This window comes from Gluconobacter sp. ESL1110, assembly GCF_058107395.1.
Map to the genome: position 1 here is coordinate 449,819 of NZ_JBYLUK010000008.1, position 57,671 is coordinate 507,489.

Below are 57,671 nucleotides of genomic sequence, written 5' to 3' on the forward strand. Positions count from 1 at the left end.
AGTGTCGTTGGTCCGTCTCCGCCGAACGTAAAGGACGGACTGATGCTGAAACGCCGGCTTCCAGTCCTGCTCAGTTGCGTGTGCTGCCCATTGATAGTCCCATACACACGATAACGGATCATTCCGTCATTCGTAGCAAAGCCCCCCACGTCCGCATCAACACGATAAAGATCGAACATACCGCCTGTCGTAGTTACGCCGCCATAGAACCGTTGGTCCGTCGGCAGCTTGCTAGACATGGCCGTCAGGCCGCCGGGGCTAGATTGTCCGTAAAGTGCAGACGCCGGTCCTTTGAGAAGCTCCACGCGATCGAGCCGGAAGGTATCGGTCTGGGCCACCGCAAAACCTGTCGGACTGTCCTGAAATTTCAACCCATCCAGAAAGGTTGGAACCGTAAATCCGCGCAGATCGAAAAGATCATAGCGCGTCCCTTCCCCGCCGCGTGTATCTGCAGTCACACCCGCAGCATAGCGAACGGCCTGATTGAGGTTCAGCACACCGCGGGCATCCATCTCGTCACGGGTGATGACCGTCACGGACTGCGCAGTCTCGACAAGAGGTGTGCTCGATTTGGTAGCCGATGAGGCAACGGTTGACGCGAGATGGCCGCGGACCTTGATCTGCTCGACATCCTTTGCGTGTGTTTCCAAGGCTTTTGGAGCGGCCCGCGCCGTCACGGTTGCTTCGGGACGCCGATCCGTATCGGGCATCTTTTCCTGATCGGCTGCGAAAGCCGTATCGCTCAGGACGACCAAAAAAAGGCTCGTGTAGATGATTCTGTTACGCTGCATACCCCACCCATGTGTCGTTACCGGCTTCTGCACCCAGAGGGTCGGCGGTCTATTTTTTTGAGAATAACTCTTAATTGCGCTCATAGTCATATTCGCAGGTGTCATCAACCGATGCGAAAGCCATTGGCCCGAACGCAAACAAAATCTGCCTGATCGACGATAACGGAAGTTGTCGGAAGGACGGCCGGAAGTTACGGAACTGGTGTTAGCGTGGTCGCCCGCAGGGCACGAGGAGACATTCCGAACGTCCGATGAAACATGGTGCTGAAACTGCCAGCATTCTCGTAACCCAGTTCGAATGCTACTTCGGAGATAGGCTGCCCGGCGGCGAGACGGGACGTTGCTTCGATCACCCGGACACGACGACGCCATGCAGCAAAACCCATACCCATTTCCTGATGGAAGAGTCTTGTAAAGGTCCGTCTGGCCATACCCGATTCACGTGCCCAGTGGTCGATGTCCCGGCAGTCTCCGGGCTGCGCGACAATGGCCATACACACACGTAACAGACGCTGATCAGAAGGAAAAATCAGCCGGTTCATAATGGGAGCCGCACGGCGAATTTCATCAATCAGAAGCTGCGCAATGGCTGTCATACGCTCATCCATGACAAATTCGTATTGCATGGCGATAATCTCATCCACAAGCCCGCGCATGAGAGACGAGACAGCAAACATCTTGCAGGGAAGGTCCGCGGTCTCGCTCATACCCGGATCGACATAAACCACCTGAAATGTGAGATTCGTGCGACACTCCGCCTGATGGAGGGTGTTAGCGGGAAGCCACAGTCCCTGCCCGGCGCCCAGCACGAAGCTCTGGCCCAGAGCACTGACCGTTACCGTTCCTCCAAGAAACAGCGAAAGCTGGGCGCGATCATGTCTGTGATATGGGTCCACAAAACCGTCTACATAACGATCCGCAAACCCCACGACCGGAGGCGGACAAACTGGCAGGTCCGCCGTCCTCTTCATAACACCCTGATCTAATTGGTTTTTCTTCAAGAGATATCCGGCATGATGACCACGTCCGGTGCTCCATTCATTTTTTTCCCCTCGTAGCCGAGGTATTACACACCACTTTCAGGCTTACCAAGTCGATTTTTGTATCAGTAGGATCTGTAGAAGAAAGCCAGGAATTGCCATGCAGGTTTTACGCAAAATAGGGGCAACACGACATATGCACCTCTGAAACCTGTTGAACAGAGGGAGATTCTGTGAGGACTAATCTGGAAATGTCACGGTTTAGTTCCGGACTTTTGAAACCGAAGATAGTCCTGAAGGCGAATTGGAATAGGACATGTTGACAAGAAAGAATTCCGACGCAGAGTGATGCGTCTGGCTCTGGGCAGCAGTCTGGCGCATGAGCGTATTTCCCAGGATCTGGGTATTGAATCTTCAACGTTGAAGACATGGATCCGCGATAGTCAGAAGCTTGATACTGTGTGTCGCTGACACAACGGATCATACAGCACTGTTGCGTGAGAGCGAGAGGTTACGCCGTGAAAACCTCCTGCTGAAGGAGGAGAAGGAATTGCCAGCTATTTGGTTTCAGAGACCGAGGTTTGGGAGTGTGACGACGTCGTCCGATCTGTGTCAGCAGAAAGGAGGATGATGCTCTGAATTCGTGGCTTTTCTGCTGGGCATCATCGCATTGGACGTCTGATGTGAGAGAATGGCATTCATGTTGTCAGGATGCGACGCTTCAAGGCGACAACCAACAGCGTTCGCAACCATGCCATTGAACCCAACCTGCTGGGGAAAAATTTTTCAACACCAGCCGTCAATCAGAAATAGACAGCGCACGTCACATACCTCTGGACACCCGAAGGCTGGCTTTACCTGGGTGTGATCCTGGACCTCGTCTCACGAAGAGTCATCGGCTGTAGCCTTGGAGCCCGTATGATCACAGACATTGCCACGACAGCGTTACAACGCGCTATTGCCTTGCGTCGTGCGCCGAGCAACAGCGTCACACCCGGCAGTTCACCAAAGCCAAGCCAGCCAATCAGAGCCGCCCAAAGCAAACCAGTGTACGAAAAAGGCCCAACGGCCGAGACCTGAGCCGAGGCAAAGGCTTCTGTCTGGAGGATCTGGGCAATCCCGGCAAATGCCTCAACGGCGATAAGGCACAGCAGATCCGCTATTCCGGGAGAAACCCCAAATGAACGGCAACGCCACCAAAGTTGCCACCGTCATGAGGATGGCCTGCCAGATCGCAATGGTCGTACTAGACTCCGTGGCAGAAAGCTGCCGGATCTGCATGGCCGTCAACGCGTCGACCACGCCTTGTGCGACAGCAAGCAGATACACCCAATGGGGAATGATGACGTCCGGAGCGACTAATTCTACATTTCTTCCCAACGCAACAAGCAATACGCCACAGAAACCAATAAGCACCGCAATACAGTGCGTTAAAGAGGGTTTCTCATTCAACAAAGGGATGGAGAGCAGAACCAGAGACAAAGACTGCGTGTAGGATAATATCTGCTGCTCTGCGAGAAGAAGCCGGGTTACCGCCACAACAACCATGATCATGCCGCACGGCTGGCCAGAATCACGAGTAATCTTCATACCCAAGAATGGTTTGTTATTTATCCGGAATATATTTATTCAAAGACATCCCTTTTAGATTTTCAAGAGTGTAGGATGATTATGAATAGTTCTCTCATAGAGATTCGTTTCTTAACAATAATGTTTTACTATGGTTGGGCAGATGATTTCAAGGCGTCAGGAAACAGCCCGTGGGAGCGTGTTGCGCTCCCCCTGATATAGACCTGTAATCTGCATAAGATCACATAGATACGACGTGACAGCCCTCATCGTAGCAATTCCTTCGGCGTGATGACACGGGATAAACCTTATTCTGGCTCCAACCGGTGCCTGACCAAGCCTCCAGAGATCTGCCTCGATAACCGATGCAATCCTGGGATAGCCTCCAGCCGTATTGGCATCAGTCATTTGCACAATCGGCTCGCCTGAAGGAGGAACCTGTATAATACCGGGCACCACACCCTAGGAGCGGAGTTCGACCGCTTTGTCCGGAAGAACCTGTTCACCTTTCAGGCGATACCCTGTGCGATTGGTCTGTGGAGAAATTTTCCAGTCCGTATTCCAGAAACGACGACGGGCATGTTCTGGAAACCGGAAATAGTCCGTCTCCGGAATAGCTCTCCGCCCGACGATACCTTTTTCTGGATCCAGTTGCTCAAGCCTCTGGCCCGGTGGCAAAGCGCCGTAAAGCGAACGCCTTATTGGCCCGTCGCCTGTTTTCAGAACATCCCCGTTTTCAAGAAAACGTCCCTCGAATCCCCCGAAACCACCTCGCAACTGCTTACTACGTGACCCAAGGATTGCAGGAACGTCGATCCCTCCTTGCACACAGAGATACACGCGCGCACCAACAGTAGGACGACAGATCGTCAGGGTCTGACCTGCTTCAACGCGCTTCAGAATCCATGGAAGAAAGGACTGGCCGGACAGGTCGAGCTTCGCATTTCCCCCCGTAACAGCAACAAAACGCGCCTCATCAAAGCTGACGACAAAAGGAAACGTCTGGATCTCAAGGGCCGCCGCGTCATGTTGATTTCCCAGAAGGATATTCCCGACCTGAAGCGCAACACCATCCATTGCTCCGGCGGGACCGACACCCAATTCCTGGTATCCGAAACGCCCCAGATCCTGAACAGTATTCTGTGGCTGCATCTGAAGAACTGTAATCACAGATCAATACTTTCCGGATAAAATCTGATCCGGTCCCCCATCGCAAATAGCGAAGGAGAGTCCTTTACAGGATTGAATAGAGATATTTCCGTAAAACCGATTGAATTCCACCCATTAGGACCAGTCAAAGCCGATATGCCGGCCTGCATTCCTCCGATGGTTACAGTTCCGGCTAACATATTCAGAGAGGGCACCGATTTCCGAGGCGTTGCAATCCTTGGATCCAGTCCGTGAAGGTACCCGAAACCCGGAACACTCCCCAAGGCACAGACCGTATATTCGACCCCATGATGAAGGGAAATGACCTCTTCTCGGGAAAGACATGCATGTTCTGCGACGTGAAAAAGGTCTTCCCCGAGTTCACCACCATAACGGACGCCGATTTCAAACAGCTTTCCCTTAATATGACGCTGCGGAAGCGTCTCCCAGGCTTTTAGAAGCCAGTCCGCTACAACTTTCGGATCTTCAGGCTCCTGTGAGAAAACCAGCATAAGGTTGGTGACGCCAACAATGACTTCAGCGACATCGCGGCGATCACGGGACACTTCGGTGAGAGCCCAAATGCGACGCTGCTGAGCAAGTGTAAAATCTCCGGGCGCTTCAAACAGCATCGTACGCGTTCCTATCATGCTGAGTAATGGGCCTTTTTTTTGCTCCATCGACCCGTCACCTAGCTCTCCAGCCATTGTTCGCAGCATGAAATATTCTCCAGCCTATCGATCCAGCGTTTTCACACGCCACGCCTGGAAATTCTGGAATCAATCATTCGATCTTCTTATCAAGACCACAGTTGGTATCTTTCATCGAAATCTTTTCTTGTAATTGTATTATCGTCAAAACTTATGAGCCATATTTGATTAGGATCAGCACTCATAGCCAAAACGTAAGCCAGATGGCTGAGAAAAAAATTCTGCTACATGTAGCACCGCCAGTCCATTTTCTTCGGAAAACCGCGTCGTCGTGAGCGGTTACATGGGCATCGACAGCCTTTACGTTGTCAACGAGCAAAGAACTGGTGGCACGTCTGGAAACTGCGACATCATCCCAAGTTAACCCTGTATTCGCGCAATGAACAACAGCAGTTCAGGAGCAACTCGTTCCGGCATTTCGGTATGTGGATAGTGTCCCGCACCAGCGATTATCAGGCTATCAGCATGAAGTTGGGTAGCGAGCCACTGTGCCTCGGCTTCTGCGTCTGGAAAGTCTGGATCACGAGTACCCATCACCACAAGGGCGGGTATCCGGCTACGGGATATAAGAGCGGCGGTATCTGCCTTCGATAGGCCGATCATTGTTCGGAGCGCTGCCATCCGCCCCGGTTCACGTAGGTTTTCCATAATAGCAATCTGGATCTGTCTCTGATCCGCAGGCTTTCTGTTCGGGAACAGGCTGTTCCAGTAAGTGGCCCAGAACCAAACCCGCCATGGCCCCGCGAAGCCAATCTGCAAGGCAAGCATTGCAAACCACGACATCTTCAGATCTCGCACAATAGGCCCAAGCAATACCACACAGCTCACCCGCGTCGGCTCATGGTATGCAGCCCACAACGCGGATCCTGAAGCGAATGAGTTGCCTAGAATAACTGCGTGTCCGGCCTTCAGATGTTCGATCAACGCCAGCGCATCACGTCCAACAGCATGCGCCGAATAATCGGACCATTGCGCTGACGTCTCACCAAAGCCGCGAACATCCATGGTAACTACCCTATAACCCGCATTCTGCAGGATTGGGCGTAACAGCCGATACTCGGATCGCAGATCACCCATTCCAGGGATCGCAAGGATTAGTGGACCATCTCCACCTGTGTCGTCGTAGGCGATGTGACCACCATCGACCTGCAGGAAACGGGTCTCCGAGGTGATTGGTTCGCGTCTCTCCATATGACGGCTAGGGCCCTGATTGACCATGGAGACACCAGGCATGGATTTGGTTGGCATAAGATTTGTCCAGATAGGGATGATTTATCCACACCCTAAGCCGCAAGCCTCCAAACATTAATTGTCCAATAATGCACATTGAGCATACAATAATGTATGGATCCTCATGTCCCAGACTGGCACTTGTTTCGGGCGTTTCTTGCGGTTGTGCGAGCAGGAAGCCTATCAGGTGCTGCCCGCACGCTCGCTACAACGCAACCCACTATGGGCCGCCAAATTGCGGCGCTTGAGGCATCGCTCGGGGTTAAGCTCTTTACGCGCTCTATTGAGGGCCTGTTACCAACAGAAGCGGGCTTGCGGTTGATCCCCTCAGCTGAGGCAATGGCTGCGGCCGCTGAGACGGCACGGCGTGCGGTCTCCGGTAAGGCCGATGAGGCGCAAGGAACTGTACGTATCACCGCGAGCGAAGTGATCGGAGGCGAAGTTCTTCCCTCGCTCCTCACCGGGTTTCACACACTCTATCCCCAAATCTCGGTAGAGCTCGTCCTGTCGAACCGTAATGAGGACTTGTTGCGCGGCGACGCAGATGTTGCCGTCAGAATGGTCCGACCCAGCCAAGCCGCTCTGGTGGCCAGACGGATTGGAAACATTGACGCAGGACTTTACGCTCACCAGCGCTACCTGAAAGAGCATCCGATGCCGCTGTGTCTCCACGACCTGCGTCAACATACATTGATTGGATATGATCGGAATCCAGCTCACTCTCGAATGATAGAAATGATGGGAGTACCGCTTACCCGTGAAATGTTTGCATTCCGTTCGGATAGTGATCTTGCGCAGCTTGCAGCGTTACGTGCGGGGTTCGGTATTGGTGCAAGCCAATTGGGAATTGCTAGACAAGACAGAAATCTCGTTCCCGTTCTTCATACCGACCTGCTTTTCTCGATGGATGTTTGGGTTGCAATTCATCCCGACATGCGCAGAGACAGTCGCATTCGACTGACGTTCGATTATCTGGTGAGAGAGTTGACGCATTATGCAAAGACTAGTCGTCATGAAGCGTAATCGCATCTTAGGAATAGAGAATATCAAACTGCTCTGTCATTTCCTTCTTCATGCACTCTTGCGGGAGAGGTATTTCCTGGAACGCAGGAGGATCTGCCATAGAACACGGCGCCCCCAGAGCGAAAAGCGGTTTGATGGGACAAACAACTGGGAACGCAGAGCGATGAATCTCTGATGCTTGCGGACAAATGGACGCATCCGGGCCTCGAACATTTGCAGCGCACCATCAACATCGTGCGGACAGGCCGCAAGAGCTTCACCGAGAACCTGTCCACCAAGCATACCGACTGAAGCCCCCATGCCTGAATACAGGGTCAGACACCAGGCTGAATCTCCAAGAAGCAGAACTCGACCTTTCGACCAACGGGGCATTTTGACCATTTGAACGGAATCAAAAAGGAAGTCATTCGTTGTTGCCAGATCCTCAAGAGCTTTGGAAATAATCCCGCCCACATCCAGGTCGGCAAATATCTGGCGCAGCGTGGAAAGCGGGTCTTTTCTTGAGGCTCTTTCCGGATTTCTGGTTCGGTATGAGAAAAGTGCGGTTGAGGGACGTCCTTCCAGCGGAAACACAGTCAGAGTGCGCTTTACATCTGCGACCATAAGGCCATCACCAGCTTTGAAGCCCTCGACGGGCCGCGCCAGGGGAAAAGCACACAGCATCGTGCCAACTGAATGGAAGAATGCCTCATCTGGGCCGAAGACCAGCTTGCGAACGGTCGAGCGCACTCCGTCAGCACCAATCACAAGGTCATAAGTTTCTGTCGTTTCCTTACCGCCCTCCGTTCGGAGTGTGACCTGCGCTTGTGTATCGCCATTCACAATCGCCGAAGGTACGGTACCGAACCGGACGTCCACCTGTCCTGCAATTCCGTGCCAGAGAGCCTCTTCGATATCTCCTCGCAGTACGGCGATCGGCGCATTCGTCTCTTGCGTCAGATCAGCAATGCGTCTGCGCGTGCCATCCTTGCGCACATCCCAGAACCGGATGTTGTCCGGGGTTCTTTTTTCCATGACATCCAGCACACCCAGAGCTGCGGCGGCATTTTTGCCTTCATCGCGCAGACCGATGAAATAACCGCCTTTTCGCCGCTCCGGAGCACGTTCAATAATCACCGGTGTCCAGCCCTGACGCTTTAAGGCGATGGCCGCAGACATACCGCCAATACCGAGACCTACGATCAGTGCGCGCTGTGTCATATAATGCATTTCCAAGGAAGGTGGCATTGTCCATCTGAACATTGCATAGATTGGAGATGGCATCAATCTGAACAATGTTTATATGAATGATCAGGAGACGGTATGAGTGGGGCAGCCCGAGACAGCTATCATCATGGCGACCTGAAAACAGCGCTCATTGTAGCGTCGGAGGAGATCATTCGAACGGAAGGTGTCGAAGGGTTTACCTTAAGGAAGGCCGCCAAATCTGCTGGCGTCTCTCCCGGAGCTCCCTCACATCATTTTAACGGCACGAAAGGGCTTTTGACAGCTGTCGCCGTCCGGACTTTCGAAAAGCTTGGAGCCGAACTGAATGCTCTCCCCTCATCTGGCAGACCGGCTCAGGATCTCCGCACACAGGCGCTGGGGTATGTGACGTTTGCGGCGCTTAACCCGGGGCTATTTCGCCTGATCTGCCGTGTTGACCTGATCGATTTCAAGGATCCTGCCTTCATGCAGGCCTCTTTTGAGGCACTCACCCGATATGGACACGCAGCAGCCGCATATTTTGGACAGGAACCGCCAGATGTGAACAAGCGTGTCTTTCGTCCCCACATGGCCAGCGCAATGGCAACCGCCCACGGGTTGGCGCATATGGTCATAGAAGGCCGACCTGCGCTCTTGTTCGATACACCCGACCCGGTCGGTACCTTTATCGAGATGGCACTTCCCTTAATTCTGCTGGCAACATGGCCAGATTAATGTGTCCAGCAGACAGAAGCGTCGCCTGAAAATTTCGGCTAAGGCCTACGAGTCAGATATTCTCGCCAGTGAATGACCCTTTGCAAAGCGGACATCGCCAGTTGACGTGGAGCGCGCAAAAAATTGGAGCACATGCATCACACCCAAACGACCAGAAAAAAATTTCTATCTGGCGCAGTGCGGCAAGCCTCTTTAAATGAAGAAGAATGATGCAAAGTGCATGGCAAAGTAGAGGAGTTCTGGTCTTTTGGCCGCTGGTTCTGCTTGCCATCACTATTCGCCTCAGCGTTGGAAGTCTGCCTTTACCACAGTCCCTTCTCGATGATCCGTTAAAACAGTTCGCCAACCTGTCGACCCTTTGCGACAGTCAGGACCTTGGTACGCATACCCCTGATCATCATCACGCAGCGGATGTTGGTGATGGCATTGCGGTAATCGACGACCTGTTGACGATCCTTCTAACCGGATGCGTCGTTGCTGTTTTTCTCGCGGTTTATCTAACAAGCCGTCACGTTTTCTGGTGCTTCCCGCCAGTAAGAGGTCCTCCCTTGTGGCGGCTGTCGGGCATTTATGCTCAGGGTCCTCCCCATCTGATCTAACACTGAATGAGCGCCTTTCTCGTCTCTACGATGAAAGGTTTTCTGCGTTTTTTAGATCAGAACAAAGAGATGACAATTTCTTTTGAATCAAGCCGTCCTCTCGGCTCGCTCGTGCTTGGATGCGTTTTCCTAATGGGCGTCCCGGCTCAGGCTCAACGCCCTCATACCCGTCCCCGTAAAGCCGCGATGGCCAAATCCGTGCCGCATCAGGGCCCAATTTCTGAAAGCATCATCGTACGAGGCGCCGCGCGTGGCTCGGCACTTCTTCACCCAACCGGTGAAACAACATACAGCGCAGAACGTGCAGATTTCGCGAACAAAGCAGCCCAGACCGTGAGTGATATGGTCGCAACCATTCCCGGTGTGACGGTCCTACAGGGCAATGGGCCGCGTGACAGCGTCGTTTCCGTCCGTGGGTCTGGCGCACGTCAGTCCTATGGTCTGAAGAACCTTCAGGTCACGGAAGACGGGTTTCCCATGACGCAATCCGATGGTACGGCTCGGGCAGATTTGATCGATCCGCATGCCTATGAAGGCGTGGACGTCTTTCAGGGACCAGCCTCTACGCTGTACGGTAATTACGCGATTAACGGGGCAATCAACTTCCGCACACGAAATGGGTCTGACATTCACGGTCTGGAATTGGGCTCAGACTTTGGCAGCTTCGGTCTGTTCAATAACTACATAACGATTGGTGCAGGCAATAAACGCTACGACTTCATGCTGTTTGGCAGCGATGTGCGGGGCAAGGGCTTTATCGCGAACAGCCAGTACAACACGTCTACCGAGAATATGCGGCTGCGGGTCAATCTGACCTCATCAGATCGCCTCATTCTAAAATTCGTTAATAACGTCACGGATACATCGCTGCCGCTACGCCTCTCTCTCAACCAATTTCGCAGTAATCCCTACCAAAATAGTTGCGCAAATGCGGCATCGGCTGCTGCTGGATGCGCTTCGGTCAATCTTCTGGTGAATGGTGCTTATGGGCCCCGCCAAACGATGAGTCCCCAGCAGGCAGGGCTAGGACGTTTTGACAGACGCACCATTGTGGGGCTTCGATGGGAGCATGACTTCAATCCAAGAACAACCTGGCGTACCCAGTTTACCTACGATCAACGTCATACTGATCAGCCAACATCGACAACGGCTTTTGTAGGGCCGTTTAATTCCTATAATTTGCAGACGGATCTGACGAACCGTGGCCGTATCGGGAAAACGCCCTTGACCAGTTTTGTCGGTGCCGGCTTCGACTACATGGATTATGGCTATCAGGTTTATAATCTGACCCCGCAAGGCGGCGCGACACGCGGTGCTTTGAATTCTACGTCATACGGCCATCAGTGGAACATCGGCCTCCGCTTTCAGGAAGACTGGCAGTTTTCTCAGCTTTGGCATGCTGTGATCGGACTTGGTGGCACGCAATCTGATGTTGGAGCAGTTCAGAGGCTCTACAATAGATCGGCAAGTTCAACCTCTCTGCACAATATCACGGCCAATCGACGCTTCTTCAATCTCACACCTGAAGCCTCGCTAGTTTATACGCCAACCAAAGACTGGACTTTGCACGGTCGTGTTGGAACAGCCTACGCCACGCCCGGCTATTCCAGTTTTTTCGTAACTCCTCAGGGAACCTACGGAAACAACACGCAGCTCAAAAGCGAAACAAGTCTCGGTTTTGATCTGGGAGCCGAATGGCACCCGTCGCCCAGCATCAATATTCAGGCCACTGGCTTTTATGAGTTCTACAGGAACGAACTTGTCAGCCAGTCGGCAGGTGTCAATACGTCCGCAGAAAGTTATACCTTCAACGCCCCGGCCTCAGAGCATCGTGGCATTGAACTGGGCGCAACATGGCAGCCATTGCGCGCCTCTATGCCAGGTGGGCGGCTGAAGCTGTCTTATACCTATGACAACCAGATCTACACAAAATACAGCGAGACCCTGTCCAACAGCACGATGGCGCGAAGTTTCTCGCGAAAGGGTAACCTCATCCCTGGTGTCATGCCGCATTTCCTGAATGCGCGTGTTCTCTATGATCAGCCAGACGGATGGCTGCAGGGGCTGGGAGGCTTTGCAGAAGTGACATGGAGAAGTTCATTTTACCTCGATAACGCCAATACTCTCAAGGCCCCCTCCTACGCATTGCTCAATCTGGAGGTTCATTACGATCCTCCAGAGCGTCTGGGCTGGGCTCACCGTCTGCACAGCTACTTTGAAGTGCAGAACGTAACCAATCAAGTTTATGCCGCTGGTGCGACTGACATCAGTGATACACTCCTCTCAACTGGACAGCAGGCTGGGCGGAGTGTTTTGGCCAATAAAACAGGATCCATCTACGCTGGATCGCCAAGAGCGTTTTTTGGTGGTGTGCGGATCAAGTTCTGAAGGTATCTATGATGATGAACGCTTCCAGAACCCTATTCTGGCCCGATTATCGGACGATCTGGCGATGGCATTTCTTTGCTGGCCTCTTCTGTCTGCCCTTTATTATGTTGCTGTGCCTCACAGGGTCAATTTACCTGTTCAAACCGCAGGTAGATCATTGGATCGACTGGCGTTACGATCATCTCGCAGGCGGTGCGACACATTCAACTCCGGTACAGGAAGTCAGGACGGCACTCAATGCTGTCCCTGGCAGCCATTTTCTAGCCTATGAACTTCCGGAGACGACTTCCAGCGCTGCCCGGGTAATCGTTGATCGCCAGGGCACAGCCATACGAGTGTATGTTGATCCGACATCATGCGTGGTTCTCAAACAGGTTCCTGAAGAAGAACGCTTTGAGCGCATCATCTTTAAACTGCACGGCCAGCTGTTATTGGGGAATACTGGCTCCATCATCATGGAAATGGTGGCGTCCTGGACAATCGTGCTGATTGCTACGGGCCTGTATCTTTGGTGGCCACGCCGTATACAGGGCTTGGCGGGTGTTTTTTATCCACGGATCACCCGAAACGGTCGCGCCCGATGGCGAGACCTCCATGCGGTAACAGGGCTGTGGGTCTCCTCGTTTTTGGTGCTTTTTCTGGTTTCCGGCTTGCCGTGGTCTTTTGTTTGGGGGCACGCTCTGGCTCGTGTGGAAACACAATTCAGCCGCCTGACCTCGGTTCCCGACTGGGAAATCGGGGCTGTTTCTGAACGTAATCGGATTGCAGGACGCCCGGTCTCGCCTCAACATATCGATACAATGCCAAGTATGGATATGGGGCCCACCGCTATGTCGGACAGTCCCCTTCCAGACAATCTGAACCGAGTTGTGATGGCTGCTTTGCAACTCGGGTTTCCAGCACCTGTTCTCGTCACGCCTCCTTCAGCGGGAGAGACAGCGTGGGCCGTTCGTTCAGACACGCAAAACCGTCCAAACCGCATCAGTGCACTCGTGGATCCCTCCGGGTCGGTACGATCAGTCCATCGCTTTGAAGAAAAAGCACTGGCTGATCGCGTCATCGGATATGGAGTTGCAGCACATGAGGGACAGTTGTTCGGGAAAGCCAATCAGCTCTTGAATTTTCTTGTAGCGGCCGGACTACTCACAATGAGTACCGCAGCACTCGTCTTGTGGTTCAGGCGCAAACCACCAGGAGAACTGGGAGTGCCGTCTGTCGATCCCAGCCAAAAGATTGGTGTGGGAGCTGTGGTTGTCTTGATTGTACTGGGACTGCTCCTGCCGGAACTTGGAGCCTCTCTTTTGCTTCTCTGCCTTGCAACCCTACTCTCACAAGTCGTCAGCCATCGCCGTCACTAACTAGCAGGAACGAAACGCCGTAGTTGTGTAGCGATTTCCTGTGGGCTTGTGTCGACTGGCAGAACAGACACAAGCCGATTGTCACCATCCATCAAATACAGAACAGAGCTGTGATCCATAAGATAGTCTGAGGACATATGATTTGCTGAGGTGCCACGACGTCGCGCCATGACGTGAAAACTTTCAATAACTGCGTGAATCTGAGATTCCGTTCCCGTAAGCCCAACGATGTCAGGAGAGAAATGACTGACGTAATCGGCAACAATCTCAGGGGTATCACGCGATGGATCAACCGTGATGAAAAGCGGCACAATATGATGTGCCTCTTTTCCCATAAGATCGAGAGCCTGCGTGACGGTCTCGAGGGTTAACGGGCAGACATCTATGCAGTGCGTGTATCCAAAATAAATCAGCGTATAGCGCCCCTGAAACTGGCGCTCGGTGATAGTATGGCCATGCGTATCGATAAGCGTATAAGGGCCGCCCAAGGCATGTGCAGTTCGATTAAGAAAAATGCCGCGCATCCCGATTGCCCCGAGAAAGAGAACCGCGATGATCACCACTGGAGCAACCAGTTTCTTTGCTTCATTGAGACGAGCGGGTTGTTTCTGAGTAGGTTGCTTTGATTTTTTACGCTCCCCACCGCGGTTTGGCATAATATCCTCCCTTAACATATCATCCTAGCACACGAAGCATGCGATGCGCATAGCTGGCTTTGGAGCTACAGAAGGGACAACCACAGCATTGTCCGCCTCTTCCGTCGCCGCATAGAGCGACCTGCCAAAGGCATCGTTCCCACTACGTTTCGTCTGCTCTCCCGCAGGACGCGTCAATCGACCACGCGCCATGGGACTCCACGGAACGAGGCCCACGCCCTGATCCCTGCAGAGAGGGATCATCTCGCGTTCTTCTTCCCGGCAAAGCAAATTCACGTAATTTTGCATGCTGACGAACCGGGTCCAGCCATTGGCCCGCGCCACCTCCTGCACCTTAGCGAATTGCCATGCGAACATTGAGGATGCACCGATATTACCGTACCTTGCCAGCCTTCACGCTGTCATGAAAGGCTTCCATCGTCTCCTCGATCGGAGTCCCGTAGTCCCAGCGGTGAATCTGGTAGAGGTCAACATAATCGGTTGCAAGGCGTGTCAGGCTTGCGTCTATCTCAGTCATGATCGCTTTGCGGGACAAGCCCTTGCGGTTGGGCGCTGCACCGCCTTCCAACATACGCTCCGGGAAGAATATCTTGGTTGCGATGACAACCTCATCGCGGCGGGTAAACTCCTTGAGCAGCTTGCCGACAATCACCTCGGACGTGCCGGCCGAATAGCTATTGGCGGTATCGAAGAAATTGATTCCCTGTTCCACGGCCCGCTTGATGATCGATCGGCTGTCATCTTCTCCAAGCGTCCAACTGTGGACGCCCGCATCTGGCATGCCAAAAGTCATACACCCCAAGCAAAGACGTGAAACGTTAAGGCCGGTCAATCCAAGTTTTGTATAATCCATGAATTGTCCCTTGATGTGAGTTGTCGGCATCGGCGCTATGCGGAAGGGAAGCCATGTCTATGCGCCGTCCAGACAACTGCGAGAGTTGTAGCGAGCAGGCAAAGCATAGCCGGTGCAAAGGCTCCAACACCGATCTTGTCGAGCAGAAAGCCACCAATGATCCCGCCGCCGGCGATCGCCATATTCCAGGCAGTCACGAGCATGGATTGCGCGACATCAGAAGCGTCACCTGCCGTATTGGCAAGCGCAGTCTGAAACAGCGTGGCGGCTCCTCCGAAGGCAAGCCCCCAAATGGCAATGGCCCCGTAGATGACCGCGGGCACATCATTCCAGACAGCAAGTGCCAGCGCGGCCAGCCCGAACAATACAGCGCTGGCAAGTGTCAATTGGCGCAAGTAGCGGTCGATCAGGATACCGATGATCCAGATTCCGGCCAGCGACGCCATGCCGAAGATGAGGAGCGCAAGGTCGGTTTTCCGGGCCATGCCGACGGAGGCAAGGAATGGTGAGATATAGGTGTAAAGGACGTTGTGAGCTAGGACAAAAGTCAGTGTTACGAACAGCACCGGCCGCACACCCGCCATGCGGAATACAGGACCGAGCGAATAGCGTTTATCTGCTGCCTGCCCCGGAAAATCCGGTACCTTCGCCAATACCCCAAGAACCAGGATCAACGTCAGAACACTCATCAGCCCGAAGCAGGCACGCCAACCGATCGCGGTGCCGATCAGGGTTCCCGCCGGAATACCCAATGATAACGCCAAAGGAGTTCCCACCATCGCAACGGCAATGGCCCGGCCTTTCAGGTGATCCGGCACCATGCGGGCGGCATAACCTGCAAGGAGTGCCCATAGTAATCCGGCCGCAACACCAGCAATGAACCGGACAACCAAGGTCAAAACATAATTCGCCGAAATGGCTGTCACGATATTGGCAACGGCGAAGCCAATGATGGCGATCAGCAGCAGGGGGCGACGACGCATTCCCTGTGTCGCCACTGTCAGCGGAATGGCTGCGCTTAGGGAGCCGATAGCATAGATGGTGACAAGCTGCCCCGCGAGGGCTTCGGAAATCGAAAGGCTCACGCCAATCTGGGGCAGAAGGCCCGCCGGCAGGGCTTCAGTCAAGATTGTGATGAAACCCGCCACGGCCAATGCCAATAGCGCAATGAGAGGGAAGCGTTCGGAAGCAGTGGGCGCGCGCCTGGTATCAGTAATGTTTTCGGGTTCGGTTGTAACTGCCATTGCTCTGCCTGTGTAAAAAGCCGGCAAACGCTGGCCGTTTCCGACGCAAGCGCCGATCCTCCGGCCATGACTCTGACATGCAGGCTAAACATGCTGGCCAACTGCGATAATATGTCTATAATTCACAACATATCGGACATATATTCCTCAATAGGTTGATGTCATGGATAACCTCGGTTCCCTCAACGCCTTCGTCCAGGCGGCGGAAACTCGTAGTTTCACAACGGCAGGCAAGCAGCTTGGCCTATCATCTTCGGCCATAGGCAAAGCTGTCGCCCGACTGGAGGAGCGGCTCGGAGTGCGGCTTTTCCATCGCTCCACCCGTACCGTGACATTGACGCCGGAAGGCGCGCTATTCCTCGAACGCTGCCGCCGCATCTTCTGCGAAATCGAGGCTGCGGAACTGGAACTATCTCAAACCTTAAGCGAGCCGCGCGGCAAGCTCCGTATCAGCCTGCCGCTGGTAGGCATGTTGATGATGCCGACGCTTTCCGCTTTCATGCGGGCTTATCCCGATATTGAACTGGATCTCGATTTCACCGATCGGCTGGTTGATGTGATCGACGAGGGCTTCGACGCGGTGATCCGCACGGGCAAAGCTAGCGACTCCCGCCTCATGACGCGTGTGCTTGGCCGATTCCGTTTTAAGCTGGTCGGATCGCCGGACTATTTTGCCGAACGCGGCGTTCCCGAGACACTCGCCGATCTCTCCACTCATCGAGGCCTGCGCCACCGCTATCCTAGCACCGGAAAGCTGGAGGAGTGGCCTCTTGCCGCAAGACGAAACGGCGCTGTCAGCGAACCGCCAACGGCCGCTACCTCCAGCATTATCGAACCGCTGGTCTATATGGCCGAACAGGGCTTGGGCATCGCCTGTCTGCCAGATTTTGCCATCCGCGAGCAAGTGGAAGCCGGAATCCTCATCAGCGTTATGGAGGATGCCGTTCGCAACTCTTGTATCTTTCGTGTCTTTTGGCCTTCAAGTCGCCAACTCTCACCCAAAATCCGGATCTTTGTGGATTTCATGGCAGAGAGGTTGTTCAGTGATCCGCACTCATTGCGTTTAACATCCGTTCGAACAGGAGCGGGTTCGACTTAACGGCGATGACGTGTATTGCCCGCCAGGCCGCATAGAGAGAAAAGAACCCCATATTCGCCCCCACATCCACAAACGCGTCGTCTTTTGGAAAATGGCTGCGCAACCATTTCAGCTCGCGATGATTGTAGCACACACCGCAAGCCGCCAGGGACCAAACTCAGATGGCAGAGCGCGCCATTGTGCACCGTTCTGATGATGCCAAAAAACGGACTTCTTCAATCAAAGGTTCCCAGACAAACCATGCGGTATCAGACAAGATAGACTGCATCATGCTCATCATAAGTAGCTATGCAGTCCGTTCTACCATTCGAGTCCTAACAAGATCTAATATATTTCCTAAAAAAATGCATAACTTTAAAATATAGTAAAAAATGTTAAATTTTATTATCTTAAATTCAAAATGAAAACACTTTTTATAAATAGTTTTTAGAAAATTACTTGATATTTACATGTCTTTTTCTAATTTCTCCCTATCGAGTATAATTTCTTTACGGTCCACACCCCATGCATATCCAGAAAGCGCGCCGTCACGGCGAATAACGCGATGACATGGAATTGCGATAGCGAGCTTGTTAGCAGCGCAGGCTTTAGCAACTGCCCGTGTGGCGCGTGGCATACCAATATATTCCGCAACGGCAGTGTAAGACCATGTTTGCCCAAACGGAATATCGCGGAGGGCCTGCCATACTCTTCGCTGAAATGCTGTACCTCTGATATCCAGCGGCAGATGAAGTCCAATTTTGGGCGCTTCAATAAATCCGACAACCTGAGCCACGACCGCTTCGTAGTCCTTTTCGGCACCGAGTAAGCGAGCTTTCGGAAACAGATCCTGCAGTTGGCGAAGAAGAGTTTCTGCATCATCACCGAGTAAAATAGCGGCTACTCCTGTGGCACTTGAAGCCACGAGCAGATCACCGAGCGTGGTCTTTGCAATCGCAAATTTAATGTCTTCGTCGGTTCCTCCTTCTCGGTAGCGTGACGGTGTCATACCAAGCATGGCACGAGACGTTTCGTAGAACCGACCGCTGGAACTGAAGCCGGAATCGTAGATCGCATTGGTGATGGTTGCCTCGCGCGCCAACGCCGCGCGAACGCGCTTTGCACGATGTGCGGCAGCATAGTCCTTGGGTGTGAGGCCGGTATGGACCTTGAAGGTGCGATGAAAATAGCTGCTGCTCAGGCCAACCGCCTGCGCAAGATCTGTCAGGGAAAGACTTTCTTCACTTTCCTCGATAAGGCGACAAGCTGTCGTCACGGCTGCGGCGTTCTTCATTTTGCAGGTCAATCGTTGCGTTCAAACCGTTATCAGAGCAAGTTCTTTTCTGTACGCGCCCGATCTACATCAGGCATCCGATAAATTGTTTCATCAATTTCCGCGAGACGGGATGGCACGACCTGAACATCAGAAACTCCGTACAGTTTTTGGAAGTTCATAATGAGAGGGTGCCATTTATCCGGGTCAATTCTGTTCTCGTATCCTTCCATGAGTATGCTCGGATGCGCATGAACACGCGTAATACGTACTTCGAAAGCTGAGATGAGGCCCGCAACCTGAGGATCATCGTCCATAATACCGTGCTGCGCGACCAGAACAGCTTCCAGTTGAACCGGACATTCCAGAACACGAGGCGCTTCAACTGTTTGAGACGCTATGGGCGTAAGGCCCGCAACTTCAAACTTGGAAGTCTCATAAGTGTAGCCCAATTTCTGCTTGAATTCAGGAATGCTTTTACTCCCGGTAAGACGAGCCAACCTGTTAACCGATTCAGCTTGGGCGGGAGGCGGCAGATTGAGGACGCATTGTCCTGTCCGTAACATATTCTGGGGGTTCTTTGATGCGGTTTGAAGCCCCAGAATGGCTCTCCAGCCCAGCCACCACGCGGCAGACATCGGCGCAAGGTTGGAGCTTCCGTCTTCATTAACCGTGCTGATAAGGACCACCGGGGTACCCAGGTAAAGAATGGACGGCTCAATCGTGACATGTGGATCGTTCATCGGAAAACTCCTAGAGATAAATATGACTCCTTATGTCGCTCTCCAATCGCTTACGAACTCCGTTTCTTGCCCTGAATACGTTTTTCTTATTCCACGGGTGGAGATTACCGAGACTGCCCAAACTACTTTCAGATGTCCGCTTCCAAGAAGAACTTACTGCTTTCGGAAAATAGACCGGAAGGATTATTCCGAATATTTGGCGTTCTAGTTCCAATAAATAATTCATATAAACAGGTAATATAGGTATTTTTCGCAGAAAAATTACCCTATTATTATCAAATATAATGAATTTTTATGATAAAAATTTAATACATATTACTTTTAATTTTATGGGAAATATTTTTAAAATATATGAGATATTTCTACGTTCTTCTTCGTTCATGCCACTCACCACATGATGATATGTTTTGACCTACACTTCGACAGCTTGGTCTATCGTGGCAAGCCTTTTGTCTGTTAGACTCACGAGTGTGTCACCTCGTTCGGCTTGACCGTTTGATGGATACCACGCGATGGAAGCGACTGCACGAGTACGTGCGATAGCAATGTCAGATGTTCTACAAACGGTATATGAGCAGGCAATTGGAGCACAGTTGAGGGTACATGACCTGGAAGATCAGGCTGGACTCACACCAGCTGTTTTTGCTCCATTGCGACCAGTTCTCGCCGCTTCTCAGATTACTGTTTTAGATGTGAATAGCGAGAACATTAAAGGCAGTCTAAACGGACTTTAATACGCTCTTGGCCCCATCAGAAAAAGAGGTCCCATAGTGTGTGTCCCTCACTTCCAAATTGAGTGTCGCGCTTCAGCCAGAACATGACGGTTGCCTGGTTGAAGCACGTCGGGAGAATGAAATTCAGAGCGACCCCATTGCCGGGTCCGTCTGTCCGGGATGACCTGTTTCCACCCTCCCCGCGAAATGCCAGAGGAAACTGTCATCATCGGAACTGGTCAGCACAACATCATACCACATCGCATGCTGCGTGAGATCGAAGACGATTTCCATATTCTGTCCGGCAGCAACTTTCATAACTCTCTCTCCGCCCTGACCTGTTATCGTGCTCGCGATGTGCACCGTCGCGTCCCCGCGATTGGTCAGGCGCAGGACGAGATCCTTCTTCGTGCCCCGTAGATACTCACATGCCGCATGTATCCGAAGTCCTTTCGACTTCCCTTTATAGCGCCTGTAAAAACCATTCGGAGCATGAACTGAGACATCGTAAACGCTCTCTCTGAACATCGAAATATCGAGACCAGTGTTCAATGTATCGCCTGCTGCGACGGCATAAGTCGCCGATTGCATACCGGATTGCGTATCGATACCATGACAATAGACATTAAAGGGAAGTCCAACGGCGCTGCTGCCATATAGGCCTGTACCGGCATGTAGATTCAGTGTGATAGTTTCACCTTCCCTATCCAACCCTCCGTCGCAATACGGTTCGTAGGGGAGTGCACAAGCCGGTCGTGATCCTGGTTCCTGCATGACGGTTTTGCCAATTCCGTCATGCTCATTGTGGAGTGCCTTAACCTCATCGGTCGAAAGGGCACGGAAGCCGCCCGGCATGGGTCGATCACGGGCTTCCTCGATCATGTGCAAATGCGTATTGCGATCAAGATATGGCAACGTGGGGACGTGTCCGTCATAAGGACGAAAACATGACGTCAGATCACCACTGATCGCACGTCGCCAAGGTGAGATATTACTTTCTCTTACCGTCTTGCCAAACTTTGCCTCTACGAAGGTTTCCAGAAAGCGTAAGGTCGAGGTGTGTTCAAAAAGCTGAGAATTCACCCACCCTCCCCGGCTCCAAGGCGACGCGACGATCATTGGTACGCGAAAGCCGAGTCCGATCGGACCACTTCGCGCCAGACGGTCTGGCACGCCCCGATTTATCTCATCCTGTGCCGTTGTATATTCGAGACCATCTGATCCAATGGCGGCAGAAGACCGTCCCGTTTCCGGCCGGTTGGGATCGGGCGCGACATAAGAACAGCAATGATCGAAATATCCGTCATTTTCATCATAGGTGATGATAAAGATTGTCTTCTTCCAGACATCCGGATTTTCAGTCAGGATATCCATGACTTCCGATACATACCACGCCCCGTACCAGGGCGAGGTCGGATGATCAGAGAAATGCCCAGGTGCGGAAAGCCATGATACAGTCGGCAAGTTCCCCGTCTTCACATCCTTACGGAATTGGTAGAGGATGTCGCCTTTCGGGGCTTCCATGTGCAGGGATTTTTCACCGTCATGAAAGGTCAGTTTTTCCAACTTGCGATAGTCACTGTCACGATCATTGATCACGAACGCTTTTTCAAAAAGAGCACGTTCTGCGGGTGTCAGCTTTTCTTTTGTATGCCCAACGAGCGAGCGCCGTCGTAGAAGAACCTCCAAGAGGGCACGTGCTTCCGTCAGTTGTTCGCTATGGCTCTCGGAGACAAGCATCTCCCGGCTGTTCAAGCGATCAATATGGTGCTCACACTCACTAATCCGCTCCTCCAGCCAATCACCAAACCCCGGATTGGCAGAAACACAATACTGGTCGAAACATTCCAGAACGTTAGTGCCAAAATTACCAAGCCATCCGCGCTCGTCTTCGGTCATACCACCAGTTTGGGTCAGTTCGTTCTGATAATATTTCCACGATACTCCTGCCTGCTCCAGGCGCTCGGGGAAAGTCGTCCAAGTCATCCCTCCTTCGAGGATCTCACCGTTACGCATATAGACGTTTGACGTTAGATCCTGACGGTCTCGCACAGTACCAGTCATAAACAGCAGACGATTAGGTGTCGTGCTGGTCATCGCACCGCAATAATTTTGGTCACAAACGGTAAATGCATCTGCCAGAGCATAATAAAAAGGCAAATCTTCCCGAGTATAATACCCCATTGTTAACGGATAGCGATCATACCCCTGATGATGCGATTTCTTTGCATCAATCCATTGATTGTGACCGCCCTCGTTCCAGGCATCAACCTGGCTGTCACGTGAATGGGGGATCGACCCCATCCATGTCACCCGTGTATCTCTGATATTTAGGCGCCAAGGTAGATAGGTTTCGCCTGACGCACTGGCCTGCGCAAAGACCGAAACACCGCTCGGCTGGCGCATTGCTCTTGGATCATTGAATCCTCGAACACCCTGCAGAGCGCCGAAAACGTGGTCGAATGAGCGATTTTCCTGCATCAAAATCACGACATGCTCGGCATCCCTCCATGTCGAGCCAACCTCCGGTGCGATTGCAAAAGCCCGCCGGATAGACGAAGGCAACGCTACAGTCGTGCCGACGGCCGCACCGGACAGGAGGGCATATTTCAGAAAGTCTCTGCGTGTTGTCACTGTAATGACCTTCCGACAGTTTCATAAAAAATTGTTGTTTGATCAGCACGATAAAGCAAACTATCGGCTTCCGTGACGGAAAATAAATGGAACGGGTACATATCATTTCCGCTCCATTTTTAACGCCCATATCGCAACCTTAAAAATCTGCGGAAATCGTGCCCATAGCGACGAAAGGCGAACCGATCACATAGGTTGGACTAGAGCCCTTGATCGTCGTCCCGAAGATCCCTTTCTGCGTGGTCGCCGCAGCCGTGTATCCATACATTGAAGAGAGATAACTTGCGTCTCCCAGATTGACGAGATTGAGCTTGACCTTCGGAAGAACGTGCCCAATTTTGGGTAGGGTTCTACCAACACCGAGATTTGCAGTAACATAACCGGGAATACGCTGATCGTTCATGAGCGTCGCATACTGCGATCCGATATATGACAGTGTGAAGTTACCGAACCATGCTCCGTCATTATAAGTTAGACCCAACGAGCCGGAAAATTTCGGTGCGCCGACTTCCTGTTTGCCTTTCGTGCGCAGATAATCGCCACTATAGGCAATGTTGTTGCCGTTTCGAGTGCGCATATACTGACCGGACGCATAGGCACTGACATGATGCCATGGCCGCGTTGCGATTTCAGCCTGGATACCATACGCCTCCATCCCGCCCGCATTAATCAACTGGGATATCGTGGAGGTGGAACCTTCGACATAGCTTTGAGCAGATATCTGATGGTTGGTGACGTTGTAATGGAAACCGGCAAGGTTGGCCATGAGAAGACCATTATAACGATAACCGATTTCCTCAGTGATCATGTATTCAGGCTTGTAATCAGCCAAGGGAAGAGACTGAGCCTGACCTGTCGAACGGCTATAAGACGCAAGCTGTGAACTGAGAGACCCTGGGAGATGGTAGCCTGTCGTTCCATTGATATAAATCTGATGGTGCGAATTAAAGTTGTAATTAATCAATACCTGAGGGGAAGGAACAAATACGTTTCTGATTGATTTGTAGTCATTCCCCGCTACACCCGGAAGGTCCTGTGTATATTGACGGTTTGCCATCGCCATCCGGATGCCGCCGTCGATCGTCAGACGATCATGCAGGAATGACATTTTATCGTCCAGAGCGAAGCTATTAAGTTGCTGGAGACCGTTTTCGTTGTCCTCGCTTAGAGGTATTCCGCCGTTCGCCGTCAGCGCAGGACCATTCCCGTTCCATTGTCCCTTGCTGTTCACGGGATAAAAACGCATTTGGGCCGCTTCCTGGGCATAGGAATACCAATAGGTCAGACTGAGCGTATTAAAGCTATGCTTCCAGTGTCCCGTCAGAATCATCCCAGAAGATAGAGTATACCAGCTAGAAACTTCGGCAGCAGTCAAATTTTTATTGGCGGGATCATAACCCGGGAGACTCTGATAATTATCTAGGGACTTGTAACCTTCAGCACCTACAAATCCTTTTTTGACGGGTACGGTAGCTCCATAATAATAGGGTCCGTGGAACTCAACTGAGTACGCTTGGGCATCAAGGCTCAGACCATGGTCAAAGCTGAAATGATTCTTGATTGTTCCGTAAACCGCGCCGGTGTTCTTGCCATTCATTCCGACATAATGCGTATCGCCTGCACTATACTGGTCATCCAGACCATATTTCATGCCGTATTTTTTCCAGTTGGCCAGGGAAGGATATAACCATTCTCCCTGTGCTGCCTTTGTCCAGCCGAAGATGACTTTTGAATCGCTATGCGGTGCCCACTGCTTCGTCAGTGCCGCATCAACATGCCATCGTTTAATATCTCCAACTCCGCGCCACATGTCACCACGGGAATAGGATCCAGATACAAAAGCCCGCACCCCTGTATGACCGATCTCTCCGGTATCGTACCGGATGAAATCCTTGTTGGTTCCATACGAACCACCGGATCCTGCAATGTGAACATTCCGTTGGTCTGCCGGCCTGCGGATACTGGCAGAAATTTCGGCTCCGGTTGCATTGTATGTGGGAGAATTTATATCCACCGCTCCCTGCATGACATTGACCTGACCCATGTTCTGACTGTCAACGAGAGAGGGTGTATAGGTGCTGTATGTAAAGGGGTTAGCAGCTGGCATGCCTTCGAATGTCACCCCGATTTCTGCCTGTGCCATGCCGCGTATATGAAGAGTAGAAAAGGAGGTCGTTAGCGGGCCTTCACTGGCTGAGACAACACCCGGCAATGTTGAAATCAGGGATTCAATAGTTGACGTAGGGGACTGCATTTCGATGTAGTCATGAGAAAGCGAACTGACTGTTTTGGCAACAGTGTGCCGCACCATCATGCCACCGCCTGCATCCTTGCGGTAGCCAGTGACATTAATGCTCTCTTTTCTGCTTATCTCGCGGGAAACATCTTTTTTCTGGGTGGCAGTAACTTTTTTATGGAGATGTTTTTGGGGCGTTCTGCTTTGTGCTTGGGCGCTCGTAGTAATATTCTGAAAACACAAGCAGTAAGTGGTGATGAACAAGATTTTCTTCATGGTCGCCCGTCCAATGAACCGAAAGTCGTGCCTCAAGTCCCGGAAAAATCATCTTCACTCAACCCCTTTAAAAAAATTTCATTAGATTTACGTAAAATTGTCACCTTATTTTAATATAAATTGTATTATTCTCCAGTCATAGCGCGTACCATCAATCGGTCTTCTCAGTTCTCCATCATTTCTGGATGGAAATTTTGTGACATGGTTTCCTAGTCAAGTGGATGGATCGAAAAACCGCTAACTGAATTTCTTGCGACCTAATTTTTGGGCTCAACGGGCTAGCATTGATGGTTTTGGATGATGAGCTTCACTCTTTTGCTTGGGCAGAGCAAAATTATTGCCCCCTCACCTGCTATGCGGATTGGCTGATCCGCTTCAGACACAGGAAGCAGCGGATATCAAAATAAAACGGCTTTCTGCCGTAAAACCTATGTCCATTTCTTCTTATTATTCAAAGATAGGGTACAACGCATAGAATAGACCCCCAAAAGGTCTTTTCGAAACGTGTTCCACAGACGCTCATCCAAGGGTAAAGTCTGCTGCCGGAAAGACAATCTGATCGTCTCTTGTCCTTTTTGCGAGAGACATTTCAACTCACGCAGGCTTGAAACCATCTCTCTGGGTTGCGACTGACTTGGGGAATCTAAAAGTCAGCTTTAGGCGCAATTAATGCCAAAGCTAACAATTTTTCTATCTTCTACGCGCTCAGGGAATATCAATCACAACCTTCCCCATATCTCTTGCACTCGCAAAGTATTGGTAAGCTTCTCTTGCGTGCCTGAAGGGGAAGACACGATCAATCACTGGCTATATCTGATGCAAAGCAATTGCTTCATTCATGCTTTCAAATATTATCCGTGATCCAACCGTCACACCTTCAAGAACCAGATTTCGACGCATGATGTTTACAGGGTCAGCGTCTCCTTCAGAGAGCGCTCCCATCAGGTGAATCGCGCCTCCATACCGGCAAGCCGTCATGGAGTTGGACAAAGTTCCTGAACCTCCGACTCGATCACATGATCTGCGCTTCATTACGTCGGGTTCAGCGTTCTTGAGCCACGCATCATCATGGGCATGCAAGGAGGAATCTCACAAGACGATGCACGCGAGCAAACTCAGTATCTTGATCGCCAGATGACAGAGCACAGGGACTGGGCTGCGGGCATTCATAACGTGCCGGAAATCCAGTTTAACGGAGCTTCAGACTGGGACGAACATCGAAAGCTTAAGCCCGGAGCTCCTGTCTACAGCCCGTTTATTCGGCACCAAGAAAAATTACGATTGAATTGACAGAGATAAACCTCGGATATTGTCTAAACCAATGCCTGCTTTGCTAGCCCTTCTGAAATAATCCAAAGGTCTAAGACAAGGACGGAAACAATAGGTTCGCTTCCGCCTCATATGAGACGTCAAATACGTTGTTTGGCTTTACAGATAGCCGACATTAATGAGTAAATTTTGAAAAATTTAGCATGTTCATTGTATTCAGCGGGCTGCGGTAGAGAGAGAGAAATTGGTTTTCCTCGTGTCATTCTGGTGCGTTTTGGCGGGATGACCGGGGCAATCCCGCACTGTATCAATCGATTCATAAACCTGCCCGCAGCATACGCCCTATCGGCAAGGAAAGCATCCGGGTCGATGTTTTCCAGTCATCGAACCGGGCAGAAAGATCACGCCATGGAATACCCGCACGATAGGCGATACAGCACCGCCTCCACGAACAGACGGTTGTCCGCCACAGTACTGCCCACATAGCCTTCACAACCCCGGAGAATATTCTTTATCCCCGCCTACTGGTCATCACGTAAACCATAGCGCCGCATTCGAAGAAGGTCGGGATCAACCCGAAAACAATTGCGAAATGACGGAAGCGTCAGACGATTGAAGATCAGAAAACCGGCCCTAAAGAGCTGCGCTCAACGGTCCTTGCGAGACAGACGAAGCGGTGATCGTGGCATTTCGACGCCACACTTTATGCCGTTGGATGACTGCCTTTATGCCCTGCAGGGGCCAGCATCCCCCAGCTGACACACTCCCCCTACATCGTTGCTTTCAGCGTCACGAGATCTCACGGCTGCCGTACATCGAGGGATGACAAGCCCAAACGCCAGTGCCTCAAAAGCTACCTGATGGGATTCTTTCATCTCGACATAGCGGAAGTCCAGATCGCTGAAGGGAAGCTGTACCTCTTCGTTGCCATCGACCGGATAAGAAAACTCGCTGTCACACAACTGGTCGGGAAAGCCGATCAGCAGACGGCCTGGTCGCGTCCCATGCGCTTCGACATGATCTGCGAAGCTCATGGGATTAAGCACCGTCTGACAAAACCAAACCATTCATGAACGAACGGGCAGGTTGGGCGGATGAACCGGACAATCAAGGAAGCAACTGTCAAACGCTTCCATTACGACAGTCATGAGCAGCTGAGGACACATCTCAATGACTTCATGGCAGCCTATAAGTTCAATATCCTCATACCTTACGAAGGTGTCGGAACAATCTGGACTTCAGATCCAGAAAGATTCATCATCAATCCAACCCAGAAAATCCCGGGACTAGACACCTAGAGCATTTTTGCAATGGCACCACGCCATGAACCTAACCAGCCCAGACCTTCAGATGTCGTAGAGCGAGGGTTATATTCGCACCCAATCCAGCCACGATAACCAACACGGTCCAGCCACTCGAAAAGATAGGAATAATTGACCTCGCCCGCGTTCGGCTCATGCCGATCAGGGACGCTGGCCGCTTGAATATGGCCGATCGATTCAAGTAAGGTCTCCAAGCGTACCACAAGGTCGCCCTGCATAATCTGCGCGTGATACAGATCGAACTGGATCTTCACATTATCCGCCCCGATCAGGTCACAAACTGCCTTCGTTTCTTCCTGATAGTTCACAAAATATCCGGGCATGTTGCGCGTATTGATAGCTTCGAGAACGATAGTCAGCCCAAGAGACTTCGCTTGTAAGGCCGCGTATTCAATATTCCGCAGATAGGTTTCCATCTGTCGTTCATACGGGATGTCATTATCGCGCAGACCGGCCATGACATGCAGGCGGCTGTTCCCAAGAGCCCGAGAGTACTCCAGTGCAAGCCCGATCGTGCGCTGGAACTCTTCTTCACGTCCAGGGAGTGCCGCCAATCCACGCTCTCCATGATCCCAGTTTCCAGGAGGGGCATTGAACAACGCAACATGCAGATCGTTTCCCTCGACACGGGCCTTCAGGTCATGCCTGTCAAAATCATAAGGGAACAGAAATTCGACGCCTTTGAACCCATCGCGTGCGGCGGCGTCAAAACGCTCAAGAAATTCAAGCTCCGGGTAGTTCATGGTCAGGTTTGCGGCAAAAGCGGGCATGGCGCGAGACTTCCTTTGTGATGAATTACGAGACGAAAGGCCACAGGATGCAGGTTGCCAGAAACCCCAGAATACCAAGGGTCGTTGTCAGAACAGTCCAGGTCCGCAGACCGTCTGCAACATCAATTCCGGACAGTTTCGTGAAGATCCAGAACCCTGCGTCGTTGACGTGAGACACCGATAGCCCTCCTCCCCCCATGGCCAGCGCCAGCAGAGCAAGCTGGTTGGGGTTGGCATGCATCTCGGCAATCATGGGGCCGAGAATTCCCGCAGTTGTCACAAGGGCCACAGTCGTCGACCCCTGTACCGCACGCAGGATCATGCTCAGAATAAAAGCCAGTGCGAGAGCAGGCAGTCCGGTTGTGCGGAGCATGTCGGAGATGACGTGGCCAATGCCACTTTCCACCAGGATATTTCCGAATACGCCGCCACAGCCCGCAATCAGGATAACCATTGCGACGCCAGGCACTGCTGAACCAATAACGGTCGAGACCTGCTCGAAGCTCCATCCCCGCCGCAGTCCCAGCGTATATCCTGCAAGAAGCGTATCAAGCAGAAGGGCTGTTATCGGCGAGCCAATGAGATGGGCAGTTCCTGCATAGGAAGATCTGAGAGGAAGAAAGATCGACAGCATCGTCCCTAGCATGATGAGGACGATCGGAAGCAGGATCAAGCCGATAATCAGCCAGAATCCGGGAGGCCTCGCCGACGGCAGCACGTGAACGGAGGACTCTGGCCCAGCCTTGAACATCTCCCCTTCACATCCGCTGACCGCTGCGCGAATGTCTGGCGCGTACCTGAACTCGCATCGCGTCATGCGCTGCGCAATCAGGGCACCCGCTCCGCAGACGAGCAGGGTTATGGGTACCCCGAATGCCAGAACACGCCCCATATTCGCGCCAATCTGCGCCGCTGCAGCGGCGGGACCTGGATGGGGTGGCAGAAACGAATGCACCGTCAGCATGGCCGCGCACATCGGAAGTGCGAAAATCATGAGAGAGCGTCGGGTCACGTTCGACACACCATAGAGCAGCGGCATGACCATGATCACGCCAACCTCGAAAAAGACCGGAATGCCGATCAGGAACCCTGCGAGCGTCAGGGCAAGCGGGACGCGTCTGTCCCCGAAACGGGCGATAAGATCGCGTGCGAGAACCTGGGCGCCCCCTGAAATCTCAACGATTTTCCCGATCATGGCCCCAAGGGCGATGATAATGGCGATGTGTCCCAGCGTCTTGCCCATCCCTGCTTCAATTGCAGGGACGATCTTGGCTGCGGGCATCCCGGCAAAAAGGGCGACAAACATGCTGACGATCAGCAGCGTCAGGATCGGATGAAGTTTGAAACGGATGATCAGCACCAGCATCAGCACGATGCCGGCAATGGCGCTGGCCAGAAGAGCCATCGGGGTCATATCAGGACTTCTCCTGCTCTCGAAAAGGCCAAATCAGTCCCATGTCACCCCGAACACAGCCGCAATCTCGGCAAGTGCGGCATCATCCAGCGGTGCGGGCCGGGGCGTGGTCATCAGCCACAGGCGCGCCGTTTCTTCGAGTTCAGCCAGCGCATCGCTTGCACGCGTCACACTGCTCCCCCAGACGACCGGCCCGAGACGATCCAACATGACTCCGTTGACCGAAGGGGCCAGTTCTGCCACGCGCGCTGCCGCTTTCGGCGATCCCGGGCGTTCATAGGGAATCAACGGAACACGCCCGATCTTCATGACTTGGTACGGTGTGATCGGGGGCAGGATGGCATTTTCGGCGTCCACACCCGCCAGGGTCAGCGCAACAAGATGGGTGGAATGCGTGTGGATGATCCCGTTGCAGTCCGGTCTCTGCTCATAAATTCTGCGATGCAGGGTCACCGTTTTGGAGGCGCGCGGCCCGGAAACCTGATTGCCTTCAAAATCGGTTTTGGCGATTCCTTCGGGTGTAAGGCGTCCCAAGCACACGTCCGTGGGCGTAATCAGCCAGCCGTCCGAGAGACGCGCGCTGATATTTCCCGCACTTCCGCTTGTATGCCCGCGCGCATACAGATCCCGCCCAATCGCACAGATTTCCTCGCGGCATGCTCTTTCATCAATCATGACTGACCTCCCGACAATGCCAGCAGCGCTTTTTTAAAGAAGTCAGCCTCTCCGAAATTCCCTGATTTCAGCGCAAGTGCGAGCGGTACGCTGCCCGTTGACACGGTTGCAGGAACGCCTGGTGCTATCGGCGCGCCGATACGCAGGCCCTTGACGCCAAGAGACTGGACGACGGCTCCGGACGTTTCTCCACCCGCGACGACAAAACGTCTGACACCCCGGTCTCTTAAAGACCGTGCGATAAGGCCCAGCGCATGCTCGACCATTTCTCCCGCCTTCCGGGCTCCTATTGCGGCCTGCACCTGCCTGAGTTCATCGGCCGGGCTGGTTGCATAAATGAGGACGGTCTGATCGGTATGAGTGTCGAAGAAGACAATCGCCTCCTCTACAACCGGTTCACCGGCAGCAAGCTTCATGACATCAATCCGGTACGCTGGCCGTTCCGCCTCAATCCACCGCGCCACTTGAAGGTTTGTTCTCAGGGAACCACTGCCGGCGAGCACAACGTCCTTTCCTGCCACGACCGGCAGAACAGCAGCATCCGCACCGGAGAGTTCGTTATGCGTCCTGAAATTGTCAGGCAGCCCCAGCGCAATCCCTGACCCGCCCGTGATCAGGACATGATCATGACAGGCCTGTCCGATCACTTTCAGATCAGCTTCGGAAATCGCATCGACAATAAGAAGGGTAGCCCCCTCAGCCTGAGCCTTCTCGATCGCTGCCCGAACATGTTCCATGCCCTTCAGAACAGTCGGAAGATCAATCAGTCCGACAGTGCCTTTTGACTGTGCCTGAAGCACGCGTACGAGATTGGCGTCCCTCATTGGTGTCAGAGGATGGTTCTGCATCCCGCTTTCATTGAGAAGCGCACGACCAACAAAGAGATGGCCATTATAAACCGTACGTCCATTACCGGGAAAAGAGGGAGCGGCAATCGTGATCTGCTGTCCCAGGGCTTTGGACAGAGCTTCCGCAACCGGGCCAATATTGCCATGCTCCGTAGAATCAAAGGTAGAGCAGTATTTGAAAACAATCTGTCGGCAGCCTGCACCCTGCAGGAAGTCCAAAGCGGCTAGTGACTGTGCCACGGCGTCGCCGGCCGCAATCGTGCGCGACTTGAGGGCGACAACGATTGCTTCAGCATCCGCGATCATCGGATCGTCTGCCTCAGGAATTCCAATGCTCTGCACCGTTTTCATGCCTGCACGGACCAACGTGCTGGCAATGTCGGTCGCGCCTGTAAAATCATCGGCAATACAGCCAATAAAGGCTCCGCGTCCGGTCATGCTTTTTCTCCCCCATCGGAAGAGGGAAGTGTGATTCCGGGAAAAATCTTGATGACTGCGGAATCATCTTCCCGACCATGTCCGGCCGCAGACGCGTTGAGGAACATCTGATGAGCGGTCGCCGCCAGAGGCAGGGGAAATTTCGTCCGACGGGCCGTATCAAGCGCCAGACCAAGATCCTTGACGAAAATATCCACCGCTGACAGCGGTGTATAATCTCCTGCAAGAATATGAGGCACCCGGTTTTCGAACATCCAGGAATTGCCGGCACTATGGGTGATGACTTCATACAGGGTCGCCGGATCGGCGCCTTCGCGCAGGCCCAGTGCCATGGCTTCGGCGGCCGCTGCGATATGAATGCCCGCCAGATGCTGATTGACGATTTTCACACGCGTGCCGACACCGACTTTAGCTCCGAGCCGATAGACCTTGCCTGCCATGGCAGGAAGAACCTTTTCGGCACGGACATAAGCGTCTTCCGGGCCGGAGGTCATCAGCGTCATCTCGCCGGAAGCCGCCTTGGCGGCCCCTCCGGACATGGGCGCATCCAGCAGCCAGAGATCGTGCTTCCTCAGACGTGCCTCGAGCCCTTCAATGAAAGCTGGCGCTACGGTCGCACAGGAAATGACCAGAGAACCCGATTTCAGCGTCTCGACTGCTCCCTGTTCTCCGAAGAGGACCTGTTCTGTCTGCTCCGCGTTCACAACCTGAATGATCAGGACGTTACAGGCCTCTGCAAGAGCGGCGGGCGAAGTATACGCCTTCCCTCGTTCAGCTTCGAACGCAGTCAGCGCTTCCGCACGCACATCATATGCGCCCACACGAAACCCTGCACGCAGCAACGATTTCGCGACACCATGACCCATCGCGCCAAGGCCGATCACTCCGATCTGACCTGCCTGATCCTTATCGTACATCGTCACCCCCTATCTGAAGCGATAAAGTATTCCTTGCGCCCTCCATCAAGACAGGGGCGCCTGAAGAGGAATAATTCACAGATTTTATGATAGGTCTAATGCGTAAACCGTTATGTTTCATGTTCCTCATGTTATGTTGAGTCCATGCAAGAGAAGCAGCTTTTACCCCCATCCTGGTTCGTCGATATTCGGCTGAAATTCCGGCATCTCCAGCTATTGCAGGCTCTTTCACGTCACAACACACTTCAGAGTGCCGCTGAAAGCCTCGGTCTGGCGCAGCCAGCCGCGTCACGGCTGCTGGGGGATCTCGAAGATGTGATTGGCATTCCCCTCTTTCAGCGAGAAGGACGCCGTCTTGTGATCAACTCCTATGGCAGCGTTCTGACCCGACACGCCAACAACCTGCTTGATGAACTTGACCGCACCCGTGACGAGTTCAATGCGCTTCTCTCAGGTGGCGCAGGTAACGTCTCCATCGGTGCCATCGACGGGCCCGTTGTCGATATGCTGACGACGGCAGTGCTCAATATCCAGCGTGACAACCCGGATATATCTCTCGAAATCCGTACCGGATCTAGCATCGGCCTTTTCCATGACCTGATGAACGGGGATATCGACATCATGATTGGTCGCCCGCCGGAAGATACGCGGAGCATGGCGTATCATTATACTCCGATCGGCGAAGAGCCCATGGTTATCGCAGCCCGTCAGAACCATCCTCTTTTCAGGAATACAACTCCGGTGCGGCTGGAGGACATGGCGCCTTTTCCCTGGATCCTGCAAAGAAAAGGAGGAAAATCACGCAGCAGACTGGAGAGCATCTTTCAGGACAGAAACCTGACGCTCCCGAAAGATATCATCGGCAGCGACTCTCTCGTGATGACACTCGCTTATTTGGAAAAGACAGACGCACTGACAGTTCTCTCCGCTGCGGTCGCCAATCAGCAGGCCAAATACAGGCAGATCCAGATTGTTTCGTCTGATGTGAACATCGCCATCAGTTCATACGGAATTCTGATGCTCAAATCCCGCAATCAGTCCCGTCCCACCATGACGGTTCTCGACGAACTGGAAAAAACGTTGCGCCCGGCGATAGGAGGCTGAGACTGCCGGGCGTCCAGATGGACCCCCGGCTTGCAAATCCCGTTACCTCAACTCGTATTCGTTGTAGTCCAAGGGCTCCATGCCGCCGTTAATGACTTCAAACGTGCCTTTCGCCAGAACCTGTGCATCTGCCTGGTCCAGGTGCTGTTCGGAGAATGCCACGGCTCCCTTCTCACGCGTCATCAGGCGTCCTCCGGTGAGAAATACACGCACACCCGGCCCCGACTGCGTATAGTCCCCCGTGCTCTGTCCTGGCTCCAGATGAACATGCCACCCCCGAACGACCGGCTTGTCGAGAATCATTCTGAAAGCCTGGCTATTCGCTCGGTCAGCCGGCCCGAAATGTCCAACGCCCTTGCGTTTTATCTCGAATGCGACCTGTGAATTTACAGTATCGCTTGTATTGATGACCTGATCGACGTCCGATTTCTGGCTGTAGGGAAGGTAACGCACCTCACCCGCCTTCATCGTACCATCCTTGAACGGTTCAGATAAGGAGTCCTTGTGTATGGTCGTCCCCACGATCGGTGTATTCACATAGTCAAGCGACTGACGGTGCCAACGGGTTTTGCCGTGGGGTGGAATGATGACGCGCATCAGCCTGATATCTTCGTTTTCGAAGATAACATGATGATAGGTGTCCTGTGCCGTCTCGACGATTTCCGATGAGTCGGGTTTGTGTGTAGCCGCCTGAACTCTGCCACCATGAAATATCACCAGCGTCAGGACACAGAGACCACCCAACACGCGCTTGGCAGATGACGTGGATTTCAGCGCTGGTATGGAGAAATCAGATTTTTGAATCACAAACACTTCGTTCCTTGCTCCTCGTGATCTGGACAAAGTTGGACACCTGTTTCACTCACCCGCAGGCTTCTTTTCGTCTGTGGTTGCCTGTCGGATCTTCGCCACCTGTGACGCCGTCATTGCCGCGCCATGATTGCCCCAGCTTTGCCCGAGAAAAGTGACAAGGTCGGCAATCTGCTGGTTATCAAGAACATCCCGGTATGACCCCATCACCAGAGACGACGGCGCAGCCGAAACTCCGGGAAGCCGTCCGCCGCTCAGAATGATATGAGCAGCCGAAGTTGCATCAGGGCCCTGAAGAACCGGATTTCCGGCAAGCGGAGGAAATACACCGGGATATCCGTGTCCGTCTGTCCGGTGGCAGGCGGCGCAACGGTCAACATAAATCCTCGCACCTTCCGACGGCATTTTTCCGGCAGATAGCTGGCGCGATACCGCGTCATCATAACGGAACGCCTCAACCGGAACGCCTTGCGGAGGACCAAGCGTCTTCAGGAAGGCCGCGATCGCCGCCAGGTCATGGTCATTCGTCAGGGTGGTCGAGTGAGTGATGACGCCGTTCATCGCACCGAATGTCGCACCATGCCTGTTACGCCCCGTTTTCAGGAAGGCCACGATATCCTCGGAGGTCCAGCCCACAAGTCCACCGGCGTCATCACTCCGAAGACTGGGCGCGACCCAGTTGTCTACGATGAAGCCGCCGGACAGATATTTCGGCCCATCCGCTGCAGTCTGGACCTTCTCGGCGAGTACGAGATTGCGTGGCGTATGGCAGCTTCCACAATGCCCCGGCCCTTCCACAAGATAACGGCCACGCTCGACCAGCGCATCCGGCGTCGCATCATGAGAGGCAGACGGTAATGGAGGCGCAAAAAGCAGGCGCCAGATCGCCAGAGGCCAGCGTGCTGACAATAACCATGGAATATCCGGCACCCGGTTCTTCAGGCTGACCGGAGCAACACCCTGCATGAGGTAGGCATAAAGGGCCTGCAGATCCTCATCCGTCATTTTCGAATAGGACGGATACGGCATCGCCGGATAAACGCTAGACCCGTCTTTCCTGATCCCCCCACGCATGAGGCGAGCGAAATCCTCGTAGGTCCAGGCGCCTATCCCGGTGTCACGATCAGGCGTGATATTGGTGGAGTAAATTGCTCCTATCGGCGACTGAAGAGCCAGCCCACCTGCCAGATATTTGCCGTCATGGGCGGTATGACACGCTTCGCAGTCGCCCAGAACAGCAACATATGCCCCCCGTTTGATCAGATCCGCATCATCGGCATACGCACCTGATGACTGCATGACGCAAATCGCCCCAGCCAGTACCGGAAGAAGGCGCCGCTTCATTGTTTTACGCCTCTTCATGCCTGCACCATTGGTCCGGGAGACTTCAGATAACGCTCCCTGATTGCCTTTGCAGACCAGTAAGCCAGAGCCGCAACGATACCAGTGGGATTGTAGCCGATGCCCTGCGGAAATGCCGATGATCCGATAACGAAGAGATTGGATACGTCCCAATGCTGGAGATAGCGATTGACCACACTATCCTTGGGGGACGTTCCCATGATCGCCCCACCCGCGATATGCGTCGTCTGATAATGACGAAGGTCGAATTCCTCTCCGAACTCCTTCGTCTCGACCGACATGGATTCTGGTTTCATGGCCCGACCGATATCCGCCATCCGGTCCGTCACGTAACGGATCATCTTCACATCATTGTCGTGCCAATTAAACGTGATCCGCAGCAGCGGACGCCCGGCAGTGTCGCTATAGGTCGGATCAAGAGACAGGTAGCAGTCGCGAAATGCCATATTGGTGCCATGGGCATGGATCGATATCGTGTGCTGGAAGTTGTCCTTGACGGCTTTCTTCCAATGAGCACCCCATTGCGGTGTTCCCTTGGGCACCGCGGCGCTGCTGATCGGCTTGCTCCCGGCCTGATTGACCCAGATCGGCGCTCCACCGACAAAGCCCAGCGGTCCATGATCAAAGTTATCCGCATTGAAATCATCGATCGCCACACCGTTGCCACCGGCCCCGATGAACGGATTGGTGAATTTGTCCTGCCCGAAGAACAGCGTTACGCCGGATTCATTCTGATAGACGAAATTACGCCCAACAGTCCCCTCACCTGTCTTTGGGTCATAAGGCTGCCCGATCCCGGAGAGAAGAAGCAGGTAAGGATTGTTGTAAGCAAAACTGGCCAGAATGACGATATCAGCAGTCTGGCGGACTTCCTCACCTTTGGACGTCCGATAGATCACGCCCGTGGCTTTCTTGCCAGATGAATCTGTCTCGACTTTCAGGACATCACATTCGGCCCGTAGTTCAAAACGACTTTCACGCTCAAGTGCAGGCAGGATGTTCACATTCGGAGATGCCTTGGAATAGTTGTAGCAGGCATAACCGCTGCAAAACCCACAGAACGTACAGGCTCCCATCTGGCATCCATAAGGATTGGTATAGGCCTGTGACGCATTGGCGGACGGGATGCGGAAGGGATGATACCCACACTCCGCTGCGGCCTTGCTGTAGAGTTCGGCGGAATAGGTATTCTTCATGGCGGGCAATGGAAAAGGCGTTGAACGATCCGCATCGAACGGATTTCCATCACCTACGATCTTGCCATTGACCTTATAGGCCTGCCCCGACGTCCCGAACACGCTCTCGGCGAAGGCAAAATGCGGCTCAAGCTCTTCATAGGACACACCCCAGTCCTGAATGGTCATGTCCTGTGGAATAAAGTCCTTCCCGTATCGTTCCTCGTAATGACTGCGCAGACGGAGTTCGACCGGCGAAATACGCCAGTGGCATCCGGACCAGTGCAGGCCGGCCCCACCGACCCCCGTTCCCGGCAGAAATGCCGCGAGCTGCCGGTAGGGAGCCGCTACATCACTGTCGCGATGGCGCACCGTCACCGTCGACTGCGACGGCTGAAGGAAAAGAGCATGTCGGGTGTTGTGCGTGAGTTCGTCGATTGACGAGGGATAGGCCCCTTCAGGCCAGGTATCACGGCGTGGGCCACGCTCCAGCGCAACCACGTTCAGCCCCGCCTGCGTCAGTTCCCGCGCCATGATGGCGCCGACCCAGCCAAAGCCGACAATCACCACATCGGTATGTTTTTCGTTACGAGAAACCATCATACGCCTCCCTGCACGCCATGAACGCCAACTGAAACAGGCGGAAGGGGGTAGCGCGCCCCATAACGATCAACCCAGTCCGTAAAATCCGCACGGGCACCGGGGAACCCGATCATTTTCCAGGCTCCCATTTCGTAGTTCCCGCCATGTATCGGATCGGCGAAATAGCCTTCCTTGCAGTTTTTCAGGACCTGCCCGAACAGAAGCTTCGACGGCACGGGCGACAGCGTGAGGCTTCCCTTTTCCATCTGGCCGATAATCCGGTCACGTTCCCCCGCATCAAGCTGATGGAACGGCTTGCCATAGCGTTGCATGATCGCACTGTGCAGCGCTGGAAGACCCTGTTTGTAGATATCTCTCGGCGTGAAAAGGAATTGATAGCCCAGCGCAGCCGATGTCTTCATCAGAGGCGGCCGGAGATACCATTCGCTTCCATGGCCGTAAGGCGTATTCATCTGCCGATCAATGAATTCAGGCACATGCGCCTCAAGCGCGCCCGGCCCCTCGGCATCCGCCGGAATCAGCCTGTCTACAAAGCTGTTCAGTGTCTGCCACTCGTCATCGGAAAAAAATACGGGCCGATAAGCATATTCCCTGTCGGCAGCTTCTGACACGCCTTCCGAAGGGAAATGGAATAAAGCTGCTGCAACAAGACCCAGCGCCGTCCCCTGAAGCATGGCGCGACGACCACAGACCAAAGCACCGCCATTTCGCGACCTAACGCTCATTCTCCAGACACCTTTGAAAATTCGGTAAAATTGTTATGCGCGTGGATGCAATCAGCCGCGCGGACGCAGCTCAGCACCGTTTTTGATGCTCAGGCGCGCAGTAGCAGGCGCATCCGCTGGACGGCTGCATCCGGCGCGGCAAGAACCGGAATGCTAACAGCAGCCTCCACGGCTTTTAGAGCTTCGGATGTTGAAAAATGGGCAAGCATAATGACGTCACAGTGCTTCAGACGCGGGGCATAGTCAGCAACAAGACGATTATGTGTTTCAATATCACCCCGACGCAGCGCGTCGATGGCATCAGGGACAATGATTGTTTCTAGTGTGGCCTTTGACGATATCTGCCCCCGGAAGGTCTCAAACTCCTGTTCCATTGTCACCACGGATGGAGCAAATGTCGCAAGCATCCCGATATGCGTGCCCCTTTCCAGCGCTGCGCGGAACATGGCCTCATTGGGACGGAGCACAGGAATCGTCAGCTCGTTTTCCAGTACGTCAATCGCCGGACCAAATGCAGAGCATGTGATCATCAGACCCTGCGTCTGCATGGACGCTCCATATTGCCCCAAAGCAACAAATCGCTGTGACAGCTCCGGAGACAGATCAGCGCTTTTTTTGCGATCAATCGTCAATCCGTCATCAAGCAGGTTGACGATCTCCGCCTCCGGCCAGAGGCGACGAAATGCATTCTGAATGGGAGCCATTGCCACGGGAGTGGCATGAAGAAGGACAATACGCGAGCTCATTTCATCATTCCCTGAAAACACGCCACGACACTACAAAAGCCGAAATAAATGTAAGCGCTTTCATACTTTGAATACTCAGTGGATTGCAAACTCATAGTAAGCGTCTCACGAGAACGTAATTTTCAGGATGACGGGTAAGTCATACCAGGAAAAGCCAGGTCTCCGTTCGTCAGCCGATCTGTGGTACGCCTTGCGTCGCAAGGATCAGGCGATAGATGGATGTATGACACGCCATGAAAAGCTGGTTCCGATGAACGCCCCCGAAACAGACATTCGGACAACGTTCGGGCAGATCAATATGTCCGATCTGCTTGGCCTGCGAATTGAAAATCGCGACCCCGTCCAAACCCTTACCTGAACCCCATCCACACCACAGGTTGCCGTTGATATCCGCGCGCAGGCCGTCCGCCGTCCCTTCTGCACAATCCAGGAAAACTCTCTGGCTGGATGTCGTGCCGTTTGCAGAAACATCATACGCCCATATCTGTCGATGAGGGGTGTGGCGGGATGCGATGACATAAAGGGTTTTTTCGTCGGGCGAAAAGCAGAGTCCGTTTGTTCCCGGCACATCCTCCAGCACGGCCTCGGTCTTCCGCGTCCGCGGATCGATCCGATAGACGCGCGCAGCTTGAACGGGGGGTAGATCTCCTTCGGAAAAATTCGGCCCGAAAGCCGGATCTGTAAACCAGATGGCACCATCAGAAGTGCACACGATATCGTTGGGAGAGTTGAAAGGTTTGCCGTCAAACCCGTCCGCAAGAACAGTGATCCGGCCATCGGCTTCCGTACGGGTGATGCGCCGGGTGGCACATTCGCACGTCAGCAGCCTGCCTTGACGGTCAACCGTATTGCCATTGGAAAAATTCGATGAAGCCCGGAAGACGGATGTCTCTCCCGTCGCCTCGTCCCATTTCATGATGCGATTGCGACGGATATCACTGAAAAGCAGAAGATTGGCCTCTCCCAGCCACACGGGACCCTCCGTCCATTCAAACCCGGTTGCGATCCGCTCCACAACGGACAGAGTATTGACGCAGGTTTTGAACGCAGGATCGAGGATTCTGACAGCAGGGTCCGGCAGCCGGAGTGATACCTCCCACATATTCGCATGAGCGGGATGCCACGACGAAAGAGACGCCGCCGCGCCTGTCAGAGCCACAGATCCAAGAAACGATCGACGCTTCAATATGATGCTCATCTCATACTCGCAGACTACGCGTTCAATAGTAATTGAAAGCGTTTACATATCCGATATAAATGTACCATCATTCAATTTGAGTTTTTTGTATCACTTTGTTGTTATTAATGGATAACAAATCACAATGACTGACCAACCCTCCTCAGCCGCCAAGCAGTCCCGGCAGCAGAAAAGGCGGCGCCTAAGTCCGGTCACAGGGGCCATCCTGTGCGCATTTTTCGTGCATGACGTTCATGCGGCAGACCAATGGGCCATTTCGGCAAATGACGGCCATACGACGACCAATACTGCCGGGAAAATGGTCACTGCCGGGATAATCGTCCCGGACAGCCTCTCCCTGATCCGATTCGAGCATGGCTTGCCTGCATTGGGAAAAACCCTTCACCTGCCCAGCTCGGTCGAAGGACCTCCGACAACAGTCTGGATCGCTCCGGATTCATGCTGGGCCATCGTCACAGCCGGGTCGCACGCAGGCGCGCATGTGGGAGATCCCGTCATCGAAGATGATGTCGTATCGGTCGTAGCCATCGACCACGCCGCCCTGCATCTAGTTCAGACGCTTCACGCGGGCTTGGGCGCAAGTCAGGTCACCGTGTCACCGGACCAGAAATGGGTACTCGTTGGAAACCGGAAAAGCGGAACAGTCTCTGTCTTTGCCGTCGCACACCGGCAACTCCATCCTGTCCAGACCCTGAGCATGGGGGCTGACAGCAACCCGGCCTCCGTCCTTTTCCTGCCGGACGGGCAACATGCCGTGGTCGTACTGCGCGGCCCGCGTCAGCTCGCCCTCCTCGACAGGCGCAGAGACGGTTTTGACGTGCAGAAGCAACGTCTCGATCTTGGCTATGCCCCCAACACGATGGATATCACCAGATCAGGTCTCATCGCCATAGGAGATCAGGACCCTGCACACCCCGCCGTGCATCTGGTGCAGCTGAACGACGGGCCGTTAAATCTGCTCGGCACAATACCGGTCGCCCCCGGCCCCGAACCCCTCCGATTTTCTCCGGACGGGCGCTACCTCGCCGTGGGCGCTGTCAACAACTCCAACAAAGATCCGTCGAAACACGGAACTCTTACACTCTATCGTGTTGACGGAAGCAGGCTGGCGCCCATAGCGAGTGAAAACGTTGGGCGCTGGCCCCAGGGCATCATGTTTTCTCCAGATGGTCACACCCTTGTCGTGCAGAACACGACCGACAAGACAATGACTGTTTTGAAATGGGACGGTATAAGACTGCATCCGGCCGGCACCCTCTCCATGACAGCCGGTCCGGCAGCGGCCGCAACGTCATGGTAAAGCCCTCCGGACCGGTAACGGGAACGCAAGCATTGAGCACAATCAACCCTGACCACCCCTTGCCCAGAAAAAGCAGGAGCTCAAACAGCGACGGTCGCACGCGCCTTCCGGTCGCGCAGGATGTTGCGGAACTCGCGGGCGTCTCCATCGCCACAGTGTCTCGGGCCCTGAACGAACCCGAGAAAGTGAGACCGGCAACACGCGAAGCCGTCATGAAAGCCGCTGCGGAACTTGGCTTTGTGCTGAACAGCGCCGCACGCGCGCTGAGTACGCGTCGCTCCTCAACAGTTGGCGTGATCGTGCCCAGCTATGGAAACGAGGTGTTCGTGCGGGCGCTTTCGAGTTTTCAAAGAACGATGCGGGCTGCAGGATATCAGGTGCTGGCGGCCAGTTCCGAATACGATCTCGCCACCGAAATGCAGGAAGTCGCTTTTCTGTTGCAGCGCGGCGTTGATGGACTGATGCTGGTTGGCGGCATCCACGATCCAGCCCTTTATGCGCGCGCGGAACGCAGTCAGGTTCCCATCATCCAGAGCTTCAGCCTTTCCGACCGTGAATACTGTGTCGGCTTCGATAACCGGGAGGCCACATTTCGTGCCGCAAACTACCTCCTAGACCTCGGCCACAAGCGACTTGCCGTCGTCACCGGCACACGTGAAAACAATGACCGAGCAGCCCCACGGGCCGAAGGTGTGCATCTGGCCATGGCAGAGCGCGGCCTGAAACTCAGTCCGGTGCATGATCTGATTGTCTCGTCAGGGATTGTGGCTGGCCGGGATGCCTTTAGCCAACTGATGGGCGGTCCGGAAGAGCAGCGGCCGACAGCCATTATTTGTGGAACGGATGAAATCGCACTGGGTATCATGAGCGAGGCATCCGAGAGAGGCATCGATATCCCCCGGGCGCTTTCCGTAATCGGTTTCAACGATTCAAGCTTCTCTGCCGTTCTCTCGCCGCCACTGACAACCATTCGTGTCGATGCCGACGAAATCGGGAAGTCATCGGCTCTTGCCCTGCTCAACCTCATGGGCGCCAGAACGACGATTCAGGTCACCCGGATTACTCCCGAGCTTGTCCTTCGGGGAACCGTAGCCCCGCCGGAGAAGCTCTAGGGACAGACCTTTCTAACAAAGCTTTCGTTCAGTTCTGCGACGGAATTCACACCCAGCATTGCCATGTCGCGCATGATTTCGTCGCGCATGATGTTATAGGCATGCTCCACCCCTCTCTGACCATCATAAGCTGCTGCGAATAGAAAAGGCCGCCCCATCAGCGTGAAATCCGCTCCCAGAGCCAGAGCCTTGAGGACATCGGATCCCCGGCGAATACCGCCATCGATGATGACCTTCATATCTCCCTTTCGAGACGCGACCTCTGGCAGAACACGCAGAGGCGCCATCGCATAATCGAGTTGACGGCCACCGTGGTTGGAAAGAATGATGCCGTCCGCGCCATGATCCCGCGCCATGAAGGCGTCATGCGGAGAAATGATGCCCTTAATGACCAGAGGCCCCTTCCAGCGCCTGCGAATAAACGCGATATGCTCCCAAGTCAGCTTGTCGCGCGCAACAGTATTACGAACTTTGCGGGACATCATCGGCGGACCGCGATCGGCTTCCGTATTTTCAAAATGTGGCGCACCGTGCTTCAGAAAGGTTCTGACCACAGTTCCCAAAAGCCAGCGTGGATGGGTTACACTCTGCATCATCACGCGGGGAGTAACCCGTATCGGCATTGCAAATCCCGACCGGATATTATGTTCACGATTGCCAAGTATCGGCGTATCAACGGTAACGACGAGATTTCTATAGCCCGCGGCTTCGACCCGGTCGAGCATGCGCGTGATCCGATCAAAATCTCCGGCAAGATACCCCTGAAACCAGGCATCAGGATTTACGGCAATGACGTCTTCCAGCCGGATCAATGAAGAGGCGCTGAGGATCATGGGGATGTTGCACGAGCAGGCCGCACCCGCCAGCGCGAGATCCGCACGATAGGCGACGAACGCTGCCCCCCCTAAAGGCCCGATCGAAAATGGCGCGGAATACGTTTTCCCAAACAGGCTGGTCTGCGTAGACCGTGCGGAAGTATCGACCAGCGCACGAGGTGTGAAACTATAATCCTGATAGGCTTGACGGCCGTTGCGCATGGCGCTTTCCGTTTCCACACCGCCTGCGACGTATTGATAGATCATGCGCGGAAGGAAGGGCTTGCAGTGCCGCTCAAAATCATCAAGCGCGAGAATATCCCGCAGACGTGCCGGCAAAATCCGGGGAGCCGTCTTAAGTGCTGCAGAAAGACCAGGAGGGGCAGTCTGCGGAACGCCGTCAGCCGCTTTTATGATGTCACCCATTTTCAGACATGCTCCTGTGCTTAAATTTATTATGTAAGCCTTTACATTACTTTTATGTCCCTTTTTCCTCCTGTTGCAAGAGACACATGGTACATCCTCGCATTTCCATCTGTTCACTCATGACGTCGAAGCTTCGAGTAAATCAATTTATATTATTGTTTTTGTTTTATTTTTCCAATTTATCCTATCAGGATCCTCTAACCCCGCTTTTAAAGATCACGCAAAAATGAGCACCATTTTACGGAGCGTCATTAACGGCACCCTCAAGAGCATGTAATCGTTTCCAAAATTGCCATTCCGGATTCCAATTCACGTAAGAAAGGAGAGCTTATGCCTTGCGGATTTTTCGCTTATGTCGGTTGCTACACGACTGTAGAGCGGCAGGCACGCGGCCGGGGGATCAACGTTTATCATGTGAACGACACGCTCACTGAGTGGAAACATCTTCAGAATATATCGACACCCGACAATCCCTCATTCCTTTCACTTGATCGAAGCGGAGGCTATCTCTGTGCCGTTCATGGAGACCGCAACCATATCTCGTCTTACGCTATCGATCGCCAGAACGGCCTTCTCCAACACAGGTCCGGTATTGAATGCGGTGGACGCAATCCGGTTCATCTCGTTTTTGATACGACCAATCGCTTCATCGCGATCCCGAATTATGCAGATGGCACTCTCACATCTGTTTCCTTCGATGAGGCCAACGGCATGCTCGGCGCGGTCACGTCATCGGCAACACTCCCGGGAGAGCGTGGCCCTCACCGGATCGAACAGCATTGCTCCCATCCTCATGGCGTAACATTCGATCCCGCAGAACGCTTCCTGTATGTCCCAGACAAAGGTCTGGACCGTATTTTCGTTTTTCGTTTTCACGAGGGGCACTTTCGGTTTGTCGACAGCATACCAACACGTGAAGGCGCAGGCCCCAGACACATCGTCTTTCATCCAACCAAACCTTGGGCGTATGTCATCAACGAACTGGACTGTACGGTAACGTATTATCGCCATGATTCCGAAACCGGTAAGTTGACCCCTCAGCAGATTGTTCAGGCTCTTCCAGAGAATTACACAGGAAACGGGAGAGGAGCAGAAATCGCTCTTTCCCCGGACGCAAAGTCAGTACTCGTCTCCCTTCGTGGCGCCGATCTTCTGAGCGTCCTCTCCATAGACAACAATACCGGAGCGCTTTTTCTCACCCAATCAATCGGGAGCGGGGGCAAAACGCCACGGTTTTTTAAAATCGTCGTGCCTACATCAACGATTCTGATCGCCCACGAAGCGTCGGACACAATAGGACGCGTCGCCTTTACGACTCAGGGACTGGACGTTACGGGTATTCAGCGTTGTGTGAACGTTGCCAGTCCGAGCAGTATTGTTCTCAAGCCGGCATCAGCTCAACCGGCCTGAAACAACGGAAAATTCTCGGCCTCCAAAGGCAGACATATCTGTTTACTAAAAAATCTGAACGGTCGATTTAAAGCCCAGAACATGCGCCGTCCGCAGATTTTTCTGACCATTCGGGTTGAAGAAGATTTGATAATCCGGGGCGAAAGCGAAACCCCGGGTTATCTGGATCTGATAATTGACTTCGAAAACAGCGGCATTTTTCTGCACACCCGTCGCATGATTGGGCATCAGCCTTGCCGCCCCCTCTTCAAGATAATTCGCCTCCGTAGCACTCACGCCACCGGCAATTTTTTCGTACATTCCTATGAAATTCAGAGCATCCTGAGGACGCGAACGGATAAATCCCCGATTGATAAAACCGAAATAGGTCTCCCAGCGCCTGAGCGCAACGCGAGGATCATTGAGAATAAATCCACCGATCAGTGTGGTGCCTGACGAAGCGGGCGCTCCCTGCGGCTGCCAGATTTTCTGATCTGTTTCGAACCATGCAGTCCAACTCCTGTTATGCTGCATCGCCTTTTTGTGCGTCACACTAAGCGGCAAACCGTCAATATCATAATAGTTATCCGAAACCGGAACCGTCAGGAGACGCGCGCCGATCTTATAATGACCAGCGAGTTTGTGTTTCGCTCCAAACTCTGGCTCCCACCCCAGTTCGACGGGTATCGACTGACCAAGGATGGCCGACCCGCCACTGAATTTGAAGCCGCTCCGATTGTAGAGGTTGGAGAACATGCTTTTCTCAGGAAAATAAACGGCGGCCTGAATATAAGTATAGCGCGACGGGCGGCCACGGACGCGGGTTCCCCAGACACCAGCCGGATAACGGCCAATGTAGTCATTATCACTTACAGCCCTGGGACGGCCACACAGGCTGTTGTTGATGAAATTGCAAAACAGGGGCGAGTTGGAAAAATCCGATAGTTCAGTCATACGGCCCCCTGCAATCGCCAGTCGACCACCGAAAAGATTTTCTTCCCCATAAGCCATGACAAGATGAACGACGACATTGCCACCGCCACCATAAATCTCTGACGCATGCCCCAGCCAGTCGCCAAACATGCGGTTGGCGGTCGTACCATAACGGCTTGTAAAAACGGTATGTGTTGCAAAGCCGCGCAAACCGATCAGCTTGTCCCAGTTCATGTGCAGAACCGTACTAATCTGCCCCGCATTGCTTGCCCCCTGTCGATAGTTTTTGAAACCCGGCGTGGGTTTAGTGACGGCTCCTGTAAATTCATTGGTATTGGATATCAGAAGTGCGATTCCATGCGCTCTCAACCAAGCTTTCACACCAAAGACATCAGGCAAAAGCGCGGGGGGATTTTCAAATGGTGGCACCACCGGTCCATTCAGAGGTATGGCGGGAAGAGGCTTTGCGACCCGAACGCTGGCATCGTAAGTTGGCTCAGCCTCCTGAATCGTTTGAGCATATGCGGAACCACAGAACAGGGCAGCACTACCGATCAGCAATGCAGCCGAATACCTTAAAGAACCAGAAATCATGATCGTTGCTTCTCGCGATTTACCTAGGCTCAAGACCGGACTTTCTGAAACGCTCCGCTGATTTCGGCTCGCGCAGGAAGGCGAGAAAGGCCTCGACCTTCTCTTTCTGGAGGCTGTCAGCCAGAGGCGCGCCCGAGAAAGGCGTGACTTTCTGAATTGCTTCAGGAAGGGGCCCTACGATTTCTGTTCCTTCGATTGCCAGAAGTTCGCTGATCTGTTGGACAGCGATATCAGCCTCTCCCGTTTTCAGCTTTTCTGCGGAAAATCCGGCAGGAATGCGGGTCGCCCGGGCATTGACTGCTTCAGCAATACCAAGCCGCTCGAGGAGAGGCGCAAAATACAGACCACTCTGACCACCAAGCGAATAGGCAACCGAGCGGGCCTTCAGCAACGCCGCCTTGAACGCATCGACCGTTTCTATATCGGGATGCTCCGCCCCACTGGCGACACCGATACCGATTTTCGAGGCCACCAGTGGTGCCAAAGCGTCTGGCGCGACAATTTTCTTCTCAACAAGTCCCGCCAGCGCGTCATCGGTCACAATGATACCGTCAGGTCTTTTCCCTTTTTCAAGCGATGCAAGAATGACCGTCGTAGGGGCCCATTCAATAACAGGCTCCAGACCGGTTTTCCGGGCGAAATCTTGCAGAATTCCGTTATCGAATGCATCTTTTACGACCAGAGCCACGCTCAGTGAAAACTGCTCTCGCGTCATATCCGCCTCTCTCCTTTGCGCAGATGAAACAAAGAAAGCCACGCCAATCTCTCGGAAACCGGAATCTGCACGGCGTCAATGAAAACGCTTACACCAGACACTTTCTTTCACGGTAAACACGTATATGTTATATATCTCATAAGAATATAGAAAATATCTCTATATATCTGAGTTTGTGTGATATTTTTATTTTTTATCGCTACTGAAATTAGCTTCAATCTGCATATCTCATCTAAAATCACGCTTTTTAGATTGTTTGGGCAGCATTCATGTGATGTAAGCGCCTTTCATTAGAGCGTTATACGTTTTGATTTTCCACACGAAACCAGCTGCGCAGATCAATGCCAGCCATTGAGGTGTATAGTGACAAAAGGCCGCTACAGACTTGTAATCGCCGTGCTGCTGTTTGCGCTTGGAATGATCAATTATACTGATCGTGCCGCTGTCGGCATTCTGGCACCTCAAATACAGCATGATCTTCACATCACACCTTCACAGCTAGGCTGGGTGTTCAGCGCCTTCTTTTTTAGCTACGCAATATTCGCCTTTCTGGGCGGTTACCTGTCTGACAAATTCGGGCCAAAGCGCACCTTTGGCGTTGCAGTCGTAAGCTGGTCGGTTTTCTGCTCGCTGACAGGAGCGGTCGCAACGCTATTCCCGCTTATTATCGTGCGTCTGTTCTTTGGTGCTTCTGAAGGGCCGATGAACTCCACCACCAACCGAATGGTCACAAACTGGTTTCCCAGAAAAGAAACGGCCCGCGCTCTGGGCTTCACGCTTTCGGGACAGAACCTCGGAAGTGCGGTCGCGGCGCCACTGGTGATTTCTCTGGGTTATTTCTTTGGGTGGCGGCTGGCATTCGTTGTGCTTGGCGCAATCGGTATTCTCTGGTGCGTCCTGTGGCTCACCTTTGCATCCGATCGCCCCGCGGAAAGCCCCCACGTCACCCCCGAAGAACTGGCGCATATCACGTCTGACCGCTCGGAAGCCATCCTGCCAAAAGGAAGCGCGCCTCTGAGGCATTACATTCTTCGGAAATCCACCTGGGGCCTGGCTCTCGGGCTGTTTGCCCTTCTTTACCCCCTCTATATTTTTGTTTCCTGGATGCCCAGCTACTTCACGAATGTCATGCATGTCACGCCAGCAGGGCTTTCCGTTGCGGCAGGCGTTCCGTGGATTGGCGGATTTCTTGGATATTTCCTCGGCGGGTTTATTTCAGACCTGTTTTTCAAGCAGAGCGAAAACGGACTGAAGGCCCGCAAAACAACCACTATCGTGCCCCTTCTTCTGGCCACGATCACCCTTTCCGTCATCCCCAGCGTTCAATCCGTAACCGCAGCTGTAGCACTTTTCACGTTATCGCTCTTCGCCCTATCGATGGCGACCCAGTCGCTCTGGGCCATGATCCATGAAGTCACACCTGTCATCTATATGGGTACCGTCGGCGGTTTCATCCATTTCCTTGCCAACATGTCAGGCGTCATTGCCCCTGCCCTGACAGGCTACGTTATCGAACACGCCGCCAGCGGATATGCGTCCGCCTTCTGGATCGCAGCAGCTGTAGGCCTTTTGGGGGTCCTGAGCATCTTCTTGCTGGTGCATAACAGGCGAATTCCTTCGCACGCCCACAGTTCGTCGGTGACACCTCTGACAACAGAGCGTTCATGATGCGCAAGATCTCAAATTCCTGCACCACCACAATGGCTGTATGCCTTATGGCGTGTTCAGCTTTCACCGCACTGGCGTCCCTGCTGCCCAAGGCACAGGCTGCAGACGGAACACTCGTCGAAAAAGGCCGATACGTTGCGACAGCCGCCGATTGTCTGGCCTGCCATACCGCACCTGGTGGCAAACCCTTTGCGGGTGGCTACCCGATCATAACGCGTGTCGGAACAATCTATTCGACCAATATCACACCTTCCCCGAAGACCGGCATAGGCGACTACACAAAGACAGAGTTCTCTAATGCTGTTCGCCTCGGGATCGGACACAACGGCAAACGGCTCTACCCGGCCATGCCATATACGTCATACGCTGCCGTCACGGATGACGATATGGAGGCGCTCTACGCCTTCTTCAGATCGGGGGTTGTACCTGTCGAACAGGAAAACAGGCCCGATAATGTCCGTTTTCCATTCAACATCCGCTCGGGCATGATGCTGTGGAACTGGCTTTATCTTGATACACGCACCTTCCAGCCACGGCCCGGAGAAACACCACAAATCGCGCGTGGCCGCTATCTAGTCGATCATCTTGAACATTGCGGCACGTGCCACACACCGCGCACTCTCTTCATGGGCCCAGCGAGTGGACGCTCTCTATCGGGCTCCGTCGTAGGTGCGTGGTATGCTCCCAATATCACGACCGACAAGATCGCCGGCATCGCCGAGTGGACAGACAGCGATCTCAGGAATTACCTGAAATCCGGCCACGCTCTGAATAAAGGCCAAGCGGCAGGTCCAATGGCGGAAGTCGTCACGAACAGCACCCGGCTCCTCACCTCAGACGACATTGGTGCCATAATCGCATATCTACGAGACGTTCCCGCGATTGCAAGCTCCGAAAAACGGTCCCGGACGTCTTATGAAGGTGCCGGTCGCCCCGAAGAAGTGGCCCGGGGACAGATAAACCCTGAAGATAGGGGTTGGAAAATTTTCAGTGGTTCCTGCGCCTCATGCCATCAGGCGCAGGGACAGGGCGTCAACGCCTACCCCTCCCTGACGCACAACTCTGCCACCGGCAGCTCCAACGCCCGTAACCTTGTGGCGACCATCCTGATCGGCGTCGAGAGGCAAACCGGTGAGAATGCGGTCTTCATGCCGACGTTCGGCTCCGGGGCGCTCTGGGTCAACCGTCTCTCGGACCAGGACATCGCGGATGTCAGCAATTTCATTCTGAAGACGTTTGGTAACCCATCGGTACAGATCGACGCACGCTATGTCGCGAAACGCCGTGCCGAGCTGATGCCATGATCAGATCTTTTGTCCGTTTGTGGAGCGCTAAACCATGAAACCACAGTCTCTCGTCGCAACGGCTATATGTCAGGTCTCCCGACGCAAACTTCTGCTTGGCAGTTTGGCGCTCGGAAGTATGGGCTTTATTGCATCCCACGGGCTGACCAACACGCCCAAAGGCTCTGATGTCACGGATTTTCTCATACTTTCCGAGTTTCTAACGGGCAGGAAGAACCTGAGCGTCACCCTGGCACGGCGGTATTATATTGGCTTGCAGGAACAGTTCCCAGACCTGCCAGCCAGAATCGCAAACCTGTCCCGAGACATTCATGCCTCGGGGGTCCGGACCATGGACGATTACCTGGCTCATGGCCCTACCCCCGAAGCTCGAAGCACCGCAACAACCATCGTCTCCGCATGGTATCTCGGCGTGATCGGTCAGGATCCGAAAAAGAAAATGATCGCCTATTCCGACGCCCTGATGTTTCAGGCTGTCGCAGGAGCCCTTGTCGTTCCCTCTTACGGTGCCGGTCCCCTCGCATGGGGCAACCGCCCCAAACCTTACATGACGTTCAAGGAAGAGTCAGATGAGCAGTGAAAACCTGCATGCGGACGTTGTCATTGTCGGTTCCGGCGTCTGTGGCGCCCTGATCGGCGCTCAACTGGCAAAAGCTGGAAAATCCGTTCTCATTCTTGAGGCCGGACCGCGGGTCAAGCGTCGTGACATCGTCGAAACCTACCGCGATGCTCCGGTCAAGCTGTCTTTGGCAAATATGAAGCTTCAGGGAGCAGGATCGCCGTTTCCAAGCCTTCCTCACGCGCCATCCACTTATGGCGACTATCTGGAACAGAACGGGCCGGTCAAATACAATACAAGTTACCTCCGGGTCGTCGGTGGCACGACATGGCATTTTGGCTCTGCACTCTGGAGATTGCTGCCCAGCGAATTCAAACTCAATTCGCTATATGGCCGCGGTCGGGACTGGCCGATCGGCTATGACGACCTCGAAAAATATTATGGCCTAGCTGAAGTGGAACTCGGCGTTAGCGGAACGGATGATCAGGACGAAAGCGGGGCTGGCGGAAATCCTTCGCCTACACGCGCATCGCCCTATCCCATGAAGCAGCTCCCTCTGACTTACATGTTCAAAACCCTGGCCAAAAAACTGTCAGCCGGAGGATATAATCCTGTCTGGGAGCCTCATGGTCGGGCGACGCGTCCCTATAATCAGAGACCTGTCTGCGCAGGAAACAACAACTGCAACCCGGTCTGTCCCATCGGCGCCAAATATGACGGTTCAATGCATTGCGACATCGCAGAAAGCCGGGGGGCGACCATCATGCCCAACGCTGTCGTCTACAGACTTGAAGACGATGATACAGGACGGATTCAGGCATTGTGGTTCAAACGTCCTGACGGTTCAGAACACAAGGTCACTGCCAAGGTTTTCGTCGTTGCTGCACATACGATTGAAACACCCAAGCTCCTGCTGATGTCCAAAACACGACATTCTCCGAACGGAATTGCAAACAATTCGGACATGGTCGGTCGCAACCTCATGGATACCACCGGCATCAGCGTCACCATGAAAACCCGTGAGCCGCTGTGGCCCGGACAGGGGCCGACAGAACTGCTGGTCTTTAATAGACGCGAAGGCGATTTCCGCCGGAATGCTGCCCAGTACAAGATCAAGGTCCGCAATACGACCCCGGTATCCCAATACGCGGCTACCCTGCTGGAACAGGGTGTTCTGGGCACAACACTCGATCGAAAAATTCAGGAGCTTTCCGCTCATACCCTCGCTTGGGCCGTAGACTTTGAAGTTCTGCCTGATCCCGCTAATCGTGTGACACTGAGCACAAAGAAATTCGATGTTTTGGGACTGCCCGTCCCTTCACTCTACTACAATCTCGACGATTATTGGCATGCAGGCACTGAACTCGCCATGCAGGACCTCAACAGGTTCACGCAGCTTCTCGATGCGGAAATCATCAAGAAGAATATGAAATTCGAAAATCGTCAGCACCCATCCGGGACGACAATTATGGGAGATAATCCCAATGATTCTGTGGTGAATCGCGACTGTCGCGCTCACGATCATCCCAACCTATACATTGCAGGAACGAGCGTAATGTCCGCTAGTACATGTATGAATCCTACCCTCACAGCTGCAGCTTTATCTATGCGAATAGCGGAAAGAATACAGAAAGAAGTTTGAACATTTGAAGGTTGGAAAATCGAAGAACTGTTGATTGATGCACTGCGGCGTTAATCCTTTCCAGACGGTCGCGTCGGGCGGACCAAGGAAAACCCTTGGTCGTTTACGGGCTGGGGTTCGTGATGCGTTGGCATCGCAATTTCAGATGGTTGCGGGGGCCTGCAACCAAAGAAGACTGCTGATTACCTACGGGTTCGCAGAACGGCTGACAGAATAGACGAGATCTTTATTCGAACATTTCGATAGTAAATCATTTTCATGTGAAAGAAAATAAGCATTCTGGGATAGAAGCATCACGACCATGCACGTCTTGCAAGCAGGTCTGCAGCGATCACAGCCTTCGCTCTCGGCGTTGAACGAAGAGTTCGGGATTAACTGGCGAAGTAGCGGAGATGAATGACGTGCTCGAACTCTAGCGTGCAGCCCCCATCGAACCGGAAAGCTTCTCTGTAAGACTGTCCAAAGTACACATGCCGCCAGCGAGAGTGCACTGTGGAATCTGTGGGTACAGCACGACAGGCATTACAGAACTATCAAGGGTGCGAAGTGCCTGCGGGGTCTGGGACTGAAGAAAGACACGAACACGATGTTCTTCGGCGCCATTTTCATATATCGCGAAGCCCAGAGCCGAACCGATGGGAATCTCATCATCAGCATAACCCGGAACGCGGATATGGACGCCCAGCATGGTCAGTAATGGCCCAATCGTATCGTCATGCCCCATGTAAAGCCTGAAGACAGGACCACGTTTATCCCTAAGATCCCCAAGCAGCCGGGTTCTCATTTCCCGCGAGAGTGGTTCGGCCATGGCACGGGGACGCACCACTGCTTCCAGCATTCCGGCATGCAATGCACTCAATTTCCCGAGCTTGCCTGCATCCAGATCTCCGAAAGATGCCTGAACTAGGGGCTTGCCGTCCAGATAGGCCAACATGAGCGCTTCTGCCAGGGAGGACGCCTGCGCAACAGGACCCGAGAGAACAAGCTGATGCCCCGTTAAATCAGGACCGACATGGGCAGGCGCGCCCAGAAACCCACAGGAAGCCGAATCACAGTCCAGCACAGTCCCCAGCAGTTTGAGGGCATCTTCTCTCGCACGGAAAATATGATCCGCATCCGGCAGTTCCCGAATGATTGTAGCCATATTGAATCGCGCCGGATCAGCATCGAGAGGAGAAAAAAGAACGTCTGGCTGGCCAAGAGGCTTATGCACGACAGTTATTACGCATCCCGGGAGAAAACCCCGCGTAAACGCATCAGCGCTTGCAATGGTGCGCGAGGAAGAGTTGGCACGTACAGAAACAGAATCTGTAGCGGGGCAGGCATTCGCAGGCATCAGTCCCGCTTCCGTCAACCACATCCGGTCAAATGCCCCGAAGGCCATCATACCCAGCGCGCCATGAGGCGTCAGATCCCCCGGAGTACCACTCCATTTAGGCCATCCACCCGGAATCCCAACCCCGGCAGGGACCTGCCCGGCAAGAGGAGAACGGATCCCATGTCGCATCACCATGATCATCCGTTCAAGGTGAAAATCGCCTTTTGCGGGCTGTTCGATCAGGCGGGACTGGCAATCAGCGGAACCAGAAACCGGATTGCAGCGAACAGCGGCGTTATCGAGAAACCCAACATGATAGCCGCTCCAGTGCGCAGGTTCGGAATCGGGATAATCCGTACTGACAATCTGCGCGCCACTGGCCAGCATCGCGTCCCGACGGCCCGCATCTCCCGAACGCCCCTCAACGGTGTCGGCATCAGAACGTGTCCGCACCAGAAAATGACTACGTACCAGCGTTGCGATATCGCGCGCCGGCCCGTCATTCATCTCGGTGAACGCCGCATCAGGCGCACTTGGATCAGCATTCGTAAAGGCCACACGACCGCGCAGCGAGGGATGTCCTCTCAGATACAGGGGCCGGTCACTGCGCTGATCTAGCAGAAACACGACCTTCCCCCGAGCCTGCCTCATCGTAGACCAGCCCCTCGTGACGATCGCGCTGCGCAGATCGGAGAAGTCTCTCCGCACATCATCCGGCGTCAGAATCTGAGGCGGCAAAAATACGCTGCGAATAACCGCGTCAAGCGCATCGAATGTCACCGCCCTGAAAGGCTCGGCTTCTGTCCCTCCGGGAATATCGTTGTGCTGCTCAACTTCGAGAATAACGAAAACCGGCACATGCCCCGGATGCGCGACAGACCAGTCGCGGATCTGACTCAGGCACTGCCGCAACGGCTGGCACGTCGCATGCTGATCAATGTCCGGAATGTGCATGACCTTGAAACCGGGCTGACGCATGATCGCCTGATCGGAAGGCGAAAGTGACCACACATCTTCCGGAACACCGGGGCGATGCGGATGAGCAAATCGCCCCCCCGCTGTGTCCGCGTAAATATCCAGTTCAAGCTGCCGGACACCCCCATCAAGCTGGGCGACCAAGGGCCGATGCTGATAGTCAAGCTCCCGAACGAGGTTCGGCTCGGATGCCAGAAGCCAGGACCGGATCGCAGGATCAAGACCGGCATGATAGCTGTTATGGGATCCGATGACCTGTATCTGATCCAGACGCAGCCTGTCCTGCGGCGTTTCCGCCATGGCCCCCGCCGCTATCGAAACACCCCCCGCGGCCATAAGAGCAATGGCCAGACGCGAAGTAACGGGGAGAGAAATCATAGCTCTGTTCCGCAATAAAAACCGGACGATGACGCCATCCGGACAAATGAACGTCACGGCATCCGCCGTGACAGAACAAGGACAACCGTCCAGATCTAGATATCCGGACGGCGCATATCATATCCCGGAAATCAGAAGCGATAACCGGCGTTCAGAAAGAAGGTCCGCGATGTCAGGATATTCTGCGGAACCGCATTGCTGTGCCGCCCGATCGTCAGACGATAGAAACGGTTCACACCCAGGTTCTGGGCCGAGAAATCCACGTGCAACCGCTTGGTCACCGCATATCCCAGATGCGCATCCAGATTCAGGCTCGGCTGCACCCACGCATTCAGCGAACTGCTGTTCAGGTTCGTCTTGAAGTTGTTGGGCGTCCCCCACAGGCCATACTGGTACAGATATGCATCCACAAAGCGCCAGTTCACATCAAACTGGAACGGTCCCTTGTTGTAGAAAGCTCCCGCATTGGTCATCCAGCGCGGCGCATCCTGCATGTTTTCCGTCGGGCTGAGATACGCGTTGTTTAGATGCGCACGGGACATTTCCCATGTCGCCGTACCGCGAACACCCAGACCGTCAAAAGGAGCAGGCAATCCCTTGAACTGATGTTCGAACGCAAATTCCACACCAAAGAGCGTGGCGCTTCCACCGTTTTCAGGATGGGACACGCTATTGGCGATCCCGGCCGTCGTGGTCTGGTTATTGTACGACCCGCCATTGTCATAGATGTAGTTGGAAAGCTGCTTGTAGAACCCGGCCAATGAAACGCTCGTGGTCGAACTCGGCATCCACTGCCATGAGAGATCGTAGTTGACGGCGGTAGTGGCCTTGAGGTTCGGATTGCCCGTCGTGATGTTCAGCGTGCCGTCATCATTACGTGTGGTCTGTGAACCACCACTGAGCTGGAAGAAAGACGGGCGCGTATAGCTGGTCCAGACGGACGCACGATAAACAGTGTCCTGCCAAGGACGATAGGTCAGGTGAATGCTCGGCAGTGCCTTGAAGTAGTGGCTGTTGCTGGCCGACCAACCGTAATGGGCATCGGCGGTCGATACGCCTTCATTGCCACTGGCCCAGTACGTATTGTGAAGGTCGGACTGCTCGAACCGGATGCCGGGAACGACCTGAAATTTTCCGAAATGCATCTGCGCGGAAACATATCCGGCATAGACGCTTTCTGTCCCGCCGATCGTATTCCCGTTCCAGGAATCCCTGTCCATGTACTTCCAGTTATACGGATCGGCCAGATATTTACCGAGAAGGACAGAACGGCTGATGGTCGGCGTGTAGAAATTATAGGCGCCCGGAATGAGCGAGGATAGTCCTCCATCCACAACACCGCTCTGCGCGAGCGTTCCCCCGGCGGGATAGGCACCAGAACCCCCGTTATCCTGACCTTCGGTGTCACGATTGACGTAATTGCGCCAGCTTGTCTGATATTTGAAGCCCGCGGAAATCGTGTCGATATGGAATTTCTCAAGACGGTAGCTCATGTCGAGGGACGCGCCCGTCCGCACCTGCCAAGCATCCGACTGGACATATTCGCCGCGATTATGCGACGGGAAATTCAGCGTGTTATTCGCAACGGCCGCCTGCGCCGCCGACAACCCGAGCGTGGGCATACCGTCCCGGTAAACGAAATTAGGAGCGCCTTCGAACGTGGTTTCGCCCGAATTCCACGCGGACGTCTCGATATGGTCACGGCTGATTGTACCCCAGCTCAGAAAAGCGGACGGCGAAATGG

General features: G+C 53.6%; 44 protein-coding genes and 5 pseudogenes (2 of these 49 running past the window's edge). 16 read left to right on the plus strand and 33 right to left on the minus strand.

What is annotated here, in order from left to right; genetic code table 11:
- Together AC3B6F_RS10605 and AC3B6F_RS10610 are read right to left on the minus strand one after the other, a co-directional pair.
- A protein-coding gene (locus tag AC3B6F_RS10605) for a TonB-dependent siderophore receptor (RefSeq protein WP_489824327.1) crosses the window boundary here: on the minus strand, positions 1–791 show its 5' end (the start). Its footprint begins 1,423 nt before the window's first position; the window shows 791 of its 2,214 coding nt (coding positions 1–791); it begins with the start codon at positions 789–791; the stop codon falls past the left edge of the window.
- A gap of 191 nt (positions 792–982) precedes the next feature.
- Positions 983–1,762, minus strand: coding sequence for an AraC family transcriptional regulator (locus tag AC3B6F_RS10610; protein WP_489824328.1), 780 nt, complete (start codon positions 1,760–1,762; stop codon positions 983–985).
- Positions 1,763–2,635: 873 nt separating this feature from the next.
- On the opposite strand from AC3B6F_RS10610, the pseudogene AC3B6F_RS10615 reads away from it, so the two are divergent.
- Positions 2,636–2,689: pseudogene (locus AC3B6F_RS10615) on the plus strand (hypothetical protein); the annotation flags it as partial.
- A 56-nt stretch (positions 2,690–2,745) separates the two neighbouring features.
- Here the strand turns inward: AC3B6F_RS10615 and AC3B6F_RS10620 are convergent.
- From AC3B6F_RS10620 to AC3B6F_RS10635, 4 genes and pseudogenes are all read right to left on the minus strand, one after another.
- Positions 2,746–3,325: pseudogene (locus tag AC3B6F_RS10620) on the minus strand (EamA family transporter); the annotation flags it as partial.
- 192 nt (positions 3,326–3,517) lie between these two features.
- A pseudogene (locus AC3B6F_RS10625) lies at positions 3,518–4,492 on the minus strand (5-oxoprolinase subunit C family protein).
- A gap of 14 nt (positions 4,493–4,506) precedes the next feature.
- A complete protein-coding gene (pxpB, locus tag AC3B6F_RS10630; RefSeq protein WP_489824329.1) occupies positions 4,507–5,208 on the minus strand; it encodes a 5-oxoprolinase subunit PxpB in 702 nt (233 codons plus the stop codon).
- A 351-nt stretch (positions 5,209–5,559) separates the two neighbouring features.
- Entirely contained in the window at positions 5,560–6,447 is an 888-nt protein-coding gene (locus tag AC3B6F_RS10635; protein WP_489824330.1) for an alpha/beta fold hydrolase, read from the minus strand.
- 96 nt (positions 6,448–6,543) lie between these two features.
- On the opposite strand from AC3B6F_RS10635, the gene AC3B6F_RS10640 reads away from it, so the two are divergent.
- Positions 6,544–7,452 (plus strand): LysR family transcriptional regulator, encoded by a 909-nt coding sequence (locus tag AC3B6F_RS10640; protein ID WP_489824331.1) that lies wholly within the window; start codon positions 6,544–6,546, stop codon positions 7,450–7,452.
- Between the two features lie 48 nt (positions 7,453–7,500).
- Here AC3B6F_RS10640 and AC3B6F_RS10645 read toward each other — a convergent pair whose 3' ends face one another.
- Entirely contained in the window at positions 7,501–8,652 is a 1,152-nt protein-coding gene (locus AC3B6F_RS10645) for an FAD-dependent monooxygenase (RefSeq protein ID WP_489824332.1), read from the minus strand.
- Between the two features lie 102 nt (positions 8,653–8,754).
- Between AC3B6F_RS10645 and AC3B6F_RS10650 the strand changes: the two genes are divergently transcribed.
- The 4 genes from AC3B6F_RS10650 to AC3B6F_RS10665 all read left to right on the plus strand — a co-directional run bounded on the left by AC3B6F_RS10650 (position 8,755) and on the right by AC3B6F_RS10665 (position 13,717).
- On the plus strand, positions 8,755–9,372 hold the full coding sequence (locus tag AC3B6F_RS10650; protein WP_489824333.1) for a TetR/AcrR family transcriptional regulator: 618 nt from the start codon (positions 8,755–8,757) through the stop codon (positions 9,370–9,372).
- A gap of 206 nt (positions 9,373–9,578) precedes the next feature.
- Positions 9,579–9,971, plus strand: coding sequence for a hypothetical protein (locus tag AC3B6F_RS10655; RefSeq protein ID WP_023941808.1), 393 nt, complete (start codon positions 9,579–9,581; stop codon positions 9,969–9,971).
- A gap of 132 nt (positions 9,972–10,103) precedes the next feature.
- Positions 10,104–12,359 (plus strand): TonB-dependent receptor family protein, encoded by a 2,256-nt coding sequence (locus tag AC3B6F_RS10660; protein ID WP_489824515.1) that lies wholly within the window; start codon positions 10,104–10,106, stop codon positions 12,357–12,359.
- Positions 12,360–12,367: 8 nt separating this feature from the next.
- A complete protein-coding gene (locus AC3B6F_RS10665) occupies positions 12,368–13,717 on the plus strand; it encodes a PepSY-associated TM helix domain-containing protein (protein ID WP_489824334.1) in 1,350 nt (449 codons plus the stop codon).
- Here AC3B6F_RS10665 and AC3B6F_RS10670 read toward each other — a convergent pair.
- Genes AC3B6F_RS10670 through AC3B6F_RS10685 form a run of 4 tightly spaced genes read right to left on the minus strand, consistent with a single transcriptional unit; the run spans position 13,714 to position 16,470 of the window.
- Positions 13,714–14,373, minus strand: coding sequence for an SCO family protein (locus AC3B6F_RS10670; RefSeq protein WP_211569299.1), 660 nt, complete (start codon positions 14,371–14,373; stop codon positions 13,714–13,716). The genes AC3B6F_RS10665 and AC3B6F_RS10670 overlap by 4 nt on opposite strands.
- A gap of 24 nt (positions 14,374–14,397) precedes the next feature.
- Entirely contained in the window at positions 14,398–14,730 is a 333-nt protein-coding gene (locus tag AC3B6F_RS10675; RefSeq protein WP_489824335.1) for an aldo/keto reductase, read from the minus strand.
- Positions 14,731–14,746: 16 nt separating this feature from the next.
- Positions 14,747–15,226, minus strand: a complete 480-nt coding sequence (locus AC3B6F_RS10680) for an aldo/keto reductase (RefSeq protein ID WP_426067769.1) — start codon at positions 15,224–15,226, stop codon at positions 14,747–14,749.
- A 35-nt stretch (positions 15,227–15,261) separates the two neighbouring features.
- Positions 15,262–16,470, minus strand: coding sequence for an MFS transporter (locus AC3B6F_RS10685; protein ID WP_489824336.1), 1,209 nt, complete (start codon positions 16,468–16,470; stop codon positions 15,262–15,264).
- Between the two features lie 163 nt (positions 16,471–16,633).
- On the opposite strand from AC3B6F_RS10685, the gene AC3B6F_RS10690 reads away from it, so the two are divergent.
- Positions 16,634–17,569: a LysR family transcriptional regulator gene (locus AC3B6F_RS10690; RefSeq protein ID WP_489824337.1), complete on the plus strand. Its 936-nt coding sequence runs from the start codon at positions 16,634–16,636 to the stop codon at positions 17,567–17,569.
- 445 nt (positions 17,570–18,014) lie between these two features.
- Here the strand turns inward: AC3B6F_RS10690 and AC3B6F_RS10695 are convergent, their stop codons facing one another.
- From AC3B6F_RS10695 to AC3B6F_RS10720, 6 genes and pseudogenes are all read right to left on the minus strand, one after another.
- Positions 18,015–18,842, minus strand: coding sequence for a methylated-DNA--[protein]-cysteine S-methyltransferase (locus AC3B6F_RS10695; RefSeq protein ID WP_489824338.1), 828 nt, complete (start codon positions 18,840–18,842; stop codon positions 18,015–18,017).
- Positions 18,843–18,874: 32 nt separating this feature from the next.
- Positions 18,875–19,564 (minus strand): flavin reductase family protein, encoded by a 690-nt coding sequence (locus AC3B6F_RS10700; RefSeq protein ID WP_489824339.1) that lies wholly within the window; start codon positions 19,562–19,564, stop codon positions 18,875–18,877.
- Positions 19,565–20,421: 857 nt separating this feature from the next.
- Positions 20,422–22,911, minus strand: a complete 2,490-nt coding sequence (locus tag AC3B6F_RS10705) for a phosphocholine-specific phospholipase C (RefSeq protein WP_489824340.1) — start codon at positions 22,909–22,911, stop codon at positions 20,422–20,424.
- A 139-nt stretch (positions 22,912–23,050) separates the two neighbouring features.
- Complete coding sequence (locus AC3B6F_RS10710; RefSeq protein WP_489824341.1) at positions 23,051–25,423, minus strand: TonB-dependent receptor; 2,373 nt, start codon at positions 25,421–25,423, stop codon at positions 23,051–23,053.
- A 705-nt stretch (positions 25,424–26,128) separates the two neighbouring features.
- Complete coding sequence (locus tag AC3B6F_RS10715; RefSeq protein WP_489824342.1) at positions 26,129–26,227, minus strand: zinc-binding dehydrogenase; 99 nt, start codon at positions 26,225–26,227, stop codon at positions 26,129–26,131.
- A gap of 826 nt (positions 26,228–27,053) precedes the next feature.
- Positions 27,054–27,207 (minus strand): annotated as a pseudogene (locus tag AC3B6F_RS10720) (transposase); the annotation flags it as partial.
- 39 nt (positions 27,208–27,246) lie between these two features.
- Between AC3B6F_RS10720 and AC3B6F_RS10725 the strand changes: the two are divergent.
- A pseudogene (locus AC3B6F_RS10725) lies at positions 27,247–27,990 on the plus strand (integrase core domain-containing protein); the annotation flags it as partial.
- On the opposite strand, the gene otnI reads toward AC3B6F_RS10725, so the two are convergent.
- The 5 genes from otnI to ltnD are packed head-to-tail and all read right to left on the minus strand — an operon-like array spanning position 27,987 to position 33,076.
- Positions 27,987–28,784, minus strand: coding sequence for a 2-oxo-tetronate isomerase (otnI, locus tag AC3B6F_RS10730; protein WP_489824343.1), 798 nt, complete (start codon positions 28,782–28,784; stop codon positions 27,987–27,989). The pseudogene AC3B6F_RS10725 and the gene otnI overlap by 4 nt on opposite strands.
- Positions 28,785–28,809: 25 nt before the next feature.
- Positions 28,810–30,198 (minus strand): GntT/GntP/DsdX family permease, encoded by a 1,389-nt coding sequence (locus AC3B6F_RS10735; RefSeq protein WP_489824344.1) that lies wholly within the window; start codon positions 30,196–30,198, stop codon positions 28,810–28,812.
- A gap of 33 nt (positions 30,199–30,231) precedes the next feature.
- The gene (otnC, locus tag AC3B6F_RS10740; protein ID WP_211569418.1) at positions 30,232–30,873 is read right to left on the minus strand and encodes a 3-oxo-tetronate 4-phosphate decarboxylase; all 642 of its coding nucleotides are present in this window, start codon (positions 30,871–30,873) and stop codon (positions 30,232–30,234) included.
- Positions 30,870–32,159 (minus strand): 3-oxo-tetronate kinase, encoded by a 1,290-nt coding sequence (gene otnK / locus AC3B6F_RS10745; RefSeq protein WP_489824345.1) that lies wholly within the window; start codon positions 32,157–32,159, stop codon positions 30,870–30,872. Before otnK ends, otnC begins: the two co-directional genes overlap by 4 nt.
- Positions 32,156–33,076 carry an L-threonate dehydrogenase gene (gene ltnD / locus AC3B6F_RS10750; RefSeq protein ID WP_489824346.1) on the minus strand — a complete coding sequence of 307 codons (921 nt, stop codon included), beginning with the start codon at positions 33,074–33,076 and terminating at the stop codon, positions 32,156–32,158. The genes otnK and ltnD overlap by 4 nt, the downstream gene beginning before the upstream one ends.
- A 144-nt stretch (positions 33,077–33,220) precedes the next feature.
- On the opposite strand from ltnD, the gene AC3B6F_RS10755 reads away from it, so the two are divergent.
- Positions 33,221–34,180, plus strand: a complete 960-nt coding sequence (locus AC3B6F_RS10755) for a LysR family transcriptional regulator (RefSeq protein ID WP_489824347.1) — start codon at positions 33,221–33,223, stop codon at positions 34,178–34,180.
- 42 nt (positions 34,181–34,222) lie between these two features.
- Here the strand turns inward: AC3B6F_RS10755 and AC3B6F_RS10760 are convergent, their stop codons facing one another.
- The 6 genes from AC3B6F_RS10760 to AC3B6F_RS10785 all read right to left on the minus strand — a co-directional run bounded on the left by AC3B6F_RS10760 (position 34,223) and on the right by AC3B6F_RS10785 (position 40,787).
- The gene (locus AC3B6F_RS10760; RefSeq protein WP_489824348.1) at positions 34,223–34,987 is read right to left on the minus strand and encodes a cupin domain-containing protein; all 765 of its coding nucleotides are present in this window, start codon (positions 34,985–34,987) and stop codon (positions 34,223–34,225) included.
- A 51-nt stretch (positions 34,988–35,038) separates the two neighbouring features.
- On the minus strand, positions 35,039–36,334 hold the full coding sequence (locus AC3B6F_RS10765; protein WP_489824349.1) for a cytochrome c: 1,296 nt from the start codon (positions 36,332–36,334) through the stop codon (positions 35,039–35,041).
- Positions 36,335–36,348: 14 nt separating this feature from the next.
- On the minus strand, positions 36,349–38,127 hold the full coding sequence (locus AC3B6F_RS10770; RefSeq protein ID WP_194254795.1) for a GMC family oxidoreductase: 1,779 nt from the start codon (positions 38,125–38,127) through the stop codon (positions 36,349–36,351).
- A complete protein-coding gene (locus AC3B6F_RS10775) occupies positions 38,127–38,855 on the minus strand; it encodes a gluconate 2-dehydrogenase subunit 3 family protein (RefSeq protein ID WP_489824350.1) in 729 nt (242 codons plus the stop codon). The genes AC3B6F_RS10770 and AC3B6F_RS10775 overlap by 1 nt, the downstream gene beginning before the upstream one ends.
- A gap of 89 nt (positions 38,856–38,944) precedes the next feature.
- A complete protein-coding gene (locus AC3B6F_RS10780) occupies positions 38,945–39,601 on the minus strand; it encodes an arylsulfatase (protein WP_489824351.1) in 657 nt (218 codons plus the stop codon).
- A gap of 169 nt (positions 39,602–39,770) precedes the next feature.
- Positions 39,771–40,787, minus strand: a complete 1,017-nt coding sequence (locus AC3B6F_RS10785) for an SMP-30/gluconolactonase/LRE family protein (RefSeq protein ID WP_489824352.1) — start codon at positions 40,785–40,787, stop codon at positions 39,771–39,773.
- Positions 40,788–40,923: 136 nt separating this feature from the next.
- Between AC3B6F_RS10785 and AC3B6F_RS10790 the strand changes: the two genes are divergently transcribed.
- On the plus strand, positions 40,924–42,099 hold the full coding sequence (locus AC3B6F_RS10790; RefSeq protein WP_489824353.1) for a beta-propeller fold lactonase family protein: 1,176 nt from the start codon (positions 40,924–40,926) through the stop codon (positions 42,097–42,099).
- Positions 42,100–42,131: 32 nt separating this feature from the next.
- Entirely contained in the window at positions 42,132–43,211 is a 1,080-nt protein-coding gene (locus tag AC3B6F_RS10795; protein WP_489824354.1) for a LacI family DNA-binding transcriptional regulator, read from the plus strand.
- Here the strand turns inward: AC3B6F_RS10795 and AC3B6F_RS10800 are convergent.
- A complete protein-coding gene (locus AC3B6F_RS10800) occupies positions 43,208–44,452 on the minus strand; it encodes an alpha-hydroxy acid oxidase (protein ID WP_489824355.1) in 1,245 nt (414 codons plus the stop codon). The two genes, AC3B6F_RS10795 and AC3B6F_RS10800, sit on opposite strands and share 4 nt — an antisense overlap.
- Positions 44,453–44,782: 330 nt before the next feature.
- On the opposite strand from AC3B6F_RS10800, the gene AC3B6F_RS10805 reads away from it, so the two are divergent.
- The gene (locus AC3B6F_RS10805) at positions 44,783–45,862 is read left to right on the plus strand and encodes a lactonase family protein (RefSeq protein ID WP_489824356.1); all 1,080 of its coding nucleotides are present in this window, start codon (positions 44,783–44,785) and stop codon (positions 45,860–45,862) included.
- Positions 45,863–45,907: 45 nt separating this feature from the next.
- Here AC3B6F_RS10805 and AC3B6F_RS10810 read toward each other — a convergent pair whose 3' ends face one another.
- Positions 45,908–47,368, minus strand: a complete 1,461-nt coding sequence (locus tag AC3B6F_RS10810) for a carbohydrate porin (protein WP_489824357.1) — start codon at positions 47,366–47,368, stop codon at positions 45,908–45,910.
- Positions 47,369–47,387: 19 nt separating this feature from the next.
- Positions 47,388–48,083, minus strand: a complete 696-nt coding sequence (locus tag AC3B6F_RS10815; RefSeq protein WP_489824358.1) for a substrate-binding domain-containing protein — start codon at positions 48,081–48,083, stop codon at positions 47,388–47,390.
- A gap of 363 nt (positions 48,084–48,446) precedes the next feature.
- On the opposite strand from AC3B6F_RS10815, the gene AC3B6F_RS10820 reads away from it, so the two are divergent.
- Genes AC3B6F_RS10820 through AC3B6F_RS10835 form a run of 4 tightly spaced genes read left to right on the plus strand, consistent with a single transcriptional unit; the run spans position 48,447 to position 53,256 of the window.
- Positions 48,447–49,751, plus strand: coding sequence for an MFS transporter (locus AC3B6F_RS10820; RefSeq protein WP_489824359.1), 1,305 nt, complete (start codon positions 48,447–48,449; stop codon positions 49,749–49,751).
- Positions 49,748–51,055 (plus strand): cytochrome c, encoded by a 1,308-nt coding sequence (locus tag AC3B6F_RS10825; protein WP_489824360.1) that lies wholly within the window; start codon positions 49,748–49,750, stop codon positions 51,053–51,055. The genes AC3B6F_RS10820 and AC3B6F_RS10825 overlap by 4 nt, the downstream gene beginning before the upstream one ends.
- Positions 51,056–51,089: 34 nt before the next feature.
- Positions 51,090–51,635: a sugar dehydrogenase complex small subunit gene (locus AC3B6F_RS10830; RefSeq protein WP_489824361.1), complete on the plus strand. Its 546-nt coding sequence runs from the start codon at positions 51,090–51,092 to the stop codon at positions 51,633–51,635.
- Entirely contained in the window at positions 51,625–53,256 is a 1,632-nt protein-coding gene (locus AC3B6F_RS10835; RefSeq protein ID WP_489824362.1) for a GMC family oxidoreductase, read from the plus strand. Before AC3B6F_RS10830 ends, AC3B6F_RS10835 begins: the two co-directional genes overlap by 11 nt.
- Before the next feature lie 412 nt (positions 53,257–53,668).
- Here the strand turns inward: AC3B6F_RS10835 and AC3B6F_RS10840 are convergent, their stop codons facing one another.
- Both AC3B6F_RS10840 and AC3B6F_RS10845 read right to left on the minus strand, forming a co-directional pair.
- A complete protein-coding gene (locus AC3B6F_RS10840; protein ID WP_489824363.1) occupies positions 53,669–55,927 on the minus strand; it encodes a Ca2+-dependent phosphoinositide-specific phospholipase C in 2,259 nt (752 codons plus the stop codon).
- A 131-nt stretch (positions 55,928–56,058) separates the two neighbouring features.
- Positions 56,059–57,671 carry the 3' portion of a TonB-dependent receptor gene (locus AC3B6F_RS10845; protein WP_489824364.1) on the minus strand. 1,288 nt of this gene lie beyond the right edge of the window, so 1,613 of the gene's 2,901 nt are visible here — the last part of the coding sequence; its start codon lies beyond the right edge, outside the window; it ends in the stop codon at positions 56,059–56,061.

Coding starts and splice junctions, on each gene's coding strand:
- AC3B6F_RS10610 (WP_489824328.1), bottom strand. CDS start 1,762: ATGAAGAGGACGGCGGACCTGCCAGTTTGTCCGCCTCCGGTCGTGGGG.
- pxpB (WP_489824329.1), bottom strand. CDS start 5,208: ATGCTGCGAACAATGGCTGGAGAGCTAGGTGACGGGTCGATGGAGCAA.
- AC3B6F_RS10635 (WP_489824330.1), bottom strand. CDS start 6,447: ATGCCAACCAAATCCATGCCTGGTGTCTCCATGGTCAATCAGGGCCCT.
- AC3B6F_RS10640 (WP_489824331.1), top strand. CDS start 6,544: ATGGATCCTCATGTCCCAGACTGGCACTTGTTTCGGGCGTTTCTTGCG.
- AC3B6F_RS10645 (WP_489824332.1), bottom strand. CDS start 8,652: ATGACACAGCGCGCACTGATCGTAGGTCTCGGTATTGGCGGTATGTCT.
- AC3B6F_RS10650 (WP_489824333.1), top strand. CDS start 8,755: ATGAGTGGGGCAGCCCGAGACAGCTATCATCATGGCGACCTGAAAACA.
- AC3B6F_RS10655 (WP_023941808.1), top strand. CDS start 9,579: ATGATGCAAAGTGCATGGCAAAGTAGAGGAGTTCTGGTCTTTTGGCCG.
- AC3B6F_RS10660 (WP_489824515.1), top strand. CDS start 10,104: ATGGGCGTCCCGGCTCAGGCTCAACGCCCTCATACCCGTCCCCGTAAA.
- AC3B6F_RS10665 (WP_489824334.1), top strand. CDS start 12,368: ATGATGATGAACGCTTCCAGAACCCTATTCTGGCCCGATTATCGGACG.
- AC3B6F_RS10670 (WP_211569299.1), bottom strand. CDS start 14,373: ATGCCAAACCGCGGTGGGGAGCGTAAAAAATCAAAGCAACCTACTCAG.
- AC3B6F_RS10675 (WP_489824335.1), bottom strand. CDS start 14,730: ATGTTCGCATGGCAATTCGCTAAGGTGCAGGAGGTGGCGCGGGCCAAT.
- AC3B6F_RS10680 (WP_426067769.1), bottom strand. CDS start 15,226: ATGGATTATACAAAACTTGGATTGACCGGCCTTAACGTTTCACGTCTT.
- AC3B6F_RS10685 (WP_489824336.1), bottom strand. CDS start 16,470: ATGGCAGTTACAACCGAACCCGAAAACATTACTGATACCAGGCGCGCG.
- AC3B6F_RS10690 (WP_489824337.1), top strand. CDS start 16,634: ATGGATAACCTCGGTTCCCTCAACGCCTTCGTCCAGGCGGCGGAAACT.
- AC3B6F_RS10695 (WP_489824338.1), bottom strand. CDS start 18,842: ATGAAGAACGCCGCAGCCGTGACGACAGCTTGTCGCCTTATCGAGGAA.
- AC3B6F_RS10700 (WP_489824339.1), bottom strand. CDS start 19,564: ATGAACGATCCACATGTCACGATTGAGCCGTCCATTCTTTACCTGGGT.
- AC3B6F_RS10710 (WP_489824341.1), bottom strand. CDS start 25,423: ATGAAGAAAATCTTGTTCATCACCACTTACTGCTTGTGTTTTCAGAAT.
- otnI (WP_489824343.1), bottom strand. CDS start 28,784: ATGCCCGCTTTTGCCGCAAACCTGACCATGAACTACCCGGAGCTTGAA.
- AC3B6F_RS10735 (WP_489824344.1), bottom strand. CDS start 30,198: ATGACCCCGATGGCTCTTCTGGCCAGCGCCATTGCCGGCATCGTGCTG.
- otnC (WP_211569418.1), bottom strand. CDS start 30,873: ATGATTGATGAAAGAGCATGCCGCGAGGAAATCTGTGCGATTGGGCGG.
- otnK (WP_489824345.1), bottom strand. CDS start 32,159: ATGACCGGACGCGGAGCCTTTATTGGCTGTATTGCCGATGATTTTACA.
- ltnD (WP_489824346.1), bottom strand. CDS start 33,076: ATGTACGATAAGGATCAGGCAGGTCAGATCGGAGTGATCGGCCTTGGC.
- AC3B6F_RS10755 (WP_489824347.1), top strand. CDS start 33,221: ATGCAAGAGAAGCAGCTTTTACCCCCATCCTGGTTCGTCGATATTCGG.
- AC3B6F_RS10765 (WP_489824349.1), bottom strand. CDS start 36,334: ATGAAGCGGCGCCTTCTTCCGGTACTGGCTGGGGCGATTTGCGTCATG.
- AC3B6F_RS10770 (WP_194254795.1), bottom strand. CDS start 38,127: ATGGTTTCTCGTAACGAAAAACATACCGATGTGGTGATTGTCGGCTTT.
- AC3B6F_RS10775 (WP_489824350.1), bottom strand. CDS start 38,855: ATGAGCGTTAGGTCGCGAAATGGCGGTGCTTTGGTCTGTGGTCGTCGC.
- AC3B6F_RS10780 (WP_489824351.1), bottom strand. CDS start 39,601: ATGAGCTCGCGTATTGTCCTTCTTCATGCCACTCCCGTGGCAATGGCT.
- AC3B6F_RS10790 (WP_489824353.1), top strand. CDS start 40,924: ATGACTGACCAACCCTCCTCAGCCGCCAAGCAGTCCCGGCAGCAGAAA.
- AC3B6F_RS10800 (WP_489824355.1), bottom strand. CDS start 44,452: ATGGGTGACATCATAAAAGCGGCTGACGGCGTTCCGCAGACTGCCCCT.
- AC3B6F_RS10805 (WP_489824356.1), top strand. CDS start 44,783: ATGCCTTGCGGATTTTTCGCTTATGTCGGTTGCTACACGACTGTAGAG.
- AC3B6F_RS10810 (WP_489824357.1), bottom strand. CDS start 47,368: ATGATTTCTGGTTCTTTAAGGTATTCGGCTGCATTGCTGATCGGTAGT.
- AC3B6F_RS10815 (WP_489824358.1), bottom strand. CDS start 48,083: ATGACGCGAGAGCAGTTTTCACTGAGCGTGGCTCTGGTCGTAAAAGAT.
- AC3B6F_RS10825 (WP_489824360.1), top strand. CDS start 49,748: ATGATGCGCAAGATCTCAAATTCCTGCACCACCACAATGGCTGTATGC.
- AC3B6F_RS10830 (WP_489824361.1), top strand. CDS start 51,090: ATGAAACCACAGTCTCTCGTCGCAACGGCTATATGTCAGGTCTCCCGA.
- AC3B6F_RS10835 (WP_489824362.1), top strand. CDS start 51,625: ATGAGCAGTGAAAACCTGCATGCGGACGTTGTCATTGTCGGTTCCGGC.
- AC3B6F_RS10840 (WP_489824363.1), bottom strand. CDS start 55,927: ATGATTTCTCTCCCCGTTACTTCGCGTCTGGCCATTGCTCTTATGGCC.